The sequence below is a fragment of the Fastidiosibacter lacustris genome, from assembly GCF_003428155.1.
Lineage (GTDB): Bacteria > Pseudomonadota > Gammaproteobacteria > Francisellales > Francisellaceae > Caedibacter > Caedibacter lacustris.
In genome coordinates this window covers 57,672-115,342 of sequence record NZ_QLIR01000005.1, presented here as the reverse complement: position 1 = coordinate 115,342, position 57,671 = coordinate 57,672, and the positions used below count along the sequence as shown (strand labels likewise).

The window sequence follows — 57,671 nt, the reverse complement described above, 5'->3', positions numbered from 1 at the left end:
TTTAGGAATCGCTTATGGCTTGAGCAAATTCTTAATGGGGAATGTCTCTGATCGCAGCCATGCTAAAGTCTTCTTAGCAACAGGGCTATTAATTTCTGGTACTTTAAATTTACTTCTACCTTCATTCTTAAATGCTGGTGTTGCAATCATGTTTTTTGTAATGTTTTTAAACGGCTGGGGACAGGGCATGGGGTGGCCTGCATGTGCGCGCATCATTACCCACTGGTTTAGTGATAAAGAGCGTGGTACCAAAATGGGGATATGGAACACCGCACATAACGTTGGAGCAGGCATATTTGCAATCGGCGTAGTGCCATTAGGTATATTTTTATTTAAAGACAATTGGCATGGTCTTTTTTATCTTGCTGGAATTTTATGTATTTCTATTGCCGTGCTTATTCTCATTTTTGGTGCAGATACACCTCAATCTGTCGGCTTACCTCCAATTGAAGATTATAGCCATGACTATCCACCTGTGGCATGTGCTAAAACCAAAGCAGAACGAGAAAAAGAGTTAGGCGCAAAAGCAATATTTTTTCAACATGTGTTAAACAACCCTTGGATTTGGACAATTGCAATTGCTAATGCATTTGTTTATTGTGCACGTTATGGCCTTTTAAGCTGGTCCACCTATTATCTTGTACAAGTGAAACATATGTCTATGACAACAGGTTTGCTTGGCTTTGCTTTATTTGAGTTACCTGCCATCCCTGGAACAATTTTAATTGGTTGGTTAACAGACCGTTTATTTAATGGTCGTCGCGCACCCATGAGCGTTATCTGTATGGTGTTATTTATTGCTGTATTATTTGTTTATTGGCAAAGCAATACACCTTGGATAATGCTACTTTCTCTATCCGCTATGGGAATATTGATTTATGGACCTGTAGCCTTAATTGGTATTTTAGCAATAGATTTAGTACCAAAAAAAGCAGCAGGAACAGCTGCTGGATTTACTGGACTTTTTGGCTACTTTTTAGGAACGGTTGGCGCACAAGCCGTCATTGGCATAATTGCAGCTTATTATGGTTGGAATGAAGTATTTATTTTCTTACTTACAGCAAGCATCATTGCAACTATTTTACTTGCATTGTGCTGGAATCTGCATAATCGTAAAGAAGCATAACTAAATAAATTACTGAGTTTTCTTACTACTAGAAAATAATAAAAGTCTTAACTAAAAGCAATTGCTAACAATACCATGCTATCTCTTTATTTACAAACCCCTTCTGTTATACTGTTTTGACTTAAAGAGCTCATTCATTTCAAAACATCATGAAAGCACAAAATTACGTTTATTTTTTCGCTATTTTTTTAGTTGGTGTATACGTTTGTGCTTATGATATGTACATATCTGCCTTGCCTTTATTGCAGCAAGATTTTGCAGTAAGTGTTAGTCAAAGCCAATTAACGCTTACCTTATTTGTTATAGCAGGAGCAGTTTTTGCAATTCCTGCTGGAGTTATCAGCGATAAATTTGGTCGCAAAGTAGCTCTCATATTATATGCTTGCGTAGTTGCTCTTGGCAGTGTCATTTGTCTTTTAGCAAACAGCATTTACATTTTTTATTTGGGACGCATCTTACAAGGGATTGGTGCATCTGGTTTATACATTATTGCAATTGCCATTCCTAAAGATTTACTGACTGGCAACGAATATGTCAGAGCCTGGCAAAGCTTAACACTTTTATTCTACGTTGCCCCCTCTATCGCCGGCTTTATTGGTGGTTATATTGTTTACTTTGGTGGTTGGCAATCGGTTTTTAATAGCGTTATTCTTATTTCAATTTTAACTTTATTTGTTGTACTTATTTACTTTAAAAATCCGCCTTCTCATGAAAGCGACCAAAAAATTTCCAGTCGCAAAAAAATGGTTAACATCCTTAAAAATATAAAGTTTCTAAGTTATTGTTATATTACTTCTGCTGCTTGGTCAGGGATGTCAATTTTCTATATTTGTACACCTTATATTGTCATCAGTACACTTGGTTATAGCACAATTATTTACGGTTGGTTGTCCTTTTTACTTATCCTCTTTGGTGCCATTGGCCGCTGGATAAATATTCGTTGGCTACATGGAATAATGAGTTATGAGAAAAGCGCTTTATTATTTTCATTTGTAGCAGTTTTTAGCGGTTTGTTATTTATCTTTGCATATTTAGCTCCCGTGAATCTTGCCATCTATATTATAGGTATCAGTGCAATTTTATTTGGTTTCTCATCTGCATTAGTAAGCGTCAATTCATCGACTATTGCTTTCTTGCTCATAGAAAAATCCCATAATGCAGTTGCATCGTCCATTTATGGGCTTAGTCTTGACCTTTTTATTGCTCTTTCATTAATTTTTGCCAATTTAATGTATCCAAATTTGATTTTACTTGGTGGCATGATTACTTGTTTTTATATTTTGGCAATTATTTTGATTTTTAAATTTAAGACACCAAAAAACTACAACAGCTTAGCTATCTGATCATACAGGAAAATAGTAAACGCTAATCAAAATTCAAACTTATACTGAAATTACTGCGACCCTTTCTTAACAATTCGATAATCTGAACGATTAGCAATTAAGTTTTTAACACAATTTGCATCGGCAAGGGTAGAGGTATCGCCGATTTGCTGTTCTTCAAAATGCGCAATTTTACGTAATATGCGACGCATAATTTTACCTGAACGCGTTTTAGGCAGCATTGGCACCCATTGGATTACTTTAATACTGGCAATAGGACCATACGTTTTGCGCACCCATTCCATAATATCTTGTTTAAGCAATTCAGATGGTGTGATACCTTTCTCTAATATTACATATGCATAAATGACTTCACCTTTAATTGCATCTGGAATGCCAACAACAGCTGTTTCTGCAACAGCTTCGTGAGAATCGATAACACTTTCAATTTCAGCTGTACCAATTCTATGCCCTGCAATGCTGATTACATCATCTAACCGACCACTTATCCAATAGTGCCCATCTTTATCACGATATGCACCATCTCCTGGGAAATAATAACCTAGATAAACATTAAAATAACTATCCATATAACGCTTATGATCACCCCAGAGCGTACGCATCATCCCCGGCCACGGACGTTTAATAACAATTGCACCATAATCATGTGCTGTTAACGCACCCTTTAGTTCATTGGCAGTGTTTTTATCCAAAATCGCAGGCTCAATCCCCCAAAAAGGATACATTGCTGAACCTGGTTTCTGATATTGAGTATGATCAGGTGAAATCATAACCCCACCTGTTTCAGTTTGCCACCAAGTATCCACAATTGAACACTTCCCCTTGCCTACTTTATCGTGATACCAATGCCAAGCTTCACGGTTAATTGGTTCACCAACTGTTCCTAAAATACGTAACGAATCTCTTTTTGTATTAGCCAATACGGCATCATCACCTTCTGCTTGTAAAGCTCTTATAGCCGTAGGTGCAGTATAAAAAATATTCACTTTATATTTATCAACCACATCAAAAAAACGTGATTTTTGTGGATAACTTGGGACCCCTTCAAATAGCACGTTTGTTGTGGCATTAGCCAGTGGTCCATAAATAACATATGAATGTCCTGTAATCCAACCGACATCAGCTGTACACCAATAAACATCACCATCTTTCAAATCAAAAATCTGTTTGTGTGTTGTTGCTGCATAAACCAAATAACCTGCTGTAGTATGTACTACACCTTTTGGCTTACCTGTAGAACCTGAAGTATATAAAATAAAAAGTGGATCTTCCGCATTCATGGGTTCAATTGGACAGAACACGTCTACTTGCTGAGCAAGCTTATAATAATGGACATCAATTTTATCATTCCAATTATTTATGTTGTGGGCATGCTCAACCACAAGTACTTTTTCAACTGTTGGGCAGTTTTTGATTGCTTCATCAACATTAGTTTTCAGTGGAATAGATTTTCCACCTCTATAACCGCCATCTGCAGTAATGATAAATGTACACTTTGCATCATTAACACGATCAGCGATTGCAACAGGGGAAAAACCACCAAAAATAACTGAATGTACCGCACCAATACGCGCACAGGCAAGCATAGCAACAGGTGCTTCGACAATCATTGGCAAGTAAATACAAACTACATCACCTTTTTTGACACCAAGGGTTTTAAGAACATTAGCAAAGCGATTAACCCTATCGTAAAGTGCTTGATAACTCAACGCTTGACTATGTTTAGGGTTATCCCCTTCCCAATAAAATGCAATTCTATCTGCATATTTTGACAAATGGCGATCAACACAATTATAAGAAACATTTAAGATACCTTCTTCAAACCATTTTACATTTCCTTCTTGAAAGGATCCACTGGTTACAGTATTCCACGGTTTAATCCAATCAATAATCTCACTCTTTTTTGCCCAAAACGTAGCATTATCATCAATGCTTCGTTGATATTGTGTCAACCAACCTTCTGACATCTGCAATTTCCTTTTTTGCATATTAACTATAACAAAAGGCTAACAAAAAAATCTGCCTATGGCTATATTGTTATACTTACGGTTTTTCAATGCTAACTATTTTATGCTAATTCAATATTGAAAATGAGCAAAATATTACTGAATATATTTTATTTTATCAGTATGATGCTCTTATTTTACAAAATAAAATGATAAACCTTATTAAAGTCATCTATATTAACAAACCAAATCAAGGTTGTCTTATTGGCTTTTATTTCAACGTTCTGCTGCTTTTTACCAAGATCAATTGTATAGTTACCTGCCTTAAATTGATTTTCATAGAGTTGGATATTATTTGGCAACAAAAGCCAACTGCGCTCATCTGCTTGTGCAGTGACAAAACTATAGATTGAGCCAGCTAATAAACCCCAGCCACCAGCCTGGTTAGTTGCCTCATAAGTGGCAAGTGACTTTACTACCAACCGAATCACTTCACGCGTGATAATCACAGGGTACTCCTCTGTCAACGATTTAGTTGCCATTTGAGTTGTATTGACGAGCAACGCTGTCTGAGCACGATCTTGAATCCGATCATTTTGAGCAACATATATGCTTTTTTCTGGTAACAACGTATATTTGGATGGGTAGTAAGCGACCGCTACTTCTTGTAAACCAAGCTTGCCTAAAAATAATGGTAGTTTAATCGCCTCTCTAGGAGTTACAAAACCTTGTTCATAAATTACAACCAAACGCCCTTTGCCATTTTCATAAGCACTTCCTCCATTAAAGCCACGCTCTATTTCTTGATATGTGCGTAGAACGTAAGGATTATCTGGAAGCACTCGTTTAGCATCCTTAATGGATATAAACGCATTATTGTAATTCTCATCAAACGCTTCATACAAGATGCTTGCTAAATAATAACCAAATCCATTTTCATACGCATTGGTAGCATCCTTTACTGAACTAAACATCTCATTAATTTCTTTAGATTTTTTAAGTCCTAAGTTTTCTTCATCAATATCGACCTTAGCAGTATCTTTTTGATATTTACTTTGCATATCCTCCACCATTAATTTTTGTTGATATGTCCAATATTGAGCATTGCTTAACTGACGAATGGCAACTAAAGCGCCACTTAAATCATTTTGTGATAAATAATTTAGCGCTTGATATGGATATAAAAATGTCATCGCATAATCAGGTGTAGAAAAAGGTAATCCTCGATCATTGGTTAATACTGCTCCCATATTTTGTAAAACTTTTGACACCTGGACTTTTGCAGCCATTTTATTGGTCGCTACTGTTTGGATAACGGCTTGATAGCCTTTTTTTGATCGCTCAACGTTATCGTTTAATTGTGCTAAACGTGCCTGCTCCAATAAGTATAGATTATCTTCTGTTGGATTATCTCCAAACTGGTTACTAAAAGATTTCTGTGCTGCTTTAGCATCTCCTTTAGCTAAATCAACTTTAACTTCAGATATTTTTTTAGGATAGGATGCTGAAAAAGTGGCACAACCTGATAACAATAAAAATATAATACCAACAACGCTAAGTATTAAATTTTTGTAGCGTTTTACTTTGTTATTCATATATACCCCGTCCCCATTCAATTTGGTTGATATAAAGACCAATTACAGTGCATGCATCACGCATTAGCTCACTTTTTGAGAAACAGATAGTTTTCCTCACAAGGCGCTTTATCCTCGTTCTAAACGTTTAAAGATTTACGCTCAATCTTCTGCGTGTTGCGTTTCCAACGTTGTGATACTCCTTAAGGAATACATGTGAAGTAAGTGATTTTTGTTTCCTTTACCAACCAAAGGTGCTACGTTTTTGAGTCTTACGAATTTGTTTTTGGTCTTGCCACACGATGATACCAGTTTTCAAGTCAATCATTTTTAGCGTAATCAAGAAGAATAAAGATTGCTGGTTACTATTCATTGATTGCATATCAGCAATGCTACCATAAATCATGTACTGTGCCCCAATTTGTTGCCCCATTTTGATTGCAGTTGCCTGATCAACCATGCCAGAGCCTGCTTGGTAGTCCATTTGTTCTTTCATTTCTTTGACTTGAGACATATCGGTAAATTGAAATTTACCACTATTAATAATCTCAGTGGAAACCGTATTGGCTAACATCCCTGTATTAATATGCTCTGCTGTTTCATTCTTAATGGTGCTAAAGAATACAACAGGCTGTGCACCTGCGGTAATGCGCGCAATTGCAGGCGATGACAACATACCACCAACCATTTTCTGGGTCGTTGTTTGCAGATCAGTTGAATTAAAATTAATTGAAGTAGTGTCAACACCTTGTGGGTCAACATAGCTTACATTGCCTGAGCTTGCACAACCTGCTAGTAAACTTACCGACAATAAAGTAGGTAAAAGGCATATTTTTTTGATCTTGATATTTAATCTCATCTTTACTCCATTATTCCGAAATTTAGTTTGTCAAATTCAGTTTGACGATGATTTTATGTAAAAAATATTATTAGTTCAAAACTTATCTATTGAAATAATAAATAAAAAATCTTTTCTGATGGTTACAACGTTAAAAATGATTAAAATGCACACAAATCACGAGCTTTTAACGTAATATTGGAACACTGTTCCCATAGTTTCTCACTCGCCATTTTGCCATTCTTATCAGTATATGGATAATGACCTTCAGCCGTTAATCCACACGCCTTAGCACATTGTTTAACCTGATTCTCATCAATTCGATACCAATATTGCGTACGCCCAAATAATGAGAAACCAATATAACCTCTTACATAAAGTTTGTTACCATTTTCTTGGACTTGAATTTTACAGCTATAAACTTTGCCATTAGATGGATCTAAAATTGAACCATCATCATATAAAGCACCATCTGAACCCTCTTTTTTCCCACCCTTGATAAAACCCCACATAATTTTAAGATCTTGCACTTGATTGTTGGGATAATTTGAATAATCAAACTGATAACCGTTTTCATTTCCCTTTCCACATTTCTTACATACTACCTCAGGCACTTGCTTTTTCCCATCTACAATATTCACAAATGGCACCACAATCTTGCCTTCCAGTTGACCATTTTTGCCTTTATAAACTTGTAGAATAGACTGGGCTTGCTTTCCGTCATCAGTATACTGTAACCAATAACCCACTGGTGAATATAAGTCTTGCTGCCTATTATGTTCTACAATTGTTTGATCATTAATCATTTTTGGTATTGTATTCTCAATATTTCCTGGTGAGTTTAACTCATCTTGTGCATAAGCAGGAATGCTGATAGCTATCCAACATATTGCTGCTATAGCTAATAATTTTTTTTTCCTCATTTGACTTAACATTTTATCTCCTTATTGATGAATTTAACATTTTGATTCATGTAGGGCAGTCACCAAACTATATCCCTTTGCAATATTGTACGCATTTTTGTTAAAACTGCTAATACATCTTTATTTCTTGTCCACTTCTAAAGTACTCTTTTCTAAATTAGCTGAATTTCAGTGGCTATTGCCCTCGTTTAACGCCAGGAATAGTAGTTGAAAATATATATTTGACTGTTATGATGCTCAAAATAACAATTTTCTATAAACATAAACTCAATCATGCCAAAATTTCTAAAACCAAGTTATCTGTTATGGTCATTTTTTATTATCTATGCGGCGCTTTGGGTCATAACTCCATCCATAGTGAGGTTTGTTACACCAATGGATTCAACAGAAGGAGCTATGTGGGGACAAGTATTGCAATGGGGCTATCCAAGAGATCCGTGGTTTAATGCACTTTTAACAAAAATAGCACTTTGGATGAGTGGTGATCGCGATTGGAGCGTTTATTTACTCTCTCAAATGATGGTACTTTTAGCAGTCTGGTCAGTATGGCGTTTAGGGCGAATGATCCTTAAAAACGATTATTTAGCCTTAATCGCAGTGATTATTTTAGTTGCTATCCAATACTACAATTTAGGGGTGATAGATTTTAACGACAATGCTTGTGAGCTTGGGCTATGGCCACTTATGTTTTTATATTTCTACCGAAGCTTAACAACTAACCGGTTAAAGTACTGGCTTTACTTAGGCATAATAGCTGGTATTGGAATGATGGCAAAATACTATACTGCTGTCCCCTTAGTAGCTATGCTTCTATTTATGCTCTTTGATAAATCAAACCATAGATTTTTTAAAGAGTACAAGATATATCTTTCACTTATTATTGTTTTTGCTATTTCAACACCTCATGCAATTTGGCTACTTAAATATGATTTCGTTCCGATTCAATACTCTTTATCAAAGTTAAATCATTCAGCAGATACAACAAGCTTTTTCACCAAACATTTCGGCTATGGCATTAATTTTTTCTTTGCGCAAATTGGTACCTTTATCGGAGCTGTAGCAGTCTTTTTACTCGCCTATTTTGGAAAAACAACATCACAAACTAAGCTAAATGAAAAACCCTATATTGATCAATATAATCGTCGATTCTTATTCTACGTTGGTATTGCACCATTTTTATTGACAGTGCTTATTTCAATGGTTTCGGGTTGGAAAGTTCATACGATGTGGGGCATTCCTCTTTTAAGCTTATGGGGAGTGATTTTAATTGTATGGACCAAACCAATTTTAACTAAAGCTAAAGTATATAGAGTTATTTTAATAGCCGCCTTAGTGACCATTTTATTAATGATAGGTTATAGCGTTTCAATATCTCGTAGCCAAACTTCCAGCGCAAATTACCCAGCGCGCACTATTGCTAAAATCATGACCGATTCTTGGCATGATCGTTATCATACACCACTTAAGTATGTAGCAGGCTATAATCGTCCAGTTAGCTATATGGCAAGGTATTCTGAAGATCGTCCAGAAGGATTGATTGATTTTAACCCAAAATTAAATCCAGCACTTAATATGAGGGACTTGCAAGAAAAGGGAGCTGTATTTATTTTAATTCCACAAATGGAAGGCCCATCTAGCTTTTCTAAAGAGATTTTAAATGAATATCCAAATTTAGTTATCACGCCATACCAAGAAGTTAAATGGGAAAGGCACAAACCTAAGCAACAACCAATACGTTTTCAAATAGCTTATTTACCCCCAGCAAATGTAAATCGATAAGATATTAGTTATGCAGCTAATCTTTCCAATCATTTTTTTCTCGTTACTCAGTGTATACTCATCAATAAATAAATTCCCCAGAAAAGGTTTTTTGCACTACAATTGGCGTTAAATTAATAGGAAAAAACTAACTACTAGATTCAAAAAGGACGTTATGAACTTTTTTAAATTAATTGAGCTGCATACTTTTTTGCTTATCTGTGAAATTTTAATTTTAATTGTTGTCATTCGCATGGTTGCTGAAAAACAAAAACCAACGAGCATGATGGCATGGCTATTAGCAATTATCCTGATTCCTTATGTAGCGGTCCCTTGCTATTTTATTTTTGGTATTCGCAAACACAGACGCAAACGTCATAAACATGTATTTAATCTACGTAAAATTGATCACGTTGATGCTTCTCATCCTCACACCATTCGTACAATATTAATTAATCAAGACATTCCTGCCCCCACCAGTAATAATCATTTTGAGCTTTATTTAGATGGGATTGATGCCTATGAAGCACTTATTAAACATATACATAAAGCACAACATAGTATTTATATCAGCACATATGTCTTTCAAAATGACCATGTTACCTTAAGACTTCTCGCAGCACTAACCGAAAAAGCTAAACAAGGTGTCACGGTTAAATTGTTGATCGATTCACTTGGTTCTTACCGCGTGTATTTCAATCAACGAACTTTTAGGCACTTACGTAGAGCAGGTGGGAAGGTATGTTTTTTCATGCCTATTATCCAAATGCCATTTCGAAACTATATTAATTTTAGAAATCATCGCAAAATCTACTTGTTTGATAATCACAGTCTTTTAACCGGTGGCATGAATCTAGGAGATGAATACCTAGGACCTACACATTGCAATAAACGTTGGGACGATATTTTGTTTAAAATTGAGGGTCATGCAGTATGCCATTTTCACAATATATTTGCTTCAGACTGGGAATATTCTGCAAAGGAGCATATTCCTAATATGACTGAAGTTTCAATGAAAAAATATTATGGTCAAAACTTATTACAAGTTGCTCCATCAGGTCCTGATATTCCAAATGATGCACTTTATGAATCACTAATTGCGGGCATTTATGCCGCACAAACAAGAATTTGGATTGTCACCCCTTACTTTGTACCATCTGACTCATTACTTGAAGCGTTGCAAATTGCTTATTATCGAGGGCTTGATGTCAAGCTGATCACTCCCAAAGTTTCTAATCATTTGATTGCTGACTTAGCACGTAGCAATTACATGCGGCAACTTGCCAAAACTGGCATCGAAATTGCCTTATTTGACAAAAAAATGATTCATGCCAAAGCTGTACTTTTTGATGACACAGCTGTGATGCTTGGTTCTGTCAACTTAGATAATCGCAGCTTATTTCTTAATTATGAAGTGGTAACTTATGCTTATGAAAAAGCGATTATCATACAAGTGGAAAACTGGATGAGTGAATTTTTAAAAGATGCTGATAAGCAATTACCTTCCCTAAATAGAGCACGTAAATTAGGGGAAAACATGGTTAAACTCCTTGCACCTCTCTTGTAGATTATGTTTAAGCCGACGCAAATTACCCAAAGCTGCAAAACTCAAGTTAAGCTTGAGTTTGTCCCAATACGCTTTAACCTTCTAAGCTGGAATATTTACAAGATAAATCATAAAACACCTTACGCTTTTCAACATTTTATTAGGAGTCTACAACAAGCGTTTGGCATTGGCTTTTATTGCTTGCAAGAAGCTAAACATACTGATAGTAATACCTTTCCCCTGAGCGATTTTTGTTTACATTTTGCTGCAAATTTACAACTTAAGAACCATGCCTATGGCGTGATGACAGCAAGTAACGTTATCAGTCACAAGGCACAACAAATCTTATCCAAGAAGACAGAATTTCTCTTTAAGACACATAAGTCTAGCCTTGTGAATCACTACTTATTTGAAGATCAAACCCCCCTTATTATCATCAACGTCCATGCTATTAATTTTAATAACTCTCGCGTTTACGCCGAAGAGATTGAACAACTTCAAGATTATTTGACTGAGTTTAAAGATACGCCACTTATCATTGCTGGTGACTTTAATAGTTGGAATAAAAAACGTAATTATCTTATTGAACAGTTCTGTATTGCCCTTAATTTAATCCAAGCGCAATTTGAAAACAATAAAAACATCAAACGCTTTGCTAAACACCCATTGGACCTAGTTATGTATCGCAACCTCACCTGTGAATATGCAATCGCAATCGATAGTCAAAAAATTTCGGATCACAATCCTCTTTTATTAAAGTTTATAAAGTATTAATCCAGCCATCACATTTGACTATTGTGGCATTAGGTTATGTAATAAAGAGCATGGCAAAAAATTTTCAATCGATCAAAGGCTATTGAAACGCATTAATCACTTAACCCTACTTGCTGTTTTGTCAACAAAGCCTCGAGCACAACAGAATGCACATAACCAGCAACTCGGTAAGGATCAATTTTGGATACTTGACGAATCATAGTTGAAGATAAACATGTATATTTCTCATCAGGTGTTAAAAAGATCGTCTCAAATTTTGGATTTAAATGACGATTGATATTAGCCATCTGAAACTCATAATCAAAATCAGACACTACACGCAAACCACGAATCACAGCTTTTGCATTAACGTGTTTGACAAAATCAGCAATAAGCCCTTCAAGATAAACAACTTGAACACCTTCCATTTCTGCCAATACTTTACGTGTAATTTCTAAGCGCTCTTCTTTAGAAAATAATGTCTTTTTACCATCACCGGTTGATATTGCTACGATCACTTCACCAAAAAGTGCTTTTGCTCGCTTAATTAAATCGATATGTCCTAAACTAATTGGGTCGAACGTCCCTGGATATACTACTTTTATCACAAGCTTTCCTTAAAATAAGCCAAGTTCCAATTTTGCTTCCTCGGTCATCATCTCTGAATTCCAGGGGGGATCAAACACAAGCACGACATCAGCTTTATCAATATTAGCAAATTGTTTAAGTTTTTCTTCCACATCCTGCACCAATATTGGTCCCATACCGCAACCTGGGGCAGTTAAGGTCATCTGAACCCCAATATGATAGTTACTATTTTCCAATAACGTAGTTGAAATGTCATAAATTAAGCCTAAATCAACAATATTAACTGGAATTTCTGGGTCATAAACTGTGCGCAATTGTGCCCAAATTAAATCCATATTAATTTCATCGCCTGGTTTCACGTCAATTTTATCACTGGGCAACAATATAATTTCTCGATTGATTGCATCAGCATCTTTGCCATCTAAGTAAACTAAGTTACCCATCACATTTAGTGTGAAACTTGCACCCATTGCTTGAGTCACTAAAACTTCTTGTCCTGGCATGAGTGTCATTTTTTCGCCATAAGGCACCGTCGTAACTTCTACCTCACGACGTAAAATTGCAACGTCTGACATCTTCATTAACCTTTCAACCCCTCATCTATAACGGTAAAACTCTCACCACAGCCACAACGTGCTGACTCATTGGGATTCTTATAAACAAGTTGTGACAAACCAAGTTCTCTTTTAATGTGATCAATTTCAAGACCATTAACATATTGCAAGGCTTTAGGATCAACAAAGAACAAAACGCCTTGTTCTTCTAGTCTAATAAACCCTTGCGGTAATTCATGAATAGGCTCAACAACATAAGCTAAACCTGAACAACCTGTGGTCTTGATACCGATTTTAATCCCAAGTCCACCTATTTTTTCCAAATGTTTTTTAAAGTGCTTTAATGCCGCTTGAGTAAAAGTTACTGGTCGCTCAATATTTGGATCAAACTTTTCTATCATAGTTTTTCTCATCAGGTTTATTCAATAAAATAGTACTGATATGGTATCATTTTATCTTAGATAACGCCAATAATTGCAAACCTTTCAAATATATTAATAGCATGATAAATTAAAGTGTATATAGCACCCCATCGTCACAAAATTAAACGTCAATATTGACAACATTTAGCGCATTGCTTTCAATAAAATCTCGCCTTGGCTCAACGTGATCTCCCATTAATGTTGAAAATAACTCATCTGTGGCTACTGCATCAGCAACGGTAACTTGCAACATTCTGCGCTCAGAAGGATCCATAGTTGTTTCCCACAATTGACCGGGATTCATCTCACCTAGTCCTTTATAACGCTGGATATTTTGACCACGCTTAGCCTCAGTAATTAGCCAATCTACTGCTTGATCAAATGTATCAACATATTCTTTCTTATTACCGCGTTCAACATAAGCACCAGGAGCTAACAAACCATTTAAAGTCTGACCAAGCTCAACAATGCTTTGGTAGTCTTTACTCTCAAAAAAACTTAGGTTGAAAAGATAGTCCGTTTGCACGCCATGTAATAATCTAGTGATATGTAATTTTATTAATTTTTCATCTTCATGAGTTTCGACCTTGATATCTGAACTATAAAATTCATAACCTGCAGTCATTGTATTAATATGTTCAGCAAAGCTTTTCCACCAGTAAGTAATATCTTCTTCACTCATATTAGCCGTAAAAGGTGCATAACTTATTAATGCTTTTAAAACTCGTTCAGGATAGCGTCGCGCTAAGTTTAAAATTTTCACTTGTGTTTTTTGATGTTGGTGATATAAAGCCTCTAAACCTACGCCTGCAATTGGTGGAATATTCTCACCTGGATAAATACTTGCCCCTTCAATCCCAATATTACCAAGGTATTCAGATAAAGCTGTGTCATCTTTAAGGTAAGTTTCTTGCTTGCCTCGCTTTACTTTATATAAAGGTGGTTGTGCAATATAAATATAGCCACGCTCTACTAACTCAGGCATCTGACGATAGAAAAATGTTAACAATAGTGTGCGAATATGGGAACCATCAACATCTGCATCGGTCATAATTACAATTCGATGATAACGTACTTTCTCTGGATCATATTCATCACGTCCAATACCACAACCTAAAGCTTTAATCAAAGTACCCACTTCTTGTGAAGCAAGCATCTTGTCAAAGCGCGCTTTTTCAACGTTCAGTATCTTACCCTTTAATGGTAAAATAGCCTGGGTTCTTCTATCACGTGCTTGTTTAGCAGAACCACCTGCTGAATCCCCCTCTACAATATAAAGCTCAGACAATGCAGGATCTTTTTCTTGGCAATCTGCAAGTTTACCCGGGAGTCCTGCAATATCAAGTGCACCTTTTCTTCTAGTCATTTCACGCGCTTTTCTTGCCGCCTCTCTGGCACGTGCTGAATCAATAATTTTACTGGCAATCAGTTTAGCTTCCGTTGGGTTTTCAAGCAGAAATTCTTGTAATTTTTCATTAACTAGCGCCTCCACCGCAGACTTTACCTCTGAGGAAACCAATTTATCTTTTGTTTGTGAGGAAAATTTTGGATCAGGGACTTTAACGGATAGGACTGCTGTTAATCCTTCTCGCGCATCGTCACCTGATGTGCTAATTTTCAATTTTTTATTCAAGCCTTCTGATTCAATATAACCATTTATCGTACGTGTTAATGCTGCTCTAAAGCCTGATAAATGTGTTCCCCCATCACGCTGCGGGATATTGTTCGTAAAGCAGTAAATGCTTTCTTGATAAGATTCATTCCACTGCATCGCAAGCTCAATCATCACACCATTTTTCTCACCTTGAATATTGATGATATTAGGGTTAAGTGGAGTTTTACTGCGATTTAAATGCTCTACAAACGCACTGATCCCACCTTCATACTGAAAAATTGCTTGCTGATCGTTGATCTTATCAATCAGTTGAATCTTGACACCTGAGTTTAAAAACGAAAGTTCACGAATACGTTTAGCTAAAATATCATAGCTAAATTCAACTATTGAAAAGGTTTGAGCTGAAGGTTTAAAACGAATCATCGTCCCTCTTTTTGTTGTATCACCTACCTCTCTTAATGGTGCTAATGGTTCACCATGTACATAAAACTGCTCATACTCTTTACCGTTTTTCCAAACACGCAACTCTAAGCTCTCTGATAAGGCATTCACTACAGAAACACCCACACCATGAAGCCCCCCAGATACTTTATAGGAATTGTCATCAAACTTACCACCTGCATGCAGTACGGTCATGATCACTTCAGCAGCAGATCGACCTTCTTCTAAATGGATATCAACCGGAATCCCACGACCATTATCACTCACTGAAACAGAACCATCGGTATGGATTGTCACGATAATATCATCACAATATCCAGCAAGTGCTTCGTCAATTGAGTTATCAACAACTTCAAATACCATGTGATGTAATCCTGATCCATCATCGGTATCTCCAATATACATTCCAGGACGCTTACGAACAGCTTCAAGACCTTTTAAAACTTTAATATTTGACGAATCGTAGTTTGTAACATCGGACATTCAGTCGCTCCATTTTTACTTAAAAACAAATCACGCGGAATTATATCAAACATTGCAACTAAACACCTTAAATTATTGATATTTGGAATTAGAAAGTGTATTGAATACCGACCTTTGCTGAATCAACGCTCATACTTGAGTTTATAACATCTAGCTGTTTCTTAACTTCCTCAACTGCTGTCCCACCGATTACCTTTTTACTATTGATTGCAAAATCAATCGTTATCACTTGAAAAATATCTTGTTCAACGTTTGGAAAAAACCGCTGATATTCGGTTAATGTTAGCTCTTTAAGTGGACGACCTTCATTCAATGCAAAGCGTGTAATTTTACCTACTATATGATGAGCTTTTCTAAATGGTACACCTTTTTTAGCAAGGTAATCTGCAAGTTCGGTGGCAACACAAAAGCTATGCTTATAATCCTTATTTTTTTTAATCTTTAAACTCGCAATAGTAATCTTGGTAATCCGTAATATATCAATTATTGTATCTACAGCACCAAACAATGCTTCTTTGTCTTCTTGTAGATCTTTGTTATAACCTGAAGGTAACGCTTTTATCGTCGTTAATAATGCAATTAAATGACCATAGATACGTCCTGTTTTACCACGTACAAGTTCCATTGCATCTGGATTTTTCTTTTGCGGCATAAGTGAGGAACCCGTTGTTACTTCATCGCTCATCTCAAGTAAATCAAATTCAGTTGTTGAATAGATAATCATATCTTCAGCAAGGCGGCTTAAATGTACACTAACAAGACTCAATGCCGCCATAAATTCGATGATATAATCACGATCACTCACAGCATCTAAGCTATTTTTTGAAACTTCACTAAACCCTAATTGTTTTGCTATTTTATAACGATCTAATTGCCACGAATTACCTGCAATTGCACCTAATCCTAAAGGTGAAATGTCCACACGTTTTTTGACATCTGATAGTCTTTCAATATCACGCTTGAGCATTTCATAAAAAGACAAGAAATAATGACCCCATGTAATAGGTTGTGCCTGCTGTAAATGGGTATACCCCATGAGTGGAACATCAATGTTGGTCTGTGCTTGTTGACACAAATCGTGTTGCAAATTTTGAATAAGATCAACAACTTGATCAATGTGATCCAACGCCCATAATCTTGTCGCACATGAAACTTGTTCATTACGCGATCTACTCGTATTGGCTTTATACGCTAAATCACCTAACTTCTCCACTAAACTTTGCTCAACAAAAGTATGTACGTCTTCTACCCCTTCCCAAATTGCTTCTTGAATCAACTTGGGGTTTTGCTGGTTATCTTTTGCAATTTCATCTAGCGCTTGATGGAGTGCACTTAGCTCAACTTGTGTTAATACACTAATATCATAAAGTCCATGTGTAAAAACTTTACTCGCTTTAATATCATAAGCTAGCAAACGGTAGTCAAAACGAAGCGATGCATTAAATTGTACAAATAACGGATTGTTATCTTCACTAAAACGCCCACCCCATAGTTTTTGCTTTTGGTTATCTACTATTTTTTCTACCATTTCATATTCCTCATTGTACTAAAAAAATCTATGAAAAAAGCAATTCCTTCATTAATTTGTTGAATATAAATAAATTCATTCGCCGTATGCGAGCGTGCTGAATCTCCTGGTGAAAATTTAACACTAGGACAACTCAAAATTGCTTGATCTGAAGTCGTGGGAGAACCATACGTTGTGACACCTTGTGCTAGCAATGCTTTTACTACAGGATGATTCAGTGGTGTTGCACTTGGTTTTATTCGAGTTGAACGCGCCTGTACTTCTGATTGCATATTTTGCTGCATAATTTTTAGCACTTCCTCATTACTATAAGCATCTGTTGTACGTACATCGACAACAAAATGACATTTATTAGGCACAATGTTATGCTTAATACCAGCTTCAATCATGGTAGCACTCATTTTAATCTCCCCTAAACTGGGAGATACTTTGTCAAATTTATAGTTTGTCAACCATTGTATATCTTTAATTGCTTTTAAAATCGCGTTTTCACCTTCGTCTCTTGCCGTATGTCCTGATTTACCATACGCTATACAATCACAAACCATTAATCCTTTTTCACTAATCGCTAAAGCCATACTTGTGGGCTCGCCGACAATTGCAAAATTGATTTCACCAAAAAATGGTAACGCCAACTCCAACCCATTTCTACCTGAAATCTCCTCCTCTGCTGCTGCACAAAACATTAAATTAAATGGCAAATGCTCCTCATCATAAAAATAAACAAAAGCACTTAACAGACTCACCAGTGGTCCACCTGCATCATTTGAGCCTAACCCATAAAGCTTCCCTTCTTTTATGAAAGGAGTGTAAGGATCAATTGTATAATCTTTCGAGGGGGGCACCGTATCATGATGCGAAACAAGCAAAATCGATGGTTTATACGTATCAAAAAATTTATTTTTGGCACAAACATTATTGCCAATTAAAGTGGCATCAACACCTTTGTCATTTAACCATGATTGCAATAAGCATGCTGTTTTATTCTCTTGTTTCGAAGGCGACGGAGTAGCAATAAGTGCTTTAAGTAGGGCTAAAGCATCACATTTCACCTTAAGCATTTCTTTATTTTCTAACACCATCTTAGACATGTATAGACTTCTCTTTTTTAACGATTGCTGTACCTTTAAACTTCAAGCCTATCAACAGTTGAATTATTTGCGTAGCATTACTCACATAGATTTTACTAACCCCCCGCTCTAAAGCACTAAAGCAATTTTGAAGCTTAGGAATCATACCTTCTTTAATCATGCCTTGAGCATGGCAGTCTTTAAACTTATCTTCATCCAATACTGCAATCAACGAATCAGGCTGATCAAGGTTTTCATACACACCTTGTAAATCTAAACAATAATAAAGCTCAATCTCAATACCTTGAATGATGGCCAAGTTTATTGCAATGCTTGCGGCAAAGGTATCGGCATTAGTGTTTAATAACTGCCCTTTACCATCGTGGGTAATGGGGGATAAAACTGGCGTTATACCGTGTTCTAATAGCATTAACAAAGGTGATACGTTAACCGACTTTACATCACCAACAAAACCAAAATCATACTTTTGCATGCAACGTTTATCACACATGACTAAATTTGCATCCACTCCCGTTAAACCCCATGCATTGAGACCCTTTGCTTGTAAACTTGCCACGATGTCTTTATTTATCCATCCAGCAAGCATCATCACAACAGCTTCCAAGCTTTTATTGTCGGTTATACGTCGACCATCAACAAACTGTGGTGTAATGTGAAATTTTTCAACTAGTTTATTGACCTTATCACCCCCACCATGCACCAAAATAAAAGGTACGTTTTGCTTAGATAATGCACCAAAGAACTGTTCTAATTGCTGTGTGTCATCCATAACACGACCACCAATTTTAATGATTTTTATTTTATTGATTTGATTTTTCATCTTCCAAAATTTTCCAGGTTTTACATGATATCTCTATAAATCTGTCATATATGATAAGTAAAGTGGAATTACATTATTCTATTTCTCAAGATTTAAGCCTATTTTCTTTTTTATCAAGCGTTTTAATGATTTCTGACAGCACATATTGCGCTGCATAAAGGCGATTTTCTGCTTGATCAATAACTATTGATTGCTCAGAATCCAATACATCATCTGCAATCACTAAATTTCTACGAACAGGTAAGCAGTGCATCACTTTGGCATAAGGCGCGTTTTTAAGTTTGTTTTTATTGATCATCCAACTTTGATCTGTATTGGTCACCTTGCCATAATATTTAGTACTTGACCAATTTTTAACATAAATAAAATCCGCTCCTTTTAATGCTTCATCTTGATCGTAACAAACTGAGGCATTTTTTGTAAACTCAGGATCCAGCTCATAGCCTTTAGGATGCGTGATAACAAACTCATAATCCATCAACTGCATACTCTCAGCAAATGAATTTGCGACAGCATGTGGTAATGGATTAACATGCGGAGCCCAACTTAGCACTACTTTAAGCTTTTTTAAGCTTTGTATATTTTTATACTCTTCAATTGTTAAAATATCTGCCAAGCTTTGCAATGGATGGCGTAAGGTAGACTCTAAATTTATAAGCGGGCAATTTGTATATTTTTTAAAGCTGGCAAATATTTGCTCTTTATAATCTTCTTCCTTATCCATAAGCTTAGCAAAAGCACGAATAGCAACCATATCGCAATATTTTGCAATAACTTGTGCGGCTTCCTTGATATGCTCTGGTTTATTTGTATCCATCACAACGCCTTCACTAAATTCCAGTGACCAGCCATTGTTAACATCAATCGGTAACACGTTTAATCCAATGTTTTGTGCAGCCTTAATCGTTGAAATTTTGGTACGCAAGCTAGGATTGAGAAAGATGATGCCTAATGTTTTATTGTTTGCAAGCTGTAGCTTAGTAAAAGGTGATTTTTTAATCTCAATACACGATTCAATTGCATTTTTAATATTGTCTATATCTTTAATACTAAGATAATGTTGCATGCTCTTCTCCTAATTTCAACTTAAAAAGCAATTGGCTTCAATGTCAAACCACAGCTTATATCAAAGCCAAACATTAAATTCATATTTTGTACGGCTTGCCCTACCGCACCTTTAATTAAATTATCAATCACACTAATAATATGCAAATAATCACCATACTTTTTAACTGATAGCAAACAGTAATTGGTATTGACCACACTTTTTAAATCTGGACCTGATTCTTCTTCACTCACCTTAACAAATTCGACCTTGTGGTAAAAGGCTTGTGCCAAGTTTCTTGCTTCTATCCCATTTAATGATGATTTAAAATAAATCGATGCCAATATACCACGGGTAAATGCACCTCGCATCGGAACAAATTGCAACTGATTTCTATTTAAGCCTAAACCTCGGCATATCTCATTCATATGCTGATGTTCAAAGCTTTTGTAAACTGAAAGGTTATTGGCTCGCCAACTAAAATGGGAAGTATCACTTAACTTAGCGCCAGCCCCTGTTGAACCTGTAATCGCTGTGACATGAACATCATCTTGCACATATTGGCAAAATGGCATTACACCAAGCTGAATGGCTGTTGCAAAACAACCAGGATTGGCAATTTTAGTTGCTTGCTTGATTTCATTTGGATAAACATCGGCAAGCCCATATACAAATTCTGGATTCTCTGAACTATTACGATGATCTTGACTTAAATCAATAAGTTTAGTGGTATTTGAAAATATTACGTTTTTTAAGACTGACTTTGACTGATTGTGACCAACACACAAAAAAGCAACGTCAACTTCTGGATTAAGCATATGATCAAACACGCGTTTTTCATCAATTAAATAAAAATCACGATGTACATTTTTTATTGGTTTACCTTGATTTGAATCACTGTGTACAAAGTCTATATTAACGTGAGGGTGGTAGGTTAAGATACGTAATAATTCTCCTGCCGTATAACCAGCACCTCCTATAATCCCTACTTTTATTTTTTTGTTTTTTATCATATTCATTCTTCAATTAACCAATAGAGCATTGTGAGCTTTTTTATCTGTCGAACTAGTAACCAATTTTGTTGTTTGGTTACTCTGCTTGTTCTTCAACTTCTGATGATAGGCTGCAAGCTGATTACTTAAAATTTTACTAAACCCTCTTACATCTTGACCACTAAAACTTGTGTTTCCTTCACCGTATTGTGCACCTTGCTGCTGCATTAAATCATAATCTGACTCAATACCTGTGATTGTAAAATACCACGGCTTAAGCTTGATAAATACATTGCCACTAACATGTAGTTGCGTTGAGCTTAAAAAGTTCTCAATATCACGTAATGCAGGATCCATAAACTGACCTTCATGTACCATCTCACCATAAGTACAGGCAAGCTGATCTTTTAGCTTTAACTGCGCTTTTGTTAAAACATGCTTTTCTAGGCAATGATGTGCCTTAATTAAAACCATAGGTGCTGGTGCTTCAAAGCCAACCCGACCTTTGATGTTAATAATGGTATCGCCTACGTGAATATCACGACCAATGGCATAGCAACTTGCAAGTTCATTAAGTTTTTTGATTAACTGTATAGGGTTAGATAATTCATCATTTAAAGCAATTGGTTCTCCTTTTAAGAAAGTAATCTTCACCTTTTCTTCATCACTTAAGGACTTTGTCATCTGACTTGACCAAGCTTCTTCAGGTAAAGCCAAGTGTGAGCTAAGTGTTTCTACACCACCTATTGACGTCCCCCAAAGCCCTTTGTTAATGGAGTATTTTTTTGTTTTGTCTGAGCATTCAATTCCATGCTTAATAAGGTAAGCTTGTGTTTGCGCGCGAGTTAACGATAAATCGCGAATGGGAGTAATAATCTCAACATTCGAACATAAGATATGGAACATTAAATCAAAACGTACTTGATCATTACCTGCTCCTGTGCAACCGTGAGCGATTTTATTGATACCCAATTCGTTTGCTTTGTTAGCAATGACCATCGATTGGAACGCACGCTCTGCACTAACAGAAAGCGGATAACAATTATTTTTAAGCACATTCCCAAAAATTAAATATTTAACACAGTGATTATAAAAATCATTTGTTGCATCAATATTTTGGTGAGTCGTTGCGCCCAATTGATATGCCCTTTTCTCAATTTCTGCTAGATCAAATTTGGAAAAGCCACCTGTATTTACAGTAACCGTATGTACTTCGAGATTTTTTTCTTGTTGCAAATACTTCACACAAAAGCTTGTATCTAAGCCACCACTAAAGGCTACTATGACCTTCATTTTTTGCTCCTTTGGTTTATGGTTGTTGGGTTCATAAAGCATACCTGTACATAAGCAGTTCTGATAATTTTTGGATTGCAAAATCGAAAAATTGACACAACTTTGGCAACCTTGCCAAAAAGTCATGTCATGCGTGAGCTTTGCAAAAGATGTAGGCTGATAACCAAGCTCACAATTGATTTTCATCACTACAGGATTGGTTGTTAGGCCAAATATTCTTGCATTTGGATAATACAAGCGCGCTAACTCAAAAGCCTTTTCCTTAAGAGCTTTTGCTAGACCTAAACTGCGATACTTCGGGAAAACAATCAGTCCTGAATTTGACACATAACTTTTATCCTGCCAAGACTCAATATAGCAAAATCCTGCCACTTCTTCATTTTCAGTGTCAATAGCAATCACCGCATGTTGAGTACGCATTTTAGTCTGCAAGTAATCTACACTGCGCATAGCTATACCTGTTTTTCTTTGTTTGGCACTTTCTGCAATTTCATGTGATATTGCTTTTGCAAAACAACAATGTTCAGTATTTGATATTACAACTTTAACACTGGATATTTTCATATCATCAATCTGCTTTTTATTAAGGGACAGGTTTTAAAAGATAACCAAAGATCATTAATAAATAAAATTCATTATTTTTATAATCTGATAAATTAAAAAAATCAAAAAGTACCTACAACTGCCAATCTATTGGTTCTACTCCATGAAATTTTAAATATTGGTTGGCTTGAGAAAAGTGCTTACAACCAAAAAAACCACGATGTGCCGATAATGGTGATGGGTGAGGCGCTTTTAGTATCAGATGTTTATTCCCATCAATTAAACTTGATTTCCTTTGAGCAGGAGCTCCCCACAGCATGAAAACGACATGCTCTTTATATTTATTAATAATATGTATGACATTATCGGTAAAATCCTCCCAACCGATATTGGCATGTGAATGCGCTTTATGCGCTTCTACAGTTAGAACAGTATTAAGTAAAAAAACACCTTGTGCTGCCCAATTACTTAAGTTTCCATGTTGAGGTACGCTGATATTGATATCTGCACTGAGCTCTTTATAAATATTAACTAATGAGGGTGGCGGGATCACGTTTTTTTGCACTGAAAATGCCAAACCATGTGCCTGTCCAACGTTGTGATAGGGATCCTGACCTAAAATAACAACTTTTAAGTTCTCTAATGAACACAGCTTAAACGCATTAAAAACATCTTGTTGTTGTGGAAAAATTATTTTGCCTTTTTTACGTTCATTTGCAACAAATGCCAACGTATCTTGAAAGCGCTCGCTATTTTTATATTCTGCCAACACATCGCGCCAAGCTTGTTGCCTATCCATCTTCATTACGCCTTTATAACACTTAACTCACTAGCCATTCTAAACCATTCTGCCGCCATATTATAATCACCGTTGTTATAAGCATGAAGTCCACGCAAAATTAGAACCTTATTATAAGTATTACGTTTGATACCACTGTAATACCAAAGTGCCGCTTTTTTAGCACTATCTTTAACACCACAACCAAACTCATACATAAATCCAATCACTAGAGTAGCATTAGTTTCACCACTTCTGGCAAAAGGCAGAACCTGTTTATATGCCAATTCACAGTTTCCTTGTTCAAAATTATGATAGCCCACTTGATAATTTTCACTGTGTTGACTATTTATTTGAATGGATGCTAACAAGGCATTTAAATCTAATTGAACCTGACGTTGAGAGGTATTAAGTGTAAACTGACTTTCATGGTTGGTATGCAGATTCTCAATCATAATGCCAACAAAGATAAATAGTAGAAGAATCAAAACAACCCATTGCATAGGTCTAGATTTTCTAAACTTCACAGCCTTTTCCCTTAAACCTATCGTCAATGTTAAGCACCATATACCTCTTTAAACATAAGATCACTCTAATCTTTGTCTTATGACTTCGTACAAAGCAATCCCTGTTGCAACTGAAACGTTTAAACTCGATACTTGACCGTACATTGGAAGTTTTGCTAAATAATCACACATTTTACGTGTCCCGAAACGAAGTCCACTACCTTCGGCACCCATCACTAATGCACAAGGAACTGTTAAATCAATATCGTAAATGAGGTTTTTTGCCTCACCTGCAAGCCCTGTTACCCAAATACCTGCATCTTTTATAACACCAATGGCTCGCGCTAAATTTGTCACTGCAACAAGCTTGGCACTACTTACCGCACCACTTGCTACTTTTTCAACAGTGGCATTGATCGTTGCATTTTTATCCTTAGGAAAAACGATAAAGTCAACACCTGCTGCATCAGCACTGCGTATACATGCACCAAGATTATGTGGATCTTGAACACCATCTAATATCAAAATAAAGACTGGTTTTTTAGATTGTCTAAGTAATAATAAAAGGTCACTTTCGTGATATAAATTGATATTCGATTGGCACAATGCCAATATATTTTGATGCACTACATCATTTAAACTGTTTTGTTGTAATAATTGATTAAAGACCTCTTTGTTGACCAAGCTAAATTCTAGATTTTTTTTAAACATCAAAGCCTTTAACTCACCAAGCTTAGGCGCAGTTTCTTTACCTTTAATACAATAGATCGTTTGAATTGCATCAGCATGAACTTTTATGCGCGATTTGATCGCGTGTATACCATACATCATTATGAGATTATGCATAATTAAAATTCCTGTCTCTTTTCAGAATGTAACTGTAAATGACCAACGGGTATCCCTTCTATGCGTAAACCTTGAGAAATCCGATCAACAATTTCCTGACACCTTTCCCTGCACTCCTCACCACGAATACCTTTACTCATAAGCCAATCCGCTATCTCATTTAAAAATACCTTTAACTCATTCAATAGCTTTCTATTACGTTCATTTGGGCTATACCGATAACGATTATAATCAAGCGGCTGACTCCACTGGCGATATAAGTTATTCAACTCAAATACAACATCCGCAACCATCTGCTCAATTGCAAGCTCAAGCTTCCCTTCAGGCATAACATGCATTTCACGCATAGACTGAATCTGTTCACGACGAACATCTGCGTTTGTTTTTACCGCTTTAGTCTGTAACTCACTTAAACGCTTCCTGTTCGATAAAGTGATTTTTTTCTTAGACATAATTATTTTACTACCTGTAGAGATAACATAACATTATATACCACTAACAAAGTTTTTTGCAGCATTTACAACCTTAAAAAGTATAAGCGATTGTTGTTGAAGTAACCGTATTGATACGTTTTTTACCACTGCTTGCCCAACTGCTACCGTTTACTTGAAATCCTAATTGCAAGATCAGGTTTTCATATAGCTCTGTTGAGAGAGTACTATTTGTTTGATAAGTTGTTGCGTCACTTGCTGTCCAGTTCACTAAAAAGTTTTGTTTAAAACTTGATGCGTCAGTAAAATTCCAAACATAATTAATTGTATTCTGTGCACCCAGCGCATTTGCAAACTCTCCTGATTCTTTTATTTTTGACTGAGTTAAACTCGGACCTAAAGTTGTATTGAGTGACATATTATGCCTTGAGTAAAGTTGTCGCTTATAGCCAAACGATTCAGTAAGAAGATAGGTATAAGTATCTAGCTGATCATTTAAGTAGTTTAAACTTGCATAAAGACCATTATTTTTATCAAAATTCCATGAAGTGGTACCTAATGCTTGAAATTTATTTGTTTTAACTCCTTTTCCACCTGACATATCATCACGATTATACAAATAACTCATTACCAAAGTGTTTTCCCAAGGAATAATTGGGTTATAACTAATATTGGCATTGGCATTATAGTTTGTTGCTGCTGAATTACCTGTAACGATACTTCCTCCAAGACCAAAACTTGTGCCTTTCCAAGGTACTACTACTGTAATATTAGGTATTTTTTGCACTTCAATATTATCATCCATAATACCTTCGGGGAGAATAAGTTCACTTAAACCTATTAGCCTTTTACTTTGATTTTCACTTACAGTGTGAACTGGTGACTTTGTTACATTATTTATCTCTTTTTGTGTTTCCAATTCAACAGACCAGGGATTTAGTGGCGTACTATCGTTTGCCTGTGATTGAATATCTTTGTTTTGTTGTTGTACTTTCAATTCCTTAGTTTGTATTTTTTTTGCATCATCCGTTGCTTTTTGTTTGATAGTCAGCGCTGGGGTCTTATTTAACATATCTTCATTCTTTACTACCATTTCATATTCTTGTGCTAATTTGTTATAGCTTTCCGCTAACGCGCGGTATTTTTCTGCCATAATTTTGGCGTTTTCAGGACTTACTGCATAAGCAGTTGATAGATTAATCATCCCTATTACTGTAATAATTAATAGCTGCATTTTCATTTTGAAAACTCTATTTCATCGCTATTTTGCCACTTTCCTACATCTTGTGGTGTTTTTGTCACTGGCTGTGATTTTGTTTGAGGTTCATTTTTTTCGCTAGAAGGCAAATATAATGGTCCCATCTGCCCACAACCTATTATACAAATGTTTAATAATAAAGGAATTCCATATTTGAGGTATTTTTTTGTCATAATCAACTTGGCGTAAACTCAATATTCGTCAATAATTCAGACTATCATAAAAAACATAGTGCATGATGCCAAACATATTCTGTTAATTTCATGCTGAAAGTTGACGATAAAGGAATAACCATGGTTAAAAAACTTATATTAAGTCTCCTTCTTACAATTACGCTTCTTCTGTTGCTATTTTTCATCTGGTTGAAATTTATTTTTAATCCCAATGATTACAAAAACTGGGTTAATAATAAACTTAGTCAGAACAACAATGTTCATATCCTTATTGATGGCAGGCTTTCATTTAACTTATGGTTAATGCAACTTGATGGGCAAAATATTACAATTAACACTAACAACAACATCCTCACCAGTCATTGGCAACAAGGTACCATTAAAGTTAATTTTATTGACCTTATTATAAATCCCAATAACTCAATTAAGTCACTTGATCTTGAACAAGGACAAGTTAAACTTGGTACTAAAATAAAATTTTTAATTCCTACACTTAACGTCCTCGAGAAAAACCAGAAATATAATATTAAAGGGAGCTTTGTCAATGAATTTAATGATTTTAACTTCCAAATGGCGCTCAATCCATATTCAAACACAATTCAGTTTGATGATATTACATTACAAACTACTATTAATAATCACTCTACGTCTCTCAAAGTTCCTAGAATTTATATCACTGATAACGATAAAGTTACTGATATTGAGAACATTACACTTGATATTAATGGCGAAGAACTAATAGGTACACTCAAGCAAATAAAACTAAAACCTCATTTTTCTGCTGAAGGTAAATTTTCAGCCCCAAAAATTGCTGTTGAAAAAATTATTGACATGAAAGGTTTTTTACTCACACTTAATCAATTCAACATTAATTTCGACCTTCAACAAGATAACCTTCAAAAACTACAAGGTAATATCAATATCCACGCCAATAGTGCTAAGCTTAACGGAATCAATTTAAATAGTATTGCTGACTCAACTCACAAACTACTCACTGCACTAAATAGTGGTGATGAAATTGAAACCGCCTTTCAGAGCTTAAAAAACCAAATATTGCCAATCTTAAACAGCGATAAATTTAATGCAGATCCAAATCAACATACCCAGCTAAATACTTTAAATGTACAGAGTCAATTTGTTGACTCAATGATTACAACGACGAGACTCAGTTGGCTTGCACCTAAATTTAGCATAACAGGTACAGGGAAGTTTGATGTGTCCAAGGAATATTTTAATTATCCATTGTTATTAAATGTTCAAGTCGAACCTAGCTTACACATTCCCTATATCCTTAATTACCAAAATGGAAATTTCAGTGCTAAAATCAACCAACAGAAATTACAACAAAACTTACAACCTATTATTGAAAAAGCACTAAATAATGCACTTAATAACAAACTAAAATCATGGTTTAGATAGGACATGCTAGAGTTAAAATCGCTAAAAGGTATTGGTCAATCTATTTTAAATAAACTCAATAAAGCTGGTATCAATACAGTCACTGATCTTTTACTCCACCTGCCTAGATACTATCAAGATCGCCGTACAATTATACCCATTGCTCATACTACAGCTGGTGAAAAACAACAAATTGAAGGTGTAATTCGCCAAGTCAATATTAATGATATTGGTAAAAAACATTTAACTTGCTACTTTTTTGATAGCAGTGGCGTTTGTAAAATGCACTTATTTAAGTTTTACTCAAATCAAACACGACTCTTGCAAAAAGGTAAAATCATTCGCTGCTTTGGTGAGATTGTTCATAATCATCATGCTGTTGAGATCACTCACCCTGAATGGCAAATTTTAACCGATGAAGATAAAGGTAAAAAATTAGGTAATATTATTCCTATTTATCCAACTATTGAAGGAATAAGCTCTGCCGTTTTTTATAAATTAATTTTACAACTCAAAGATCAAATCAAGCTTGATGAATATATGCCACTTTCACTTTTACAAAAACATCAACTAGAAAATATAAATCAAGCATTACATACTCTCCATTTCCCAAAAAACGATAACTTTGATAACCTATATAACCTTAGTGCTCGCGCACGCTATCGCTTAGCATTAGAAGAATTGTTAGCACACAACTTAAATGCTAAAAAAGCAAGGTTGCACAATCAAATAACCTCATCTGCTCGAATTGCCGTTAATCATACGCTTTTAAAAACTTTTTTAGAAACTTTAAGCTTTCAACCTACCCCAGCTCAAATACGCGTTATCAATGAGATTTTGTATGATTTCACGCTTAATAAACCAGCATCACGTCTTGTTCAAGGTGATGTTGGTTCAGGTAAAACCGTTGTTGCTGGCGCCATAGTCATTCAAGCTGCACACAATAAACTACAATCTGTCATGATGGCACCAACTGAAATTTTAGCCAAACAGCACTATCATAACCTTACAAACTGGTTAAACATATTTAATATTCCTGTAGTATTTATTGCTCAACAGCTTACGACTAAGGCGCGTAAAGAGGCCTTAAAAACGATAGAGAATCAAGATAATTGTGTTATTATCGGCACACACGCCGTTTTCCAAAACAACATTGACTATCCGAATTTAGGATTAGTCATAATTGATGAGCAACATCGATTTGGTGTAGAGCAGCGGTTGAGTTTAATTGAAAAAGCTAAAACTAAAAATTGGCAGCCACATCAGATTGTAATGACTGCTACCCCTATCCCACGCACACTAGCAATGACTGTCTATGGTGATTTAGATCTTTCCATTATTGATGAACTTCCTCCTAATCGTAAACCGATTACAACCAGTGTTTTAAACCAAACTAAAAAGCAAATTCTAATTACACGACTTGAACAACATATTGCCAATAATGGTCAAGCTTATTGGGTGTGTCCTTTAATTGAAAGTTCAGAGGTTCTAATTACTTTACAAGATGCCCAATCTCTTTTTGAAATGCTAAGCAACATGCTACCTTGCGCTCGCATAGGGCTTATACATGGTAAACTAAAAGCTCAGCACAAAGAAGATATCATGCAGGCATTCAAATCCCATGAGTTAGATATATTGGTTGCAACAACAGTTATTGAAGTTGGAGTAGATGTACCCAATGCCAATATTATGATTATTGATAATGCCGAACGTCTTGGATTATCGCAATTACATCAATTACGTGGACGTGTTGGGCGCGGTAACAAAGAAAGTAATTGTATATTACTATATCACTCCCCTTTATCCAATACTGCCAAAAAACGCTTAGAACTTATGCGTAAAACGCAAAATGGCTTCGTAATTGCCGAAGAAGACTTAAAATTAAGAGGTCCTGGTGATATATTTGGAACTAATCAAACAGGGGGAATTCAATTTAAAGTTGCTGATTTAAGCCAACACCAAGCACTTTTTGATGATGTGACTAATATTGCTGAAGCAATTATCAAACAATATCCTAAGCACGCAGAGAAAATCATTCATCGTTGGTTAAACAAAACTGATGAATATATCAAAGCTTGAACATCTTTTCAGATTATTCATAAACCAATTATATCCAGACTAATACAATTAATATACTGCTTATTCTTAATCTTACTTTAGCCCCAATATAATCAAAAATCTCCCATTTAGTTTCATAACTAATTCATCATCTAGACCTTGAGGCAGCATGATTTGTGCTAAAGATCTTTAGATATTCCAATTTTATAAGCTATCGTTATAAGCAATTATTTAACTTAATTATTTGCTCAATGAAATGCCAAAGGAATCACTATGCAATGGTTAAGTACGGCAGAGCTTAAACCTTATACACCTCATGGAAATGCTAATAACCCTGATACACTTGAAAAAGCAAGTGTTAAAAATGCAGATGCGATTATCATCGCTTATGAACACAGGATGCCGATAATATCATTACCCTACTTAGCATCAATGAGTTTCTGCAAAATAGTCATTCAAATATCAAAATCACCATTCGTATCAACCAAGAAAATAGTCTCCAGAAAGCAAAAATGCTGGGAGCAACCAAAGTAATCTCACCACTTGTAATGGCAGCTCAAGCTATGCTTAATTTAGCATGATTATAGTCCAAAATAGCAGTCAAGAAATACTTCTAATACCTGCTGTGAAAAGTTATTTTCAATATACGCCTGTCCAACTCTATCTAATAAAATGAGTGTTATGCCTTTTGTAGTATTTTTCTTATCGCGTAGCATAGCTGCTATAAAGTCTGGTTTTTGAATCAGTGCTGGTATTTCAATTGGTAAGTGAAATGCTTTTAATAAGTCTTTTATTCTACTGACATCTTTTCCATCAAGATTACCTAGAGTATGAGATAATTGAGTTGCCATTACCATACCTACAGCAACCGCCTCACCATGCTTTAGACCAACATAATTCTGGCAACACTCAATTGCATGACCAAAAGTATGCCCTAAGTTTAATAATGCTCGCACGCCCGTTTTTTCTTGTTCATCAAGAGATACAATTTGTGCTTTTAACTCACAAGCTTTGGCAATCGCATAACAAAGAACATTTGGATCATGCGCATTGATTAAATCAATATTTTTTTCTAGCCAAACGAAAAAATTATAGTCAACAATGCAGCCGTATTTTACAACTTCTGCCATTCCTGCTGAAAATTCACGCGCTGGTAATGTTTTCAAAAACGTTATTGCAGTATAAACAAGTCTAGGCTGGAAAAATGCACCAATCATATTCTTGCCTAATGAATGATTAATTGCAGTCTTTCCACCAACGGATGAATCAACTTGAGACAATAAAGTGGTTGGAATTTGGATAACCGATACTCCACGTTGATAAGTCGCAGCAGCAAAGCCTGTTATGTCACCGATCACACCACCACCTAATGCAATAAGTTCACAATCCCTCGTATAATTTTGCCTAAGTAAGGTTTCATAAATATAATCTAAAGAAACACTATTCTTATAGGTTTCTCCATCTTGAAGTAAGCATAATTGCCATTGGTGACAATGTTCTTTCAATACATTTTCAAGCAGCAGTAAATACAAATTGGCAATCGTTTTGTTACTTACAACAAGTATCTGCTTGTTTCTAACAAAAGGTATAAGATAAGAAAAATCAGCTGTTTCGGAAATGATTACGGAGTAACTTGGTTTGCCTTGTGGCGAAACCCGTACTTCTGTTATCACACAGCTTCTTCCATTAGCAGATTGGTAATTTTCTGCACTACATTACGAACAGTTGTTTCACTTGTTTCAATCGTAATGTCAGCAATTTCACGGTAAAGTGGCTCTCGTTCTTCCATTAATTTTCTTAATTGTGCTTCTTTATTTTCTACTTGCAGTAAAGGACGTTTTTTATCTTTAGCTGTACGTTCCAACTGTTGTTCAATTGATGCTTGAAGATAAACAACCTTTCCACGTGATGATAATAAAGTTCTATTTTCTGGACGAATAATTGCACCTCCTCCAGTTGCCAACACAATACCTTGCCGATTTGCCAATTCACTTAGAATTTCTTGCTCTCTATTTCGAAAGCCCTCTTCACCTTCTATATCAAAAATCCAATCAATATCAACACCACAGCGTTGCTCAATCTCACGGTCTGAGTCAACAAACTCCAATTTTAGCTCATTTGCTAATTGACGACCTATTGTACTTTTGCCAGCACCTACTGGACCAATCAAGAAAACGTTTTGTGTGATAATCATCTTTCTCTACATTAATATTTTTATGTTTAACACATAGACCCACAACATAGTCATAGAACATACCATGACCCTCGATTTTGTAAACCATGACAAAATACACAAAAAAGATGTTATTCGCAAGAATTTTCGCAACAATCATCACTCAAAAAAGCATCATTTTACCAGTAATTATAACGGCTTTTCAGCTTAGATTTTGCTATGATTGGCATTATGCTAATCACGGTCAGTTACTTCATGAGGCGAAAATTTCTACCGACAAAAGAAGAGCTTAAACAACATAAATGGTTGGGTTTCCTGCACAAGTATATGCACCATAATTTTCTATGGCATTTTGATCGCAATAGTGTAACTAAGGCGTGCATTGTTGGTGGCTTTATGTGCATGATGCCAATACCTTTTCAAATGGTGCCAGCTGCGATTTTAGCACTTACATTACGTGCAAATTTAATCATCACTATTGCTTTGGTGTGGATCAGTAATCCAATTACCATGCTACCGATGATGTATGGAGCATATTTATTTGGTTGCTTTATGATGGGTCAGACAGCCTTGTTTTATGAGGATAATTTTGCTTGGCATCATATAATCACTAATATCCATGCGATTTTCGTACCATTGATCCTTGGCTGCATCATTATTGGATTAGCATTTGGATTATTACTCTCAAGCATTGTTTGGTTAAGCTTCAATCTTTGGCGAAAATTCAAAAACCATTAAAAGCACATTCTCATCACCACAACAATTAACAGGAAAAAATAAAATGGAATATTTAAAAAATCATTTAAATTCGCCAAAAACAGAACATATTATTTATGGTGTGATACTAGCAGGACTTTTACTTATATTTTGGAATCCTGCAAACCTTTACTACAATGTTTCCCACAATGCACTTGATACATATGTTTTTCGAGGTTTTACATCATTATTTTGCTGGATCATCGTGTTGTCAACATTTTTAATTACTAGTGCTTCACACCACAATATTATTTCCAGTTTTTTATCATTATCTTTATGGACCAGATCCCTCATTGTAACCTTTTTTTTTATTGGAATACTCTCTGCAAGTTTTGCTTTAAAAGCAGCGACTGCTTTTAAAGGTGTTTCAATCGACATTTCAATGCTCCTTGCTGTGTTATTTTTGGCAAATTACTTTAAGCGATTTCCTAATAATATCCGCTGGCTGATCGCTGTTGTGATTGTTTGTGCTATCAGCTATGTTTTTGTCTTATTATTTAAGCTCTATTTAGTGCATACGTACCTTCCAACCTCTGCCACCCAAACCAAATTTCAAGGAATGATCTTGCTCCAATTTAATTTTGCCAATCCTCGTTTTTTTGACCATTTCGCCACTTGGTTTTTACCTATTTTATGTCTAGCGTTATTAAGGAAGGATGATACAAAATTATTTAAGGCTTTAAGCTTTATCGCTATGTCATCTTTATGGTTTGTTGTAATTGCGCATAGCTCACGTGCCCTTATCCTTGAGTATATCGTTATTTTTATTGTACTTGGTATTTTAAATTATAAACTCATGCTTAAATTCATTAGTTGGCAAATATTAGCTGCTATTGTTGGAGCTATTTTATTCTATATCGTTCATCAAATCGTTGGCGGCAGCTCGATATTAGATCGAGCTTTTTTTGCCAATCAAGATCGCTGGGATTTATGGGCAAAATCTCTAGCACTTGCAGCGCATTATCCTTTGCTTGGCGTCGGAGAACTGAACGCTTTATATTATCTGCGTGATTATCCACACAATATTGTTTTAACTGTCGCCGCACAGTGGGGAATTATTGGTCTTACTTGCTTTCTATTAGTTGGCTTAAGGAGCTTTCGCCGTGCATGCGAATATATGAGAAGCTATAAACACTCAGCCTTATATTTTGTTGCTTTTGCTAGTGTACTTGCTGGAATGACACATGCTATGCTTAGCAATTTATTTAAATTACAACTTAGCCAATTTAGCATGATATTTGCAATGGGATTGCTATTGTCTTTTATGCCTCAAGTATTAGAACAAAATAGCCAAAAAAAATGCCACATGTTCTTTGTGGCACCTTTAATCATTACCATCCTTGCTATTCTTATTATTGTCCCTTTCTTTACAAATGTGACGTTCTAATTAAAATTAGAACTCAGCACATACATCTGCAACAGCAGCACTATTGATAGTTGTTGTACAGCCCCATGTTACACCGTTATTTGCAAAGGCTGGCGTTAAAGTAACTGTTTGGTTATTCAAGTTTGCACCATTACCAGCTGCACTATAGGTATAGGTAATCGCACCAGTACCAGAGTTAACAGCAACTGCACCATATTGACCAGTTTTAGCACTTCCATCGGTCGTAAAAGTTGCAGGAAGCCCTGCATTGGTGTTAATTTGTTCTGCGACGAATACTTTGTCAGAACCTAGAAAAGAATAGGCTTCCGATAATCGAGCACGTTCTGTATAACTCGTATACATCGGTATCGCAATCGCGGTTAAAATCGCAATAATTGCTATTACAATTAATAACTCAATTAGCGAAAAACCTTTTTGGTTCTTTTTCCTATTTACTTTCATCTTTCATTCTCCTATTAATTTTCCGTGGCACATAATTACATTATTACTTACTTGTATTGGCAAATGTAGACAAGCACTTTACTTTATGCAAGCAAGATATTGTTAAAAATAGAAATCTCGATGGTGCTTTAGTAAAGATCGAAAAAACATATTAACAATTAAGACTTTTACCATGTAAACGATCAAAAAAATACACAACCAAAATACTCTCCCCCACTCCTTTTTGCTTTTTCTTGCACAAATTAATATAAAAGTCCTATTCTTCTGGGCATTTATCTATGTAAATGGGTAGTAGTATATACTTTTTAAATTCAGATCACCACTATCCTTTAGTTAAAGCCTTGACTTATTTTGTTTTTTAAAAAATATTGATACCGCTTTAACATGCTTATATTACCTGTAACACCACCACAATGAACATAAATAATAGGTTTTTGCAACTGTTGGTAATGATCAAAAAGCACTTGCCATCCCAAAGGGTCATACAATAAATCAAACTCAATTCCAGTTTGCACTTTAAGGTGATTATACATTGCTAAATGCTCTTTATAACATTGACCGAAATGATATTTCCGTTTTGCATCTAATATTATTGGCATCTCACCAGTATTCTTTGCAAGTGACTTCATTTGAGCTAATAAATATTCTTTATCTCCAACACATGGTGTGGTGTAAAGCAAATAAGATTTCTTTAGGTGTTTACGCAAATAAAACGCACTTACTCCCGTACCTGAGGCAATAAAAATACTGCCCTTACTTGCAGCGATATTTTCAAAATAATTATTGATGTGATCCGCACAAATTTTAAGTCCAACTTCAGCTTCTTGCTGCGCTCCCCCTTGGGTAAGCAACAGTACTTGAGAGTTATTTCGATAATTTTCCATCAACTTATCTTTATTTAAATAGTCCATTTCATAAACTTTCATTCCCAAATTACATGCTACACGTAGATTTCCGTTTGGGTTGTCTTTCAATGCTCTTGGTAATGGCTTAAGCCAATAATCAAATTGCAGTTGATTCAACCGACAAAACTGTGCCACTGCTAACATATAATTTGACTGTGCCCCACCAAATGAGACTATCTTAGTTAGACTTGGATGATATTTAAGATGGTCAATCAACCAATAGAGTTTATATGCCTTATTCCCTGAAAATAATCGATGAATTACATCATCACGCTTAACTATTACGCTTAAGCCATCAACAATCACTTCTTGAAATAGGGGGGTACTAAAAACAAAAATGAGCTATATCTCCATCATTTCAAAATCTTCTTTACCTACACCACAATCGGGACATTGAAAATCATCAGGCACATCTTCCCACTTAGTACCTGGATGAATACCATCTTCTGGCCAGCCTTCTGCCTCATCATAAATCCAGCCACAAACAACACACATATATTTTTTGTATTCTAGCTCTGACATATCCTTACTCTTCATACCACTTACCAACGTAGCTTGTATTCACTTAACTGGGTTCTTGAATTCTGCCGCACATCTTACTGCTTTGAACTCACAATGTTAAGTCATTTAATCACTCATTTTTTGTGCCATAATACTTTCAATAAGCACATCCTTATCTTGCCAAAGTGTATTTAACCACACTTGAAAAGCATACTTTGCCTGCTCATTGTCATAATAGTTTTGATAGGGAATTGTTTTAGGATCAATCAACTCAACATGAATATCAACCTCTGGAATCACACCACACAAAAAATCCCAAAAACTACAATTTTCATACGGATAAACAATTGTTACATTTAAGATTCCTCTTATTTTATCACCCAAAACATCCAATGCTAAGGCAACACCACCTGCTTTAGGATTAAGGAGATACTTAAATATTGCTTGTTGCTTATCACGTTTATGTTGTGTAAAACGTGTTCCTTCAACAAAGTTTACCACCGAGACATGTCGATTTTTAAAGCGCTCACATGCATGTTTAGTCTCTCGCAAATCTTGTCCTTTTTTCTCAGGATGCTTCGTCAAATAATGTTTTGAATAGCGTTTCATCAGTGGAAAGTCAAGTGCCCAGCAAGCTAAACCAATGATTGGTACATATATTAATTCCTTTTTCATAAAAAATTTAGCAAATGGAATTTTGCCTAAAAATATCTGCTGCAATACAACAATATCTAACCAGCTACGGTGATTACTTAAGATTAAATAAGAGCTATAGATTGTAAAACTTTGATAACCACTAAGGTGATACTTCGTTGGCAGCAATATACGACTGACTTTGTTATTAACACCCATCCACATTGTAGCTAAAGCTACTAATATTTTACCAATTGTATTTTGCCAGTAACTAATTGGAATTAGCTTCAAAATGGAACATAGTATAACTGGCACAGCCATTACAAGTGTGTTGATTACCAACAAAATTAATAGCATAACACCAATTACAATATGTTTAACTTTCCTCATGCTGACTCTCGTTATTTTTCTGTTTCAATTTCAAGCTCTCCATTATCTTTGAATATCGCTGTTATTGCACCATTTTGTGCTGTATTTAAAATTTTCGCACCAATGTTAAGGTAAGCCTGGACAACTTCATTATGAGGATGCTTAAATCCGTCATGACCTGAGCTGCTAAAAATAACATATTTTGGACCCACAGCTTCAATAAACGCCTTTGAAGATGAGCTACCACTGCCATGATGAGGAGCAACAAGCACTATAGATTTTAATTGGTTATGATATTGCTTTAATATATAACGCTCCGCCGTTTTATAAATGTCTCCTGTCAACAGCATGCTTTTATCATCAAAACTTATTTTAAGCACACAGGATCCGTTATTGCCTGTTAAGTGATTGGCAGTTAAAAACTCAAAGACCACACCATCTTGCAACCACCTCTTGCCTGCTGTACAAATACTATTGTTGATTTCAGAAAGTTTTTCATTGGCGATCACTTGATCGACATTAAAACTTGCCAACACATTTTCTATTCCACCGCTATGATCTTTACCTAAGTGGCTAATAATTAATGCGTTAATTGTATGTACCCCTTGGTTTTTCAGATAAGGAATAAGAGTATGATTTGCAAGCACAAATTTGTGCCCACCAGCACCTGCTGTATCATATACAACAACTGCATTTTTTGTCTGGATGACCACAGCTAAACCATGACCAACATCCAACACGGTCACCTTCGCACCAACGTCAAACGGTAAAGTATTTTTCTGCCACAATGCTAAAAACAAAGTCAGCCCAAGCACACGAAAGTACCAAGAAAGCGGTAAAAACAAAATTAACATTCCCATAATTGCAGCTAAAACCGCCAAAAGTGAAATGCTATGCCAGGAAAAAAACAACATATAAGTCGGTAACACATCTAGCCAGACAATTAGCGCTTTTATCAAGTATGCACTTATGGACCATAACGTAATACCAAAGAATGAGAGCATTAAATTGAGAAACAAACTCGGCACAATCAAAAAACTCACCAATGGAATAGCTACTAAGTTTGCCACTACACCAATCAAGGTAAAACCCTGAAACCAATATACTGTCAATGGAATTAGCAGCAACATCAGTAAAAACTGAATCAAAACATAACGCTTGAATTTAGGCATATAAAGCAGCAATCGATTAATTATGATTAAAAAGAAAACCGCCATAAAAGATAGCCAAAAACCAGGCGCTAAAATTGATAAAGGATTCCATAAAACAATGATAATTGCTGCAATAATGAGCACATTAAAACCATTTATCTTACGATTTGTCATAAGTGCTAAAGAAAAAATAAGCACCATAATAAAAGCACGCTGTGTTGGAATTGCAAACCCTGCTAATAGACTATATAAGAATGCACTAACAACCGCAGCAACTAACGCCACCTTTTGTGCAGGCAGCCATTGACACAATACAATAGATAACGACCATAAAACACGAACAAACACAAATGCAAATAGAGCAATCATTCCGATGTGTAAACCAGAGATTGCAATTAAATGTGATGTACCTGTTTGTTGAAATACCCGTTTATCCTCTGTAGTGAGTTCATTTCGATTACCAATTAAAAGTGCACTGGCTAATGCTCGAATCGAAATATCTTTAATATGATGATTCAACGTTTTTTGAATGTTATAACGCAAACGTTCAATAAGATAATTGTAATCCATACCGTGAAATTGCACGTTTTCTGTTGTTACAACATAACCCACGGCTTTAATACCCTGATGCTTAAGCCAAGTGACATAACTAAACACTCCTGGATTACTATAACCTTCTGGGTATTGTAATTTAACGGTAAAACGCCATCTTGTGCCCGGCGTTAATCGCCAACTTTTTAAGTTTTTATTTGGATAAACACTTAGCTGTACTAAACCATCGTTCGTTGCAAACAAAAACTTACTCACTGATTTATCTTGGTCAATTAAGCTTGCAACGGTTCCTACTAGTATTATTTTTTTATCAACTTTATCTTCAGGATACACTTGCTCATAATCATAAAGCACCCACATACCATGTAAGGTAATAATGATAAGTAAACCAATAATTCCCACATTTATCCAACGAGTGCGCACAATTGAACCACAACTAAAGACTTTGTTATATAAAAAGCATAGTTGATATTTTTTGCATATAAGCGTTTTTTAAAGTAATGAGCTGTGATTTTATTGCAACAATAATATAGTTATATAAAATATCTTCACACCTAGTTATAAAATATAGCAAAATGGATTTAAACCCAAATATTTATGATTTTTAATATCATCACTTCACACCATTATTAAAAGGGGATAAAAGTGCACGATGCAAAGCATTAATCTAATGATAAAGGAGAACTATAATGATCAATATATTAATTTTTGGCAGTGGCAGAGTAGGTCTTTTAACAGGAGCAATTCTGGCTTCTAGCAAAGATTATCATATTCATATTGCCGATGTTCAGGCAGATAGAAAGCAGCTACACCTTGGTGAAAATGCTCACAATCTCAAACACTGTATTTTGGATATCAATAACACTGAAAACGTCAAAAGCTATGTTCAAGAACATGATATTCATGCACTTACCGCAGCTCTTCCATACTTCCTTACTAAAAAAGTCGCTGAAATTGCCAAAGTTTGTAATACACATTACTTTGATTTAACGGAAGACGTTGAAACCACTAAATATGTTGAAACACTAGCGAAAAATACCGATAAAGTATTTGCACCTCAATGTGGACTTGCGCCTGGCTTTATAAGTGTTGTCACCAATGATTTAGTGAAACAATTTGATGAAGCTGAAACCGTAAAAATGCGTGTTGGTGCTCTACCTGTTAATATTAGTCATCCTCTCCAATACGCACTTACGTGGTCAACTGAAGGTCTAATCAATGAATATGTTAAACCATGTGAAGCTATTCGTGATTATAAAAACGTGACTATTGAACCACTTGATGATTTGGAAACCATTAAAATCGATGGTTTGACTTATGAAGCTTTTAACACATCTGGTGGCATTGGCTCGTTAAAAGACACATACAAAGCAAAAGTTCGCAATATTAATTATAAGAGTGTACGCTATCCAGGACATTGTGAGAAATTACGCTTTTTGATCAATGACTTAAAACTAAGAGACAAACAAGAGCTTCTATGTGAGATTTTTAATAATTCCATCCCGCGCGTTGAAGATGACGTTGTTTTGGTGTATGTTTCTGTTGAAGGCAAGATTAATGGTGTATACCATGAACGCCATTTTGCTAAGAAGTATCATTCTCAAGAAGCCTTTGGTCAAAAATGGAGTGCACTTCAGTTAACCACTGCTTGTGGAATATGTGTTACTATTGACCTTGCTATCAAACATAAGTACTTCGCACCTGGATTTGCCAAACAAGAAGACATTAACTTAACCCAAATGATGGATAACCGATTTGGTCACTACTACCGCTATAACTTTCTTGATGGAATTAAAAGCCCAAAGTTAATCACAAAAAGTACAGCAAACAATAAACTTGAAGTGATTTAAATCTAAGTAGGAGAAATGAATGACAACTTGTATGACCAGCTATACTGAAAAACTGACACAATATGCCTCCAAATATCAAACAAGTGAGTATATTGAAAGCTATAATCCTGCCAATAATGAGATTTTAGCCAAGGTGCCAAGCTTAGGACTCAACCACCTAAACCAAACCATCCAAGAAGCTCATGCTGCATTTTTAAAATGGCGTAAAACTCCAGCACCTAAGCGTGCTGAACTTGTACGCTTAATCGGTGAAGAATTAAGAAAAAATAAAGATCAATTAGGCAGTCTCATATCACTTGAAATGGGTAAATCTAAACAAGAAGGTGATGGTGAAGTGCAGGAAATGATAGATATGGCAGACCTTGCCGTAGGTCAAGCTCGCATGCTTTATGGCAAAACAATGCACTCAGAGCGTCCTGATCACAGAATGTTTGAACAATGGCATCCACTAGGTGTTGTTGGTGTAATATCAGCCTACAATTTCCCAGTTGCTGTTTGGTCATGGAACGCTTTTATCGCTGCCATCTGTGGTAACACTGTTGTTTGGAATCCATCACCTAAAACACCTTTATGTGCTTTAGCTGTTCAAGAGATTTGTGATCGTGTGACTCAAGCATATAACTTCCCAAATGTGTTTAGTTCTGTCGTATCGAAAAGCATTGATGTTTCTAAAGCACTTGTTAATGATACGCGTATTGCGCTTTTATCGTTTACAGGTTCAACCAAAGTTGGGCGTGAAATTGGCGCACAAGTGGCAAAACGCTTTGGCAAATCTTTACTTGAACTAGGCGGCAACAATGCAGCTATTATTGATGAATCAGCTGACCTTAAGCTTGCCATTCCTGCTGTAGTATTTGGTGCAGTTGGCACAGCGGGTCAGCGTTGCACCTCATTACGGAGATTACTAGTGCATAAAAACATCTATCAAGATGTTATTAAGCGCTTACAAAACGCCTATAAACAAATCACGGTAGGCGACCCACTTGACACCAAAAATTTAATGGGGCCATTAATCGACCAAAACTTAGTTGAAGTATATAAAAAAGCAGTTGCGTGTGCTAAAACTCTAGGTGGAAACATTTTATTTGGTGGTAATGTGATTAATAAACCTGGTAATTACGTTGAACCAACCATTATCGAAGTGAAACCTGATTGGGATATCGTTAACCAAGAAAATTTTTGTCCAATTTTGTTTATCATGCCATTTGAGAACATTGACGAAGCCATTTCTATCAACAATCAAGTTGACCATGGTTTGTCTTCGGCAATCTTTACTCAACGCATCGATCACTCTGAAAAATTCTTGTCTTGCGCTGGCAGTGATTGCGGCATTGCCAACATAAATATTGGCACTTCAGGCGCTGAAATTGGTGGCGCATTTGGTGGGGAAAAACATACAGGTGGTGGTCGTGAGGCTGGATCTGATGCTTGGAAAACCTATATGCGTCGGCAAACCGTAACCATCAATTGGAGCAACTCCTTACCACTTGCTCAAGGTATTAAATTTTCACTCGAGGATTAAGTTATGTCTCAAATCGCAATTTTAGAAAGGTTATGGCAACAATATGTTGATGCAAACCCACACGTACAAGAGATCTATAATCTTTTTTACGATCACAACACTTCAGTGATTAACGATCATATTGCACTGCGCACTATTAATGATCCACGCATTGATATTGAAGTATTAGCTAAACCATTCATCGCGGAAGGGTATTTTGAAAATGGAGAGTACCATTTTAAAACTAAAAAGCTTTATGCAAAACACTATGAGCATAAAGATCCAACGCAGCCAAAAATCTTTATTAGTCAATTACTTTTAGAATCATTTACTCCATTTACCCAACAAACTATTAAAGCCTGCATTGATAAAATTGACTCGAAACTCTTAGTAAATCGAGAAAAACTTGTTTCAGCTGGTAATTGCTGGGGTCAACCAAGTCACCCAACTTATGAAAAGCTATTAGCTGAATCAGAATATGCTGCATGGTTTTATGTATTTGGCTTTAGAGCCAATCATTTTACAGTGTTTATTAACGCTTTGAACCAGTTTAATGAAATATATGAGGTCAATAACTTCTTGAAGAAACATGGTTTTGCACTTAATACTTCGGGTGGTGAGATCAAAGGCACACCAGGTGAGTTACTAGAGCAATCCAGCACAAAATCAGGAATGGTCATAGTTGACTTTGTTGAAGGCAAAAAAGAAATTCCTTGCTGTTATTATGAGTTCGCTAAACGTTATCCTGATCATACTGGTAGACTCTATCAAGGATTTGTTGCTGCCTCTGCCGATAAAATCTTTGAAAGTACCAACGTCAATCCTTAAGGGAAACTTATGAATAGTCATAATAGTCTATGGCACATTCGTCAAAGTGAAGTGCCACTTGCACTTGCCAACAACACCCACCTTTGCGTTAAAAAAGCTCAAGGAAGTGTGCTCATCGATATAAATGATAAACAATATATCGACTTTGCCGCAGGCATTGGTTCAATGAATATTGGTCACAACCATCCAAAAGTAGTTAAAGCCATCATTGAACAAACACAAAACTACATTCAACCTTGTTTTCATATCATGGTTCATGAACCGTACCTTCAATTAGCAAAAAAGCTAAACAGCATAACACCCGGGGAGTTTCCCAAGCAAACCATGCTATGCAATAGCGGTGCAGAAGCCGTTGAAAATGCGATAAAAGTTGCGCGCTTCTCAACAGGGCGCTCTGCTATTATTTGCTTTGATGGCGCCTTTCATGGGCGCACATTTATGAGTATGAGTTTAACAGCCAAAGTTAAACCATATAAATACGGCTTTGGTGAATTGTTTAATAATATTTATCGCTTAGCTTATCCTAATGTGCATACTTCTATTGAGAAATTAAAATCTCAATGGCAAGACTTAATTACTAATCAGGTGGCTGCTGAAAATATTGCAGCCATTATTATTGAACCACAGCTAGGTGAAGGTGGCTTTATTCCAGCAAGCATTGAAGCAATGCAATATCTACGCACATTATGTGATCAACATGGTATTGTTTTTATTGCCGATGAAATCCAAAGTGGCTTTTGTCGTACTGGTAAAATGTTTGCTATGGAGCATTATCATGTAGCTCCTGATATTTTAGTGATGGGCAAATCATTAGCATCTGGTTTACCACTTAGCGCGTTAACAGCTAGAAAATCATTATTTGACAAACTGCCTACTGCATCGCTAGGTGGTACGAACTCAGGCAATCCTATTGCTTGCGCTGCAGCACTTGCCTCACTTGAAGTATTTGAAGAAGAAAACCTTGCCCAAAAAGCGCAAGCAATAGGTCAAACTTTACGAGAGTTTTTTATTGCTCAACGCTTCAAGCATCACTTTATTGGTGATATTCGTGGACTTGGAGCAATGATTGGTATTGAGTTTATCAACGATAAAAACACACCGAACCCAGACTTGTTAAAAGTATATATTAAAAATTTACTAGATGAGGGGTTAATTTTGCTAAGCTCAGGTAGACAAAAAGAAGTTTTACGTTTACTTCCACCTTTAAATACAACCGATGCACAATTAGAAAAAGCTTGCAATATCATGGAAATTGCACTTAATCGTACTGTCATGTCTCAAAAATAACTTGAGTCTATGAGTTTATATCAAAAATATAATTCAATTCTATCTTTAGTCCTTATTATCCTATTTAATTTGAATTTATTCAGGGAAAAATGAAGCTCTCTTTAGGAAACCCCTAAAATAAAACTAAAGAATTGGAATTCAAATAAACTTAGACATAACAATGACAAAAATATTAATCACGTCGTAATCGATCTGAAACAGCAATTGGGCTTGGATAAGTCAATACAACAATATAAGACGATACAATAAAGCTTAATATTGCTACTGCCTCAACAATAATTTCGGAGCTATTAGTAGCAACCCCTGCTGTAGTTGCTAATGAAATTAACATCAATGAGAACTCACTGCCCTGACCAAGCCGCATGCCAATTTCAAACGATTCCTTTGGCGTTTCACGTACTAACCATAATGTGACGAAATGTAGGATGGGTTTTAATACTAAAATCAGTACAGTCAATGCCAATACCACACCCCAAACAGATGTTAACAACCCAATCTGAAACCCAGCACCCACTGAGAAGAAAAACAAAATTAAAAAGAAATCTCGAAGCGGCTTTAAGTTCTCATAAATATATTTAGCAATCGGAGAACTTGCAACAATCACACCAGCAATAAAAGCACCAATTTCATTAGATAGCCCAAATACGATCGCAAGTTGCGCCATTCCAATACACCAGCCAATCGATAATAAGAAAATATATTCCTGAAAGCGGCTAAAGCGTCTAAACAAACTAAACAAAAAGTACTTTTGAGCAAGATACCCCACTCCACCCAATACTGGCAATGCAAGTAAAAGCTTTATAAGCGAGAATAAATTAAAGCTTTCTGTTTGTGATGACCAAAGACTAATAAAGGTTAACATCAAAATTGCTATTAAGTCTTGAACCAATAAAATTGCAATCACCAGTTCGCCCAATCGTTTATGATGTAAAGCCGTCGTTGGTAATAATTTCAAACAGATAATTGTGCTTGAGAAGATCAAAGCCGCTCCAATAATAAAGCCTTGAGCACCAATACCAAAAGCGTGACAAATCACAACTGTTGCAACAATAAAAACAATGCTACTGGTAATAGACACAAAAAGCGCCTTACCTAGCATTTTGATCATACTTTTAATTTCAAGGTTAAGACCAAGCAAAAATAACAAAAACATAATACCAATATCTGAGGTCTCTTGAATAGTTGTTGTGTCACTAATAAGTCCTAAGCAATGAGGACCAACAACTATACCCAAAACGATATAGGCAACAATGATTGCTTGACGTGTATAAAGTGCTAAAGTTGCAAAAACTGATGCACCAAAAAAAACCAAAAAAAATACAAATATTAAATTATGCATCGCTATTTTTATCCCTACTATAACCTTAAGTTTTACAATTTATCACCATTGTCTTCTCTGAACACAAATTTATTTACCCGCTTGCATTTAAAAAAACCATCTTGCTAAACCCTAACTTCCCATCTATTCACCTACAAAGATAAGAAACGTATGAGTTTTTGTTTGTTTAGCTTTGAACCTCATAAGCCCCGTGCGTAGCTAAAATCGGTTTGTAAAGCTGGGTAGCTTATTTTTCTTCTTGCACAGAATGCAACATGAAAAGCTTAATAATTGTTGTCATACCCTCAATCTTAAAGCTTTCAAGATTCGCATCCACTAACGCTCGCTTACAAGCTGCTGGCGCCAATAAGTATAACTCAATCTTCTTAGAGTAGTAATAAACAAACAATTCAATTTGATGTAAATTAACATTTTGATGATTTTGTACTAGGTAGACTTCGAGTTGGCGCATAATTTCCGTGCGATTAGGTGGCATGTCTTTTGGATCAACGATTTGTTCTGGATGCTCTGCTACATCCACATGCACCGTGATATCTTTTATATTTTCAATTTTAAGTGCTAATGCACCACGCACATGTTCTGCTACATAGTGTCCTTCTGATGCTGTTATGTGTGAATCAACTAAAACATGTACATCCAAAATGATCTGTCCTGCCATCTTACGTGTGCGCAAACAGTGAAACCTTTTAACACCATCAACTTTAGCAATTGTTTCCTCAATTTTATGTAATATCTCTTCATTAACTCCAGTATCGACTAATTCAGATAACGCTTTATAACACCATTCAACACCCATTTTCCCAATCATAATCGATACAATAATTGCTGCCAGTGAATCCATCCACGTAACACCTAACGTCGTACCAATTAATCCAATCAATACCACAACAGATGACCACATATCTGATCGGCTATGCCACGCATTTGCACGCAGTAAATCTGAACCAATCCGATTTGCTGTCACCATAATATAACGAAACAATCCTTCATTTGCCACAATTGAAAAAATAGCGGCGTAAATGGTCCACTGATCAGGGATGATTAACTCACCTATAAACCAATTTTGTATAGAGTGATAACTAATAAGAAGTGCAATCATAATCAACATAATTGACAACACCACTGTCGCTAATGTTTCTATACGTTCATGCCCATAAGGATGATTGTAATCGGCCCCTTTATTGGCATGCTTGGTGGCAAATAATACCATGATGTCACTTAATAAATCTGAGAATGAATGTATACCATCTGCAAACAAAGCGGGTGATCGACCAATCAAACCAATGACCATTTTTAATGCCGCTAATAAAGTATTAACAAACATACTAGTGATGGTAACCTTTTTGCTTGCTCGATAACGCTCTATTTCAGAAATAACCATATTATTGCGTTTCCATTTTAATAGGATTAGTTGCCAGCATACTGTTTTTCATTCATTTGTATACTAAAATCCAACATATAGCACTGAACTGGTACTAATCAATAATCATTCTCAAGCGTTGGTAGTAGTAATATTGACCAACCACAATGAATAATAAACTTAAAATTAAAATTGGACTCAATAAACTAGGTAATGGCCATCCAAAACTAAGTGCTGATATTTCATCACAAAGCAAAGCAATAATATTTAGTAATAAAAACCATACACTAAAAGCACTGGCATTTTTTTCTTTTATATTTTTAACGATTTGTGGCAACCAGTGCACTGCGTAGCAAAACATACTTATAAATCCTATTTTTTGTAATACTTTAGGACCTAATATATTGAAAATTGCAAATATTATACCTAAAATAACAATTGTTAAAATGACAATATGAAATCGATATATTTTCTGCTGACTATCTCTATATATCTGCCATTGTTGAAATAGTAAACATAACAAAATAGACATCGTGACAGTACGATATTGCCATTGCAAATTAAAACCAAAACCGTATATAAGATCAAGCGTATTTGCAACAATCATAAGTGTTTGATTACTATGACTAATATATCCTGCTTGGCATTTAATCTGGTTATAAATAATTTGTGGTAAGAAATAAGTACAATAAATAACGAATGATATATTAATGCTAATATAACCAATGTATTCCATCATGCCTCCTATAATTTAAGTATAGAAAGCTGCAAACCATAACGAAAAGGGTACAACTTCCTACGCTAGTATTAACTAGTTCAGGTACAAAGGGTTAGGAATGACCTTCTCAGCAAACGTTAAGCTTGCACCCCTGTTGCAACTTCAGATTGTAGTGAAAAAACTAATTAAGTTCAAATGGATTTCTTAGAACATGATGAAATTGGGCTTCTTTTGAGTCAAAATACTTCTTTAAAGTTGAAGTAGGACTCTTAATTCTTCAGTTGAATTAGCATAATATGGTGCCAAGTTAATCACTTTACGGCGTTTGACGTGTTCAGTATAGACAATAAAGTCATCTGCAATTCTTGCTCGATAGAGTTCAAAATCCGTAAATCCGTCACCTATAACTACTGTTTTTCCTTTGAGTTTATGCTTAATTTTTTGTGCGCCAACTAATTTAGAATCACAAAAACCGTTATCGTTATTAAGGCTCTTAAAAACACCTTGTTCATCCCAATTGAGTTCAACAGCAAAAACATAGTTTTGATTGATATGTAAAGTCTGAGAAAAAGGAAGTATGAACTCTTTAAAACCGCCACTAATAATAAAAACTTCCACACCCATGCGCTGCAAATCGATAATAAGCGCCTCTATACCAAAAGTAAACGCACTCGGACAATATTGAGCTGCAAACCAGTTTAATGCGGCTTTTGTTGGCTTGGCTATCTGTAATCGTCGATCCAAACTTTCTCTAAAGCTAATCTCACCATTCATACCTGCTTCAGTTAAACCTTCAATTGCCTTAATTTTATTTTCATCACCATTTAGTAAATTCTTCATAATAAGCTCAAGTGATTCAAAACGAATTAAGGTTGAATCAAAGTCAAAGATAACGTTGTTATAAAGCACAAGTATTCCTTTATTTTTAAGCTGAAGTCAAAGCTCCACTATTAAAGTACTTAAAGAATTCACCTTGTGGTTTGAGGATAAAGACATCGTCTTTTTTACCACTAAAGCTTATTTGATAAGCCTGCATAGTACGCCAAAAATCATAAAACTTCTTAGACTGCCCATATGTCTCTGCATAGATTTGAGCTGCTTTAGCATCTGCCTTTGCTTTTATCTCTTTTGCATCACGATCAGCTTTAGCAAGAGTAATGGTAACTGTTGCATCTGCATCAGCGCGAATCGATTCAGATAATTGTTCCCCTTGAGCACGAATAGAAGCTGCTACTTTTTGACGCTCAGAACGCATTCTTTGATAGATTGAATCAGTAACTGTTTCAGGTAGGTCAATCTGTTTAATTCTCACATCAACGACATCAATACCAATTTTCTTTGCTTGATCTTGAACACTCCTAGTTAAAGTTTGCATAAGCTGATCACGTTCATTATTAATCAAACCTTGAATATCAATTTTACCGACCTCTGCACGCAGGGATGCTTCTAGAAACTGTTTTAACAATAATTCAGCACGTGAATCGTTACCAGATACACTACGGTAAAACTGGGAAATATTAATAATCTTCCACTCCAAATACGCATCAATAATTACATCTTTTTGCTCATTGGTTACCACGCGTGATGAATCTACTATTAATGTGCGCAAACGCATATCATAGGTCTTTATCTGTTCAATCAGTGGGATTTTAAAGTTTAACCCAGGCGTATAGACTTTGACTTGACCATCTTTTGTTTGATTGAGCTCCCCAAGTCTTAAAATCACTGCTTCATTTCCTTGATTAACACGAAAAAGCAAACTAAATAACAACAACAATACTACAATAATAACGACGATCAAACTCATTAATTTATTGCTCATTAGCGACCTCCTTGGACAGTTGAGGATAAGGCCACAGGCGATAATTTATCACCATAAAAGATATTCTTAGCACCATCGCCATCAACAATATACAGTTTGTTATTTTTAAATATATTTTCCATCGTCTGATAATATAGCTGGCTTTCGATAATATTTGGGTTTTGCTGATATACTGGCAATAATTGGCTAAAGTTTGCCACATTACCTTGCGCTTCTAACACTACTTTTTCTTGATATGCACGCGCTTCATCCAAAATACGTTGTGCTTTACCTTTAGCAACGGGGACAACTTTATTAGCATAGCTTTGTGCCTCGTTTTGAATGCGTTCACGATCTTCACGCGCTTTGATCACATCATCAAATGCACTTTTGACCTCCGATGGAGCTTGTGCAGGCTGCATAATCACCTCACTAACTAAAATACCTGTTTGATATTTTTGAAGTAATTTTTCTAACTCTTTTTGTACTTCTAAGGTAATCTGAGTTCTAGAAGTTGTTAAGATTTTCTCAAGTTTATTTTCACCAACTACTTGACGAACAGCGCTCTCAAGCGATTGTCTTAAGATAAGCTCAGGATTATTTGTTGCAAATAAATATTTTTCTAAATTTGCAATGCGGTATTGAACTGAAAACGATACATGAACAATATTCTCTTCAGAAGTCAGCATCTGCTTATCCAATTTTATTGTATTTAATACCTCAACGTCTTTCTTGATCACACTAACAAAACCAGGTGGATGCCAGTGCATGCCTGACCCTTCGACAGATGAAAATTTACCAAAGGCCAACACTGCTGCTTGTTGTGCTGGTTGTACAACATAAATTCCCATTGCAGCCCATACAACAATAATAGTCACTGCTACACCAACTATAATTCTCTTAACTGGCAAGGGTTTTTGCTGACTTACGTTTCGTGAGTAAATGCTACGATTGTTATCTTTTTTAGGCGGCTCTGACCCTTGACCGTTCCCACCAATATTTGGACTAGGTGAGTCATTAGATGAATGATTGGAATCATTCCCTTGGTTTGATTTACGACCCTTGCCTAAAAATCGGCGAATCGCTTCCTCCAGATCAGGTGGTCCTTGGTTGAAAACTTTATTAAGTGATAAAAACTTAAATGCCATCGATACTACTTTAGGTTTCTCTTTCAGTGCGCTAATGGTGACTAAATTTTGCTATTAACTCAAGTTTATTGTGTGCGCAAATTTCATCAAAATCGCTTTTTGCAATGTGTAAAGCTAATTGATACTCTCCACTGTCACTTATTGTCTCTTTTTCAACAGCCCCTAGCTGATATAGTTCTGCTCTTACTTTGGCGTGCTTGGTGGACAATACCAACACGCCTTTTAACCATTGTTGATTAAAATATTTGGCAACTGCTTCATATAGAAATTGAATACCTTGTCCTGTTTGCGCGGATAAATAGACATCTGCCGGCTTATCTTTATGATAAATGATATGTGCTTTAACATCCTCTAAACGATCTATTTTGTTATAGACTTGTATAATTGGTTTATCAGCAGCATGAATTTGTTCCAACACCAAATGTACCTGCTCAATATAAGCGCGATGATGTTCATCAGCATAATCAATTACATGAACGAGTAAATCTGCTTCAATTGCTTCTTCTAAGGTTGCATGAAATGCTTCGACAAGATTATGCGGTAAATTACGAATAAAACCTACCGTATCCGATAATACTACCTCACCTAATTTTGGAATTATTACTTTGCGAAGTGTGGGATCCAATGTTGCAAAGAGTTGATCTTTTGCTAGTACTTGTGCACCACTTAATTTATTAAATAGCGTCGATTTTCCAGCATTGGTATAACCGACAAAGGCAATTGTTGGAACGGCATTTTTTTGTCGAGCAGTACGACTTAAAGCGCGTTGCTTTTTGACTTTTTCTAAACGCTTCTCAATTTGGGCAATTTTTTGACGCAACATTCGTCGATCTAGCTCTAATTGGGTTTCGCCAGGTCCTCCACGCATACCAATTCCACCTTTTTGACGCTCCAAGTGTGTCCAACCACGCACCAAACGTGTAGCAACGTAGTTTAATTGTGCAAGTTCAACTTGTAGCTTTCCTTCATGAGTTTGAGCACGTTGTGAGAATATCTCCAAAATCAAACGCGTACGATCAATGACTTTACAATTTAATGCTTTTTCGATATTACGCTCTTGAGAAGGTGTGATCGCATGGTTAAAAACCACAAGATCAATCTGATTATTATCAATGATTTTTTTGATTTCATCGAGTTTACCACTACCACAAAAATACTTAGGATCTGGTAAGCTTCGTTTAGCACAGACCGTTGCAGAAATTTGCCAATTTGCAGCATGAACAAGACCATTTAGCTCAGAAAGCTCTGCGTTCAACTCAGGTTTAGATGAAAAATTAATATCAATTAGTAGGCAGTTCTCACCTACCTCATAGTCATGAAAGATCTCCAAAGAAAAGAGCTCCTTAGTGATTAAAAGGGTTAAATTTGAGTATTTTGTTGTATTGGATGTTTGTTGTGCTCTTGTATTTCTTCAACATCTGTATCATAAGATTCTTCATATACATTTTCTTCGATTCCATCAAAGTCTTCTTCTTGATCAGTGTTATTATGCTGGTGGCTATGGTTTGGATTATAGTTACTATAAACTAAGCGCACAGCTTTAGCAGGTACAACAGTTGAAATCGCATGCTTATAAACCATCTGATTAACGCTATTGCGTAACACAATAGCAAATTGGTCAAATGCTTCTATGATGCCTTGCAATTTGATCCCATTGACTAGATAAATTGACACTGAAATTTTTTCTCTTCTGAGTGCATTTAAGAACGGATCCTGCAAGGACGGGATTCTAGACATAGTATTATCCTCTTTATTTTTTTAATTGTTTAATAGTTTTATTTTTAAAATGGTTATACAGCACAGATTGTTACTGTGGATGGCATTCTATCACCAATATAGGCAAGAAAAAAGTAGAACACCAAAAGCCGCAATAAAAAAATAAATAGTAAAAACCTACACTTTGTAAACGGCGCTTTGTCTTCTATTTTTGTGTAATTGTAAAGTAAAATGCTTTGATAAAGCATAAATTGATTAATTATTAGTTATTTTAACTCTAAAATTTCTTACAAAAAACACATCTCAAATTTCTAAAATTGTTTGAATTTTTGGGGAATTTTTAGGGTATATCCCATATAAAAACACATAAAATGCAAAGCAAGAAAATCTGTAAAATGGGTTGTGAGTGGTATATAATGCCTTCAAAAATCACTGCATGTCAATTTCCTATAGGTAATAATGATGTTTAATATTAAAAAAGTCTCCGTATTTCTGCTTTCTGCTTCATTTATGGTTCAGCTTAAACCTGCACTTGCAAATCAAACTAATACACCACCTACCTCTGGTGAAATAACAACTCAACCTAATACCTATGGTGCAGCTTCAGTTAATTATATGGGTGTTCCACTCAATGCTTATGGTGCTGTTTCTTCCAGTGCGAATGTACCATTTGAAGTGCAGGTTCCACCTATACCAAGTGATCTCAAACTACCTGATGTCACACCTGCCACCGAAATTTGGAAAAATCAAGTAGTCACTCCACCAATGCTAAACGTTAAAGGTTATCTTCTTATCGATGCTAAAACAGGGAACGTATTAGCCGAAAAAAATGCTAATTTGCGTGTAGCTCCTGCTTCTTTAACCAAAATGATGTTGTTGTACATCGCTGAGCAACGCCTTGCTTCTGGCAATTTAAAACTCAATCAAGAGGTTAAAGTCCCTGCTGTAGCATGGCACACTGCAGGCTCTAGCATGCACTTAAAAGCAGGACAAAAAGTCACCATTCAAGACCTGCTTGAAGGCACAATTGTTGCCTCAGGAAATGATGCTGCGGTAACGCTTGCAATGGTCATTGCAGGCACGCAGGAAGGTTTTGTTAACATTATGAACTTCACTGCTAATAAACTTGGAATGAACAACACTCATTTTAGCAATGTCATGGGTTTACCTGCACCCAACTTATACACCTCAGCGCGTGACATTGCTGTATTGGCTCAACATATCATCTATGACTACCCACAATACTACCACTATTACAAAATGGATAGCGTTAGCATGAATGGTTTTGTCACGCGAAATTATAATAAATTATTAGAAATTTACCCTTATGCTGATGGTATTAAAACAGGATCAACCGATTCTGCTGGCGATTCCTTGGTATCTTCTGCAGTTAAACCAGATCATGATCGTTTGATTGCTGTTGTTATGGGTTCAACCAGTCTACTGCAAAGCGCACGTGATAGCCAAACGCTATTAGAGTATGGTTTCTCTAATTTTCAAACAAAAACTTTTTATCCTGCCTATTATGTACTTGGTGATATTCGTGTCTATAAAGGTGCTGAAGGCATGGTTGACATTGGAGTACAACAACCAATTACGGTCAGCTTCCCACATGATGTGAATGCCAAGGATATTCAATTTGTATTACACAAAAACCCTAAAGGTTTGGTAGCACCCATCCAAGCTGGCACACCAGCAGGTAGTGTTGATATGACATATAAAGGGAAAGTAATTCAAACCTTCCCAGTTTTAACATTAAAAGGCGATTCAACCGGTTCATTATGGCAACGATTGAAAGACACCGTTTTATTGTGGTTTGCTTAAGCGACTACGTTAGATATAGTTTTAAAGCACCCTTAAAGAATATAAGTTAGAGTGCCTTTATAAGCAGCTTCATCTTGAAAACAGATACAATAGGTTAATAAATTCCTATTGGCACGGCTTGCTCAAATGTAAGGTCAGCAAAGCGACAAAAACGACCCTCAAAGTGAACTTTGATGCTGCCAATAGGACCATTACGCTGTTTACCAATAATTATTTCTCCTAATCCTTTATTATCCTCTTTATCCTTGTGATAGACTTCATCGCGATACACAAACATAATCACATCAGCATCTTGCTCAATTGCTCCAGAGTCACGTAAATCTGACATCATTGGACGCTTATCCGCACGATCATCTACCCCACGATTAAGTTGAGATAACGCAACTACTGGCACATGCAGCTCTTTAGCAAGTGATTTTAAGGCGCGTGAAATCTCGGAAACCTCTTGTGTTCGATTATTCTCATAACCTGGTACTTTCATCAGCTGTAAATAGTCAACCACAATCATGCTAAGCCCATTATGTTCTTTATAAACTCTACGAGCACGCGAACGCATTTCCGAAGGCGAAAGACCAGCACTATCATCAATGTGCATATTAAAATCTTTTGATAACACTTCCATTGCTGTTGTAATTTTTGCCCAATGTTCATCTTCTAAACGACCATTTCTAAGTGCATTCTGTTCCACACGACCCAGTGATGAAATCATTCTTAATACAATGTCTTCTGCTGGCATCTCTAAACTAAATACAAGCACTGGTTTTTCTGCGCCTCTGGCAACGTTTTCAGCTAAATTCATAGCAAACGTCGTTTTACCCATCGATGGGCGACCAGCGACGATAACTAAATTTGCTGAATGCAGACCAGAAGTCAATTCATCTAAATCAGTAAACCCAGTTGAAATGCCAGTAATACCATCACTTGCTTCCATCATTGCATCAATCCGATCAATTACACTTGGAATGATCTCACGAATCGCCCTTGGTCCATCACCTTTTTGAATGTCGGTTTCAGCAATTGCTAAAATCTTTTGCTCAGCGACATCTAAAATCTCACCTACCTTACGTCCTTGTGGCGTGTAAACCATATTAGCAATATCAGTTGCAGTATTTAATAACACGCGTAATTTTGCACGTTCTTTAACAATCTCAGCATAGGCAACAATGTTGGCAGCAGTAGGTGTGTTTTTAGTAACTTCAGCTAAATAGTGCAAGCCACCTGCCTGTTCTAACAGTTTTTCATTTGAAAGTGCATCACTGAGGGTGATAATATCAAACGGTACTCCTTGCTGAATCAGCTTTTGCATTTGATGGAAGATAATACGATGTTGTGTGCTGTAAAAATCATCAGAAATTAAGATTTCTTCAACCTTGGTCCATGCTTCATTATCTAAAATAAGTCCACCAATGACAGAGCGTTCAGCATCAATTGAAGAGGGTGGTCGCTTGATATTTTCTAGTTGATGTGTTAGAGATATAGCTTCATCTGGATACATTATAGACCCTTTTACTTATCGACTTGATCAAGTGTAGTATTAGTATTTAATACATGAGTCATATCGTCCTCTTTATCCTCTCCGTCCCAAGGTGCATAATCATCAGCAATATCAGCTGAAATAACTGTTTGTTGAGTATTAACTTTATCATTATGCTCTACACTTTTACTTTCTTTAGCAAAAATTTGCATAAGAAAGGTAATAAACTCTCGTAAAGTCTCTGCCATAATAATAAAGTCTGCATCAAAGCGTTCGGTTTTTGTTTCAGAAACAATATCACTTGCCTTATCTTGAATTATCTCAAGAAACTTTAAGGATTTAATCATAAATTCATCATTGATTACAAAACTCAATTGATCTTGCCAGGAAAGTCCAAGCTGAATCACTTCTCGTCCTGACGCAATTAATGACAAAATATCCTCAGTAAATAAATTCTGACGCTGACAGCGAATAATTCCTGAAGCATCTTTGTTATCTTGCAGCACACATTGATCTTCAATCGTTAACTCCTGGGGATATTGATTGGTTTGCAACCATTGTGTTAACAAGATCGAAATGGGTAATATTTCTGGAATGCGTATTTTCAAACTTCCCAAAGCTTTACGCAAATTCACAGTCAACAGCTCTGCTTTTTTAGCCGAAGAAGCATTGACAACTAACCAGCCAGAAGATGTATCGATATAAGCATAAATCATACTATTTTTGGTAAATGCTCGTGGTAACAAATTTTGATAAATCTCTTCTTTTAAGGTATCCTTTTCTTTCTTTTTAACTTTGCGTGATTCTCTTAGCTCAATTTCTTCGACCTTTTCATCCAAAATTTCTTTAATTACACCAGCAGGTACAATTTTCTCTTGAATTTGAAATGCTATCATCATAAAACCACTTGCTGCATGAATAATCGGAGCATCTCCAGCTAAAGGCGACACCCAACCCATTGAAAGAGGTGCACTTGTTGAGCATGGTACAAAAGCATGTTTGGTTAGCTGTTTCTCTACTTCTTCAACGCTTAACTCAAATTTTTCTGTGAACTGAAACAATGCTAAATTCTTAAACCACATTTTCTTACCTTTTTTTTTTACTTATCTGAATCAATTACTTCTCTGCCTTTAAAGGATAGGCTGTAAGTACTTTAACTTATTTAAAAACCACCGTTGGTCGCTTAGCTGCATCTTCTAAAGATTTTGAATATGCATTATTTGGATAGTTTGTTTTTAATACTTCCATCGATTTTTCTGCTAACATCGGTAGTTTTAATATATCATA

54 protein-coding genes, 1 pseudogene and 1 riboswitch (2 of these 56 cut by a window edge) are annotated in these 57,671 nt (G+C 35.8%); of the genes and pseudogenes, 15 read left to right on the top strand and 40 right to left on the bottom strand.

Going from position 1 to position 57,671, the window contains the following annotated elements; translation table 11 throughout:
• Together DNJ77_RS04125 and DNJ77_RS04120 are read left to right on the top strand one after the other, a co-directional pair.
• Positions 1-1,126: the 3' portion of an MFS transporter gene (locus tag DNJ77_RS04125; RefSeq protein ID WP_116963732.1), read on the top strand. It extends 209 nt beyond the left edge of the window; the window shows 1,126 of its 1,335 coding nt (coding positions 210-1,335); its start codon lies off the left edge, out of view; the stop codon is at positions 1,124-1,126.
• 149 nt (positions 1,127-1,275) lie between these two features.
• Positions 1,276-2,469, top strand: a complete 1,194-nt coding sequence (locus DNJ77_RS04120) for an MFS transporter (RefSeq protein ID WP_116963731.1) — start codon at positions 1,276-1,278, stop codon at positions 2,467-2,469.
• 50 nt (positions 2,470-2,519) lie between these two features.
• Here DNJ77_RS04120 and acs read toward each other — a convergent pair whose 3' ends face one another.
• The 5 genes and pseudogenes from acs to DNJ77_RS04095 all read right to left on the bottom strand — a co-directional run bounded on the left by acs (position 2,520) and on the right by DNJ77_RS04095 (position 7,762).
• Entirely contained in the window at positions 2,520-4,457 is a 1,938-nt protein-coding gene (gene acs / locus DNJ77_RS04115; RefSeq protein WP_116963730.1) for an acetate--CoA ligase, read from the bottom strand.
• Between the two features lie 155 nt (positions 4,458-4,612).
• Positions 4,613-6,010 (bottom strand): COG3014 family protein, encoded by a 1,398-nt coding sequence (locus DNJ77_RS04110; protein ID WP_116963729.1) that lies wholly within the window; start codon positions 6,008-6,010, stop codon positions 4,613-4,615.
• Positions 6,003-6,174, bottom strand: a pseudogene (locus tag DNJ77_RS04105) (IS1 family transposase); the annotation flags it as partial. The pseudogene DNJ77_RS04105 and the gene DNJ77_RS04110, both read right to left, overlap by 8 nt.
• A gap of 56 nt (positions 6,175-6,230) precedes the next feature.
• Complete coding sequence (gene lpoB / locus DNJ77_RS04100) at positions 6,231-6,830, bottom strand: penicillin-binding protein activator LpoB (RefSeq protein WP_116963739.1); 600 nt, start codon at positions 6,828-6,830, stop codon at positions 6,231-6,233.
• Positions 6,831-6,988: 158 nt separating this feature from the next.
• Positions 6,989-7,762: a DUF2147 domain-containing protein gene (locus tag DNJ77_RS04095; protein WP_116963728.1), complete on the bottom strand. Its 774-nt coding sequence runs from the start codon at positions 7,760-7,762 to the stop codon at positions 6,989-6,991.
• A gap of 363 nt (positions 7,763-8,125) precedes the next feature.
• Between DNJ77_RS04095 and DNJ77_RS04090 the strand changes: the two genes are divergently transcribed.
• From DNJ77_RS04090 to DNJ77_RS04080, 3 genes are all read left to right on the top strand, one after another.
• Complete coding sequence (locus DNJ77_RS04090; RefSeq protein WP_157966589.1) at positions 8,126-9,529, top strand: glycosyltransferase family 39 protein; 1,404 nt, start codon at positions 8,126-8,128, stop codon at positions 9,527-9,529.
• Between the two features lie 154 nt (positions 9,530-9,683).
• Positions 9,684-11,075 (top strand): cardiolipin synthase, encoded by a 1,392-nt coding sequence (gene cls / locus DNJ77_RS04085; RefSeq protein ID WP_116963726.1) that lies wholly within the window; start codon positions 9,684-9,686, stop codon positions 11,073-11,075.
• Between the two features lie 3 nt (positions 11,076-11,078).
• Positions 11,079-11,828: an endonuclease/exonuclease/phosphatase family protein gene (locus DNJ77_RS04080; RefSeq protein ID WP_116963725.1), complete on the top strand. Its 750-nt coding sequence runs from the start codon at positions 11,079-11,081 to the stop codon at positions 11,826-11,828.
• Between the two features lie 92 nt (positions 11,829-11,920).
• Here the strand turns inward: DNJ77_RS04080 and coaD are convergent, their stop codons facing one another.
• The 16 genes from coaD to DNJ77_RS04000 form a co-directional block, all read right to left on the bottom strand.
• Positions 11,921-12,415 carry a pantetheine-phosphate adenylyltransferase gene (gene coaD, locus DNJ77_RS04075; RefSeq protein ID WP_116963724.1) on the bottom strand — a complete coding sequence of 165 codons (495 nt, stop codon included), beginning with the start codon at positions 12,413-12,415 and terminating at the stop codon, positions 11,921-11,923.
• A gap of 9 nt (positions 12,416-12,424) precedes the next feature.
• Positions 12,425-12,976 carry a putative Fe-S cluster assembly protein SufT gene (gene sufT / locus DNJ77_RS04070; RefSeq protein WP_116963723.1) on the bottom strand — a complete coding sequence of 184 codons (552 nt, stop codon included), beginning with the start codon at positions 12,974-12,976 and terminating at the stop codon, positions 12,425-12,427.
• On the bottom strand, positions 12,976-13,350 hold the full coding sequence (locus tag DNJ77_RS04065; protein WP_116963722.1) for a HesB/IscA family protein: 375 nt from the start codon (positions 13,348-13,350) through the stop codon (positions 12,976-12,978). Before DNJ77_RS04065 ends, sufT begins: the two co-directional genes overlap by 1 nt.
• A 142-nt stretch (positions 13,351-13,492) precedes the next feature.
• Positions 13,493-15,910 (bottom strand): DNA topoisomerase (ATP-hydrolyzing) subunit B, encoded by a 2,418-nt coding sequence (gene gyrB / locus DNJ77_RS04060; protein ID WP_116963721.1) that lies wholly within the window; start codon positions 15,908-15,910, stop codon positions 13,493-13,495.
• 88 nt (positions 15,911-15,998) lie between these two features.
• Entirely contained in the window at positions 15,999-17,438 is a 1,440-nt protein-coding gene (gene argH, locus DNJ77_RS04055; RefSeq protein WP_116963720.1) for an argininosuccinate lyase, read from the bottom strand.
• Entirely contained in the window at positions 17,432-18,529 is a 1,098-nt protein-coding gene (locus DNJ77_RS04050) for a M20/M25/M40 family metallo-hydrolase (RefSeq protein ID WP_239986744.1), read from the bottom strand. The genes argH and DNJ77_RS04050 overlap by 7 nt, the downstream gene beginning before the upstream one ends.
• Positions 18,522-19,349, bottom strand: a complete 828-nt coding sequence (gene argB, locus DNJ77_RS04045; protein ID WP_116963719.1) for an acetylglutamate kinase — start codon at positions 19,347-19,349, stop codon at positions 18,522-18,524. The genes DNJ77_RS04050 and argB overlap by 8 nt, the downstream gene beginning before the upstream one ends.
• 85 nt (positions 19,350-19,434) lie before the next feature.
• Complete coding sequence (locus DNJ77_RS04040) at positions 19,435-20,415, bottom strand: Rossmann-fold NAD(P)-binding domain-containing protein (protein ID WP_116963718.1); 981 nt, start codon at positions 20,413-20,415, stop codon at positions 19,435-19,437.
• Between the two features lie 20 nt (positions 20,416-20,435).
• Complete coding sequence (gene argC / locus DNJ77_RS04035; protein ID WP_116963737.1) at positions 20,436-21,407, bottom strand: N-acetyl-gamma-glutamyl-phosphate reductase; 972 nt, start codon at positions 21,405-21,407, stop codon at positions 20,436-20,438.
• A 9-nt stretch (positions 21,408-21,416) separates the two neighbouring features.
• Entirely contained in the window at positions 21,417-23,243 is a 1,827-nt protein-coding gene (gene argG, locus DNJ77_RS04030; protein ID WP_116963717.1) for an argininosuccinate synthase, read from the bottom strand.
• A gap of 112 nt (positions 23,244-23,355) precedes the next feature.
• Entirely contained in the window at positions 23,356-24,021 is a 666-nt protein-coding gene (gene ung, locus DNJ77_RS04025) for a uracil-DNA glycosylase (protein WP_116963716.1), read from the bottom strand.
• A gap of 5 nt (positions 24,022-24,026) precedes the next feature.
• Positions 24,027-24,527, bottom strand: coding sequence for an SEL1-like repeat protein (locus DNJ77_RS04020; protein ID WP_157966588.1), 501 nt, complete (start codon positions 24,525-24,527; stop codon positions 24,027-24,029).
• A gap of 60 nt (positions 24,528-24,587) precedes the next feature.
• Entirely contained in the window at positions 24,588-25,352 is a 765-nt protein-coding gene (rlmB, locus tag DNJ77_RS04015) for a 23S rRNA (guanosine(2251)-2'-O)-methyltransferase RlmB (RefSeq protein WP_116963714.1), read from the bottom strand.
• Positions 25,353-25,354: 2 nt separating this feature from the next.
• Entirely contained in the window at positions 25,355-25,804 is a 450-nt protein-coding gene (locus tag DNJ77_RS04010) for a hypothetical protein (RefSeq protein ID WP_116963713.1), read from the bottom strand.
• Between the two features lie 73 nt (positions 25,805-25,877).
• Positions 25,878-27,023, bottom strand: a complete 1,146-nt coding sequence (locus tag DNJ77_RS04005) for a DUF481 domain-containing protein (RefSeq protein ID WP_116963712.1) — start codon at positions 27,021-27,023, stop codon at positions 25,878-25,880.
• Positions 27,020-27,214 (bottom strand): LptM family lipoprotein, encoded by a 195-nt coding sequence (locus DNJ77_RS04000; RefSeq protein WP_116963711.1) that lies wholly within the window; start codon positions 27,212-27,214, stop codon positions 27,020-27,022. Before DNJ77_RS04000 ends, DNJ77_RS04005 begins: the two co-directional genes overlap by 4 nt.
• A gap of 120 nt (positions 27,215-27,334) precedes the next feature.
• On the opposite strand from DNJ77_RS04000, the gene DNJ77_RS03995 reads away from it, so the two are divergent.
• The 3 genes from DNJ77_RS03995 (at position 27,335) to DNJ77_RS03985 (ending at position 31,204) form a co-directional block, all read left to right on the top strand.
• Positions 27,335-28,633 carry a hypothetical protein gene (locus DNJ77_RS03995; protein WP_116963710.1) on the top strand — a complete coding sequence of 433 codons (1,299 nt, stop codon included), beginning with the start codon at positions 27,335-27,337 and terminating at the stop codon, positions 28,631-28,633.
• 3 nt (positions 28,634-28,636) lie between these two features.
• A complete protein-coding gene (recG, locus tag DNJ77_RS03990) occupies positions 28,637-30,691 on the top strand; it encodes an ATP-dependent DNA helicase RecG (RefSeq protein WP_116963709.1) in 2,055 nt (684 codons plus the stop codon).
• A gap of 252 nt (positions 30,692-30,943) precedes the next feature.
• The gene (locus tag DNJ77_RS03985; protein ID WP_116963708.1) at positions 30,944-31,204 is read left to right on the top strand and encodes a Rossmann-fold NAD(P)-binding domain-containing protein; all 261 of its coding nucleotides are present in this window, start codon (positions 30,944-30,946) and stop codon (positions 31,202-31,204) included.
• 47 nt (positions 31,205-31,251) lie between these two features.
• Here DNJ77_RS03985 and aroB read toward each other — a convergent pair whose 3' ends face one another.
• Both aroB and aroK read right to left on the bottom strand, forming a co-directional pair.
• The gene (gene aroB / locus DNJ77_RS03980) at positions 31,252-32,343 is read right to left on the bottom strand and encodes a 3-dehydroquinate synthase (protein WP_116963707.1); all 1,092 of its coding nucleotides are present in this window, start codon (positions 32,341-32,343) and stop codon (positions 31,252-31,254) included.
• Positions 32,340-32,864 (bottom strand): shikimate kinase AroK, encoded by a 525-nt coding sequence (aroK, locus tag DNJ77_RS03975; RefSeq protein WP_116963706.1) that lies wholly within the window; start codon positions 32,862-32,864, stop codon positions 32,340-32,342. Before aroK ends, aroB begins: the two co-directional genes overlap by 4 nt.
• A 234-nt stretch (positions 32,865-33,098) precedes the next feature.
• Between aroK and DNJ77_RS03970 the strand changes: the two genes are divergently transcribed.
• Positions 33,099-33,581: a DUF2062 domain-containing protein gene (locus DNJ77_RS03970; protein WP_157966587.1), complete on the top strand. Its 483-nt coding sequence runs from the start codon at positions 33,099-33,101 to the stop codon at positions 33,579-33,581.
• Between the two features lie 150 nt (positions 33,582-33,731).
• Here the strand turns inward: DNJ77_RS03970 and DNJ77_RS09915 are convergent, their stop codons facing one another.
• Positions 33,732-33,977, bottom strand: a complete 246-nt coding sequence (locus DNJ77_RS09915) for a hypothetical protein (protein ID WP_157966586.1) — start codon at positions 33,975-33,977, stop codon at positions 33,732-33,734.
• A 4-nt stretch (positions 33,978-33,981) separates the two neighbouring features.
• Between DNJ77_RS09915 and DNJ77_RS03965 the strand changes: the two genes are divergently transcribed.
• Complete coding sequence (locus tag DNJ77_RS03965) at positions 33,982-34,986, top strand: O-antigen ligase family protein (RefSeq protein WP_157966585.1); 1,005 nt, start codon at positions 33,982-33,984, stop codon at positions 34,984-34,986.
• Between the two features lie 6 nt (positions 34,987-34,992).
• Here the strand turns inward: DNJ77_RS03965 and DNJ77_RS10145 are convergent, their stop codons facing one another.
• The 5 genes from DNJ77_RS10145 to DNJ77_RS03940 form a co-directional block, all read right to left on the bottom strand.
• A complete protein-coding gene (locus tag DNJ77_RS10145) occupies positions 34,993-35,427 on the bottom strand; it encodes a pilin (protein ID WP_116963703.1) in 435 nt (144 codons plus the stop codon).
• 329 nt (positions 35,428-35,756) lie between these two features.
• Positions 35,757-36,638: a 1-aminocyclopropane-1-carboxylate deaminase gene (locus DNJ77_RS03955; RefSeq protein WP_116963702.1), complete on the bottom strand. Its 882-nt coding sequence runs from the start codon at positions 36,636-36,638 to the stop codon at positions 35,757-35,759.
• Between the two features lie 36 nt (positions 36,639-36,674).
• A complete protein-coding gene (locus DNJ77_RS03950) occupies positions 36,675-36,854 on the bottom strand; it encodes a rubredoxin (RefSeq protein ID WP_116963736.1) in 180 nt (59 codons plus the stop codon).
• Between the two features lie 105 nt (positions 36,855-36,959).
• The gene (locus tag DNJ77_RS03945) at positions 36,960-37,856 is read right to left on the bottom strand and encodes an acyltransferase (protein WP_116963701.1); all 897 of its coding nucleotides are present in this window, start codon (positions 37,854-37,856) and stop codon (positions 36,960-36,962) included.
• A gap of 11 nt (positions 37,857-37,867) precedes the next feature.
• The gene (locus DNJ77_RS03940) at positions 37,868-40,021 is read right to left on the bottom strand and encodes a DNA internalization-related competence protein ComEC/Rec2 (protein WP_116963700.1); all 2,154 of its coding nucleotides are present in this window, start codon (positions 40,019-40,021) and stop codon (positions 37,868-37,870) included.
• Between the two features lie 206 nt (positions 40,022-40,227).
• On the opposite strand from DNJ77_RS03940, the gene DNJ77_RS03935 reads away from it, so the two are divergent.
• From DNJ77_RS03935 to DNJ77_RS03920, 4 genes are read left to right on the top strand one after another with little or no spacing between them, the layout of a single operon-like run.
• Positions 40,228-41,388: a saccharopine dehydrogenase family protein gene (locus tag DNJ77_RS03935; RefSeq protein ID WP_116963699.1), complete on the top strand. Its 1,161-nt coding sequence runs from the start codon at positions 40,228-40,230 to the stop codon at positions 41,386-41,388.
• Between the two features lie 31 nt (positions 41,389-41,419).
• The gene (gene amaB / locus DNJ77_RS03930) at positions 41,420-42,910 is read left to right on the top strand and encodes an L-piperidine-6-carboxylate dehydrogenase (protein WP_116963735.1); all 1,491 of its coding nucleotides are present in this window, start codon (positions 41,420-41,422) and stop codon (positions 42,908-42,910) included.
• Positions 42,911-42,913: 3 nt separating this feature from the next.
• Positions 42,914-43,717: a DUF1338 domain-containing protein gene (locus DNJ77_RS03925; RefSeq protein WP_116963698.1), complete on the top strand. Its 804-nt coding sequence runs from the start codon at positions 42,914-42,916 to the stop codon at positions 43,715-43,717.
• A gap of 9 nt (positions 43,718-43,726) precedes the next feature.
• Positions 43,727-45,004, top strand: coding sequence for an aspartate aminotransferase family protein (locus DNJ77_RS03920; RefSeq protein WP_116963697.1), 1,278 nt, complete (start codon positions 43,727-43,729; stop codon positions 45,002-45,004).
• Between the two features lie 172 nt (positions 45,005-45,176).
• Here the strand turns inward: DNJ77_RS03920 and DNJ77_RS03915 are convergent, their stop codons facing one another.
• From DNJ77_RS03915 to hfq, 8 genes are all read right to left on the bottom strand, one after another.
• On the bottom strand, positions 45,177-46,343 hold the full coding sequence (locus tag DNJ77_RS03915; RefSeq protein ID WP_116963696.1) for a cation:proton antiporter: 1,167 nt from the start codon (positions 46,341-46,343) through the stop codon (positions 45,177-45,179).
• Between the two features lie 226 nt (positions 46,344-46,569).
• Positions 46,570-47,724 (bottom strand): cation diffusion facilitator family transporter, encoded by a 1,155-nt coding sequence (locus DNJ77_RS03910; protein ID WP_239986742.1) that lies wholly within the window; start codon positions 47,722-47,724, stop codon positions 46,570-46,572.
• 94 nt (positions 47,725-47,818) lie between these two features.
• Positions 47,819-48,442: a PQ-loop repeat-containing protein gene (locus DNJ77_RS03905; protein WP_116963695.1), complete on the bottom strand. Its 624-nt coding sequence runs from the start codon at positions 48,440-48,442 to the stop codon at positions 47,819-47,821.
• 37 nt (positions 48,443-48,479) lie between these two features.
• Positions 48,480-48,584, bottom strand: a riboswitch (TPP riboswitch).
• 86 nt (positions 48,585-48,670) lie between these two features.
• Entirely contained in the window at positions 48,671-49,330 is a 660-nt protein-coding gene (locus tag DNJ77_RS03900; protein ID WP_116963694.1) for an HAD-IB family phosphatase, read from the bottom strand.
• Between the two features lie 16 nt (positions 49,331-49,346).
• Positions 49,347-50,243: a protease modulator HflC gene (gene hflC, locus DNJ77_RS03895; protein WP_116963693.1), complete on the bottom strand. Its 897-nt coding sequence runs from the start codon at positions 50,241-50,243 to the stop codon at positions 49,347-49,349.
• Complete coding sequence (gene hflK, locus DNJ77_RS03890; RefSeq protein WP_116963692.1) at positions 50,243-51,370, bottom strand: FtsH protease activity modulator HflK; 1,128 nt, start codon at positions 51,368-51,370, stop codon at positions 50,243-50,245. The genes hflC and hflK overlap by 1 nt, the downstream gene beginning before the upstream one ends.
• A 31-nt stretch (positions 51,371-51,401) precedes the next feature.
• On the bottom strand, positions 51,402-52,700 hold the full coding sequence (gene hflX, locus DNJ77_RS03885) for a ribosome rescue GTPase HflX (protein WP_116963691.1): 1,299 nt from the start codon (positions 52,698-52,700) through the stop codon (positions 51,402-51,404).
• A gap of 29 nt (positions 52,701-52,729) precedes the next feature.
• A complete protein-coding gene (gene hfq / locus DNJ77_RS03880) occupies positions 52,730-53,107 on the bottom strand; it encodes an RNA chaperone Hfq (RefSeq protein WP_116963690.1) in 378 nt (125 codons plus the stop codon).
• 441 nt (positions 53,108-53,548) lie between these two features.
• On the opposite strand from hfq, the gene DNJ77_RS03875 reads away from it, so the two are divergent.
• Positions 53,549-54,910, top strand: a complete 1,362-nt coding sequence (locus tag DNJ77_RS03875; RefSeq protein ID WP_192877935.1) for a D-alanyl-D-alanine carboxypeptidase family protein — start codon at positions 53,549-53,551, stop codon at positions 54,908-54,910.
• A 94-nt stretch (positions 54,911-55,004) separates the two neighbouring features.
• Here the strand turns inward: DNJ77_RS03875 and dnaB are convergent, their stop codons facing one another.
• From dnaB to DNJ77_RS03860, 3 genes are all read right to left on the bottom strand, one after another.
• Positions 55,005-56,405, bottom strand: a complete 1,401-nt coding sequence (gene dnaB / locus DNJ77_RS03870) for a replicative DNA helicase (RefSeq protein WP_116963688.1) — start codon at positions 56,403-56,405, stop codon at positions 55,005-55,007.
• An 11-nt stretch (positions 56,406-56,416) separates the two neighbouring features.
• Positions 56,417-57,466 (bottom strand): recombination-associated protein RdgC, encoded by a 1,050-nt coding sequence (locus DNJ77_RS03865; RefSeq protein WP_116963687.1) that lies wholly within the window; start codon positions 57,464-57,466, stop codon positions 56,417-56,419.
• A gap of 76 nt (positions 57,467-57,542) precedes the next feature.
• On the bottom strand, positions 57,543-57,671 hold the 3' portion of the coding sequence (locus DNJ77_RS03860) for an outer membrane protein assembly factor BamD (protein ID WP_116963686.1). It continues 672 nt past the right edge of the window; 129 of the gene's 801 nt are visible here — the last part of the coding sequence; its start codon lies off the right edge, out of view; its stop codon occupies positions 57,543-57,545.

What these genes read in the sequence shown, in the direction of transcription:
- DNJ77_RS04065 (WP_116963722.1), bottom strand. Translation starts at nt 13,350, where the DNA reads ATGATAGAAAAGTTTGATCCAAATATTGAGCGACCAGTAACTTTTACT.
- aroK (WP_116963706.1), bottom strand. Translation starts at nt 32,864, where the DNA reads ATGATTATCACACAAAACGTTTTCTTGATTGGTCCAGTAGGTGCTGGC.
- DNJ77_RS03905 (WP_116963695.1), bottom strand. Translation starts at nt 48,442, where the DNA reads ATGATGGAATACATTGGTTATATTAGCATTAATATATCATTCGTTATT.
- amaB (WP_116963735.1), top strand. Translation starts at nt 41,420, where the DNA reads ATGACCAGCTATACTGAAAAACTGACACAATATGCCTCCAAATATCAA.
- DNJ77_RS04010 (WP_116963713.1), bottom strand. Translation starts at nt 25,804, where the DNA reads ATGTCTAAGAAAAAAATCACTTTATCGAACAGGAAGCGTTTAAGTGAG.
- DNJ77_RS04095 (WP_116963728.1), bottom strand. Translation starts at nt 7,762, where the DNA reads ATGTTAAGTCAAATGAGGAAAAAAAAATTATTAGCTATAGCAGCAATA.
- DNJ77_RS04000 (WP_116963711.1), bottom strand. Translation starts at nt 27,214, where the DNA reads ATGACAAAAAAATACCTCAAATATGGAATTCCTTTATTATTAAACATT.
- acs (WP_116963730.1), bottom strand. Translation starts at nt 4,457, where the DNA reads ATGCAAAAAAGGAAATTGCAGATGTCAGAAGGTTGGTTGACACAATAT.
- DNJ77_RS03925 (WP_116963698.1), top strand. Translation starts at nt 42,914, where the DNA reads ATGTCTCAAATCGCAATTTTAGAAAGGTTATGGCAACAATATGTTGAT.
- DNJ77_RS03875 (WP_192877935.1), top strand. Translation starts at nt 53,549, where the DNA reads ATGTTTAATATTAAAAAAGTCTCCGTATTTCTGCTTTCTGCTTCATTT.
- rlmB (WP_116963714.1), bottom strand. Translation starts at nt 25,352, where the DNA reads ATGCATAATCTCATAATGATGTATGGTATACACGCGATCAAATCGCGC.
- DNJ77_RS04050 (WP_239986744.1), bottom strand. Translation starts at nt 18,529, where the DNA reads ATGTCTAAGATGGTGTTAGAAAATAAAGAAATGCTTAAGGTGAAATGT.
- DNJ77_RS03965 (WP_157966585.1), top strand. Translation starts at nt 33,982, where the DNA reads ATGCTCCTTGCTGTGTTATTTTTGGCAAATTACTTTAAGCGATTTCCT.
- DNJ77_RS03985 (WP_116963708.1), top strand. Translation starts at nt 30,944, where the DNA reads ATGCAATGGTTAAGTACGGCAGAGCTTAAACCTTATACACCTCATGGA.
- DNJ77_RS03920 (WP_116963697.1), top strand. Translation starts at nt 43,727, where the DNA reads ATGAATAGTCATAATAGTCTATGGCACATTCGTCAAAGTGAAGTGCCA.
- argH (WP_116963720.1), bottom strand. Translation starts at nt 17,438, where the DNA reads ATGGTAGAAAAAATAGTAGATAACCAAAAGCAAAAACTATGGGGTGGG.
- DNJ77_RS03970 (WP_157966587.1), top strand. Translation starts at nt 33,099, where the DNA reads ATGAGGCGAAAATTTCTACCGACAAAAGAAGAGCTTAAACAACATAAA.
- gyrB (WP_116963721.1), bottom strand. Translation starts at nt 15,910, where the DNA reads ATGTCCGATGTTACAAACTACGATTCGTCAAATATTAAAGTTTTAAAA.
- DNJ77_RS03945 (WP_116963701.1), bottom strand. Translation starts at nt 37,856, where the DNA reads ATGAGGAAAGTTAAACATATTGTAATTGGTGTTATGCTATTAATTTTG.
- hfq (WP_116963690.1), bottom strand. Translation starts at nt 53,107, where the DNA reads ATGTCTAGAATCCCGTCCTTGCAGGATCCGTTCTTAAATGCACTCAGA.
- DNJ77_RS03935 (WP_116963699.1), top strand. Translation starts at nt 40,228, where the DNA reads ATGATCAATATATTAATTTTTGGCAGTGGCAGAGTAGGTCTTTTAACA.
- DNJ77_RS03910 (WP_239986742.1), bottom strand. Translation starts at nt 47,724, where the DNA reads ATGGTTATTTCTGAAATAGAGCGTTATCGAGCAAGCAAAAAGGTTACC.
- sufT (WP_116963723.1), bottom strand. Translation starts at nt 12,976, where the DNA reads ATGAAGATGTCAGACGTTGCAATTTTACGTCGTGAGGTAGAAGTTACG.
- ung (WP_116963716.1), bottom strand. Translation starts at nt 24,021, where the DNA reads ATGGATAGGCAACAAGCTTGGCGCGATGTGTTGGCAGAATATAAAAAT.
- cls (WP_116963726.1), top strand. Translation starts at nt 9,684, where the DNA reads ATGAACTTTTTTAAATTAATTGAGCTGCATACTTTTTTGCTTATCTGT.
- argB (WP_116963719.1), bottom strand. Translation starts at nt 19,349, where the DNA reads ATGAAAAATCAAATCAATAAAATAAAAATCATTAAAATTGGTGGTCGT.
- DNJ77_RS04120 (WP_116963731.1), top strand. Translation starts at nt 1,276, where the DNA reads ATGAAAGCACAAAATTACGTTTATTTTTTCGCTATTTTTTTAGTTGGT.
- argG (WP_116963717.1), bottom strand. Translation starts at nt 23,243, where the DNA reads ATGAAAATATCCAGTGTTAAAGTTGTAATATCAAATACTGAACATTGT.
- DNJ77_RS03950 (WP_116963736.1), bottom strand. Translation starts at nt 36,854, where the DNA reads ATGTCAGAGCTAGAATACAAAAAATATATGTGTGTTGTTTGTGGCTGG.
- argC (WP_116963737.1), bottom strand. Translation starts at nt 21,407, where the DNA reads ATGATAAAAAACAAAAAAATAAAAGTAGGGATTATAGGAGGTGCTGGT.
- DNJ77_RS04110 (WP_116963729.1), bottom strand. Translation starts at nt 6,010, where the DNA reads ATGAATAACAAAGTAAAACGCTACAAAAATTTAATACTTAGCGTTGTT.
- DNJ77_RS03915 (WP_116963696.1), bottom strand. Translation starts at nt 46,343, where the DNA reads ATGCATAATTTAATATTTGTATTTTTTTTGGTTTTTTTTGGTGCATCA.
- DNJ77_RS04005 (WP_116963712.1), bottom strand. Translation starts at nt 27,023, where the DNA reads ATGAAAATGCAGCTATTAATTATTACAGTAATAGGGATGATTAATCTA.
- dnaB (WP_116963688.1), bottom strand. Translation starts at nt 56,405, where the DNA reads ATGTATCCAGATGAAGCTATATCTCTAACACATCAACTAGAAAATATC.
- DNJ77_RS03865 (WP_116963687.1), bottom strand. Translation starts at nt 57,466, where the DNA reads ATGTGGTTTAAGAATTTAGCATTGTTTCAGTTCACAGAAAAATTTGAG.
- DNJ77_RS04080 (WP_116963725.1), top strand. Translation starts at nt 11,079, where the DNA reads ATGTTTAAGCCGACGCAAATTACCCAAAGCTGCAAAACTCAAGTTAAG.
- DNJ77_RS04090 (WP_157966589.1), top strand. Translation starts at nt 8,126, where the DNA reads ATGGATTCAACAGAAGGAGCTATGTGGGGACAAGTATTGCAATGGGGC.
- hflC (WP_116963693.1), bottom strand. Translation starts at nt 50,243, where the DNA reads ATGAGCAATAAATTAATGAGTTTGATCGTCGTTATTATTGTAGTATTG.
- DNJ77_RS09915 (WP_157966586.1), bottom strand. Translation starts at nt 33,977, where the DNA reads ATGTCGATTGAAACACCTTTAAAAGCAGTCGCTGCTTTTAAAGCAAAA.
- DNJ77_RS10145 (WP_116963703.1), bottom strand. Translation starts at nt 35,427, where the DNA reads ATGAAAGTAAATAGGAAAAAGAACCAAAAAGGTTTTTCGCTAATTGAG.
- DNJ77_RS03995 (WP_116963710.1), top strand. Translation starts at nt 27,335, where the DNA reads ATGGTTAAAAAACTTATATTAAGTCTCCTTCTTACAATTACGCTTCTT.
- hflK (WP_116963692.1), bottom strand. Translation starts at nt 51,370, where the DNA reads ATGGCATTTAAGTTTTTATCACTTAATAAAGTTTTCAACCAAGGACCA.
- DNJ77_RS04040 (WP_116963718.1), bottom strand. Translation starts at nt 20,415, where the DNA reads ATGCAACATTATCTTAGTATTAAAGATATAGACAATATTAAAAATGCA.
- recG (WP_116963709.1), top strand. Translation starts at nt 28,637, where the DNA reads ATGCTAGAGTTAAAATCGCTAAAAGGTATTGGTCAATCTATTTTAAAT.